This window comes from Tissierella pigra, from assembly GCF_009695605.1.
In the GTDB taxonomy this organism is placed as follows: domain Bacteria; phylum Bacillota; class Clostridia; order Tissierellales; family Tissierellaceae; genus Tissierella; species Tissierella pigra.
Window position 1 is genome coordinate 1 of the sequence record NZ_VUNQ01000027.1, and the last position, 48,621, is coordinate 48,621.

General features: G+C 30.0%; 44 protein-coding genes. 36 read left to right on the top strand and 8 right to left on the bottom strand.

What is annotated here, in order from left to right:
• The first annotated feature begins 249 nt into the window (after nt 1–249).
• Both helD and FYJ83_RS12220 read left to right on the top strand, forming a co-directional pair.
• Nucleotides 250–2,496 (top strand): RNA polymerase recycling motor HelD, encoded by a 2,247-nt coding sequence (gene helD / locus FYJ83_RS12215; protein ID WP_154440862.1) that lies wholly within the window; start codon nt 250–252, stop codon nt 2,494–2,496.
• A 75-nt stretch (nt 2,497–2,571) separates the two neighbouring features.
• Complete coding sequence (locus tag FYJ83_RS12220; protein WP_154440863.1) at nt 2,572–2,943, top strand: YbaN family protein; 372 nt, start codon at nt 2,572–2,574, stop codon at nt 2,941–2,943.
• A 66-nt stretch (nt 2,944–3,009) separates the two neighbouring features.
• Here the strand turns inward: FYJ83_RS12220 and FYJ83_RS12225 are convergent, their stop codons facing one another.
• A complete protein-coding gene (locus FYJ83_RS12225; protein WP_154440864.1) occupies nt 3,010–3,909 on the bottom strand; it encodes an AraC family transcriptional regulator in 900 nt (299 codons plus the stop codon).
• 253 nt (nt 3,910–4,162) lie between these two features.
• On the opposite strand from FYJ83_RS12225, the gene FYJ83_RS19990 reads away from it, so the two are divergent.
• The 10 genes from FYJ83_RS19990 to FYJ83_RS12270 all read left to right on the top strand — a co-directional run bounded on the left by FYJ83_RS19990 (nt 4,163) and on the right by FYJ83_RS12270 (nt 12,712).
• Nucleotides 4,163–4,408, top strand: a complete 246-nt coding sequence (locus tag FYJ83_RS19990) for a hypothetical protein (RefSeq protein WP_216584556.1) — start codon at nt 4,163–4,165, stop codon at nt 4,406–4,408.
• A gap of 9 nt (nt 4,409–4,417) precedes the next feature.
• On the top strand, nt 4,418–4,960 hold the full coding sequence (locus tag FYJ83_RS12230; protein WP_216584557.1) for a helix-turn-helix domain-containing protein: 543 nt from the start codon (nt 4,418–4,420) through the stop codon (nt 4,958–4,960).
• Between the two features lie 41 nt (nt 4,961–5,001).
• Complete coding sequence (locus tag FYJ83_RS12235) at nt 5,002–5,727, top strand: transglutaminase-like domain-containing protein (RefSeq protein ID WP_154440865.1); 726 nt, start codon at nt 5,002–5,004, stop codon at nt 5,725–5,727.
• A gap of 211 nt (nt 5,728–5,938) precedes the next feature.
• A complete protein-coding gene (locus FYJ83_RS12240; RefSeq protein WP_154440866.1) occupies nt 5,939–7,471 on the top strand; it encodes a YjjI family glycine radical enzyme in 1,533 nt (510 codons plus the stop codon).
• Entirely contained in the window at nt 7,464–8,300 is an 837-nt protein-coding gene (locus FYJ83_RS12245; RefSeq protein ID WP_154440867.1) for a YjjW family glycine radical enzyme activase, read from the top strand. Before FYJ83_RS12240 ends, FYJ83_RS12245 begins: the two co-directional genes overlap by 8 nt.
• A gap of 88 nt (nt 8,301–8,388) precedes the next feature.
• Nucleotides 8,389–9,168 carry a DUF975 family protein gene (locus FYJ83_RS12250; protein WP_154440868.1) on the top strand — a complete coding sequence of 260 codons (780 nt, stop codon included), beginning with the start codon at nt 8,389–8,391 and terminating at the stop codon, nt 9,166–9,168.
• A gap of 12 nt (nt 9,169–9,180) precedes the next feature.
• Entirely contained in the window at nt 9,181–10,266 is a 1,086-nt protein-coding gene (locus FYJ83_RS12255) for a GGDEF domain-containing protein (protein WP_154440869.1), read from the top strand.
• A 133-nt stretch (nt 10,267–10,399) separates the two neighbouring features.
• Complete coding sequence (locus FYJ83_RS12260; RefSeq protein WP_154440870.1) at nt 10,400–10,606, top strand: small, acid-soluble spore protein, alpha/beta type; 207 nt, start codon at nt 10,400–10,402, stop codon at nt 10,604–10,606.
• A 115-nt stretch (nt 10,607–10,721) separates the two neighbouring features.
• Nucleotides 10,722–10,955, top strand: coding sequence for a small acid-soluble spore protein Tlp (gene tlp / locus FYJ83_RS12265; RefSeq protein WP_154440872.1), 234 nt, complete (start codon nt 10,722–10,724; stop codon nt 10,953–10,955).
• Between the two features lie 377 nt (nt 10,956–11,332).
• Nucleotides 11,333–12,712 (top strand): MATE family efflux transporter, encoded by a 1,380-nt coding sequence (locus tag FYJ83_RS12270; RefSeq protein ID WP_154440874.1) that lies wholly within the window; start codon nt 11,333–11,335, stop codon nt 12,710–12,712.
• A gap of 27 nt (nt 12,713–12,739) precedes the next feature.
• Here FYJ83_RS12270 and FYJ83_RS12275 read toward each other — a convergent pair whose 3' ends face one another.
• The gene (locus tag FYJ83_RS12275) at nt 12,740–13,186 is read right to left on the bottom strand and encodes a hypothetical protein (RefSeq protein WP_195837994.1); all 447 of its coding nucleotides are present in this window, start codon (nt 13,184–13,186) and stop codon (nt 12,740–12,742) included.
• A 157-nt stretch (nt 13,187–13,343) separates the two neighbouring features.
• Here FYJ83_RS12275 and FYJ83_RS12280 point away from each other — a divergent pair, with 157 nt between their 5' ends.
• The 9 genes from FYJ83_RS12280 (at nt 13,344) to FYJ83_RS12325 (ending at nt 25,332) form a co-directional block, all read left to right on the top strand.
• On the top strand, nt 13,344–13,601 hold the full coding sequence (locus tag FYJ83_RS12280) for a YkuS family protein (RefSeq protein ID WP_154440876.1): 258 nt from the start codon (nt 13,344–13,346) through the stop codon (nt 13,599–13,601).
• Between the two features lie 798 nt (nt 13,602–14,399).
• Entirely contained in the window at nt 14,400–14,612 is a 213-nt protein-coding gene (locus tag FYJ83_RS12290) for a FeoA family protein (protein ID WP_154440880.1), read from the top strand.
• A 25-nt stretch (nt 14,613–14,637) separates the two neighbouring features.
• Nucleotides 14,638–14,859: a FeoA family protein gene (locus tag FYJ83_RS12295; RefSeq protein ID WP_412034783.1), complete on the top strand. Its 222-nt coding sequence runs from the start codon at nt 14,638–14,640 to the stop codon at nt 14,857–14,859.
• Nucleotides 14,860–14,974: 115 nt separating this feature from the next.
• Nucleotides 14,975–17,200: a ferrous iron transport protein B gene (feoB, locus tag FYJ83_RS12300; RefSeq protein WP_154440882.1), complete on the top strand. Its 2,226-nt coding sequence runs from the start codon at nt 14,975–14,977 to the stop codon at nt 17,198–17,200.
• Between the two features lie 35 nt (nt 17,201–17,235).
• Nucleotides 17,236–17,391 (top strand): FeoB-associated Cys-rich membrane protein, encoded by a 156-nt coding sequence (locus FYJ83_RS12305; RefSeq protein ID WP_154440884.1) that lies wholly within the window; start codon nt 17,236–17,238, stop codon nt 17,389–17,391.
• Between the two features lie 266 nt (nt 17,392–17,657).
• Nucleotides 17,658–18,686, top strand: a complete 1,029-nt coding sequence (locus tag FYJ83_RS12310; protein WP_154440886.1) for a Wadjet anti-phage system protein JetD domain-containing protein — start codon at nt 17,658–17,660, stop codon at nt 18,684–18,686.
• Entirely contained in the window at nt 18,671–20,179 is a 1,509-nt protein-coding gene (locus tag FYJ83_RS12315) for a replicative DNA helicase (RefSeq protein ID WP_154440888.1), read from the top strand. Before FYJ83_RS12310 ends, FYJ83_RS12315 begins: the two co-directional genes overlap by 16 nt.
• Nucleotides 20,169–20,921 (top strand): DUF6063 family protein, encoded by a 753-nt coding sequence (locus tag FYJ83_RS12320; protein WP_216584559.1) that lies wholly within the window; start codon nt 20,169–20,171, stop codon nt 20,919–20,921. Before FYJ83_RS12315 ends, FYJ83_RS12320 begins: the two co-directional genes overlap by 11 nt.
• A complete protein-coding gene (locus FYJ83_RS12325; protein WP_154440890.1) occupies nt 20,890–25,332 on the top strand; it encodes a Smc domain-containing protein in 4,443 nt (1,480 codons plus the stop codon). The genes FYJ83_RS12320 and FYJ83_RS12325 overlap by 32 nt, the downstream gene beginning before the upstream one ends.
• Before the next feature lie 73 nt (nt 25,333–25,405).
• Here the strand turns inward: FYJ83_RS12325 and ychF are convergent, their stop codons facing one another.
• The gene (gene ychF / locus FYJ83_RS12330) at nt 25,406–26,503 is read right to left on the bottom strand and encodes a redox-regulated ATPase YchF (RefSeq protein ID WP_154440892.1); all 1,098 of its coding nucleotides are present in this window, start codon (nt 26,501–26,503) and stop codon (nt 25,406–25,408) included.
• Between the two features lie 187 nt (nt 26,504–26,690).
• Nucleotides 26,691–27,905, bottom strand: a complete 1,215-nt coding sequence (locus FYJ83_RS12335) for an NAD(P)/FAD-dependent oxidoreductase (protein ID WP_154440894.1) — start codon at nt 27,903–27,905, stop codon at nt 26,691–26,693.
• A gap of 149 nt (nt 27,906–28,054) precedes the next feature.
• Between FYJ83_RS12335 and FYJ83_RS12340 the strand changes: the two genes are divergently transcribed.
• The 7 genes from FYJ83_RS12340 to FYJ83_RS12370 all read left to right on the top strand — a co-directional run bounded on the left by FYJ83_RS12340 (nt 28,055) and on the right by FYJ83_RS12370 (nt 34,625).
• Nucleotides 28,055–28,708 carry a class A sortase gene (locus tag FYJ83_RS12340; protein ID WP_154440896.1) on the top strand — a complete coding sequence of 218 codons (654 nt, stop codon included), beginning with the start codon at nt 28,055–28,057 and terminating at the stop codon, nt 28,706–28,708.
• Nucleotides 28,709–28,795: 87 nt separating this feature from the next.
• Nucleotides 28,796–29,962 carry a glycoside hydrolase family 18 protein gene (locus FYJ83_RS12345; RefSeq protein WP_154440898.1) on the top strand — a complete coding sequence of 389 codons (1,167 nt, stop codon included), beginning with the start codon at nt 28,796–28,798 and terminating at the stop codon, nt 29,960–29,962.
• A 120-nt stretch (nt 29,963–30,082) separates the two neighbouring features.
• Nucleotides 30,083–31,009 carry a DMT family transporter gene (locus FYJ83_RS12350; RefSeq protein ID WP_154440900.1) on the top strand — a complete coding sequence of 309 codons (927 nt, stop codon included), beginning with the start codon at nt 30,083–30,085 and terminating at the stop codon, nt 31,007–31,009.
• A gap of 5 nt (nt 31,010–31,014) precedes the next feature.
• Nucleotides 31,015–31,884 carry a tRNA 2-thiocytidine biosynthesis TtcA family protein gene (locus FYJ83_RS12355; protein WP_154440902.1) on the top strand — a complete coding sequence of 290 codons (870 nt, stop codon included), beginning with the start codon at nt 31,015–31,017 and terminating at the stop codon, nt 31,882–31,884.
• 49 nt (nt 31,885–31,933) lie between these two features.
• Nucleotides 31,934–33,187, top strand: coding sequence for a DEAD/DEAH box helicase (locus tag FYJ83_RS12360; protein WP_154440904.1), 1,254 nt, complete (start codon nt 31,934–31,936; stop codon nt 33,185–33,187).
• A gap of 20 nt (nt 33,188–33,207) precedes the next feature.
• Nucleotides 33,208–33,957, top strand: coding sequence for an exodeoxyribonuclease III (locus FYJ83_RS12365; protein ID WP_154440906.1), 750 nt, complete (start codon nt 33,208–33,210; stop codon nt 33,955–33,957).
• Nucleotides 33,954–34,625 carry a YczE/YyaS/YitT family protein gene (locus FYJ83_RS12370; protein ID WP_154440908.1) on the top strand — a complete coding sequence of 224 codons (672 nt, stop codon included), beginning with the start codon at nt 33,954–33,956 and terminating at the stop codon, nt 34,623–34,625. Before FYJ83_RS12365 ends, FYJ83_RS12370 begins: the two co-directional genes overlap by 4 nt.
• A 12-nt stretch (nt 34,626–34,637) precedes the next feature.
• On the opposite strand, the gene FYJ83_RS12375 is transcribed toward FYJ83_RS12370, so the two are convergent.
• From FYJ83_RS12375 to FYJ83_RS12385, 3 genes are read right to left on the bottom strand one after another with little or no spacing between them, the layout of a single operon-like run.
• Nucleotides 34,638–35,324: an MBL fold metallo-hydrolase gene (locus FYJ83_RS12375; protein ID WP_154440910.1), complete on the bottom strand. Its 687-nt coding sequence runs from the start codon at nt 35,322–35,324 to the stop codon at nt 34,638–34,640.
• A gap of 10 nt (nt 35,325–35,334) precedes the next feature.
• Nucleotides 35,335–36,687: a HAMP domain-containing sensor histidine kinase gene (locus FYJ83_RS12380; protein ID WP_154440912.1), complete on the bottom strand. Its 1,353-nt coding sequence runs from the start codon at nt 36,685–36,687 to the stop codon at nt 35,335–35,337.
• Complete coding sequence (locus FYJ83_RS12385; RefSeq protein WP_154440914.1) at nt 36,684–37,346, bottom strand: response regulator transcription factor; 663 nt, start codon at nt 37,344–37,346, stop codon at nt 36,684–36,686. Before FYJ83_RS12385 ends, FYJ83_RS12380 begins: the two co-directional genes overlap by 4 nt.
• Before the next feature lie 169 nt (nt 37,347–37,515).
• Here FYJ83_RS12385 and htrA point away from each other — a divergent pair, with 169 nt between their 5' ends.
• The 8 genes from htrA to phnE all read left to right on the top strand — a co-directional run bounded on the left by htrA (nt 37,516) and on the right by phnE (nt 46,791).
• A complete protein-coding gene (htrA, locus tag FYJ83_RS12390; RefSeq protein ID WP_229768581.1) occupies nt 37,516–38,760 on the top strand; it encodes a serine protease HtrA in 1,245 nt (414 codons plus the stop codon).
• Nucleotides 38,761–38,919: 159 nt separating this feature from the next.
• The gene (locus FYJ83_RS12395; RefSeq protein ID WP_154440916.1) at nt 38,920–39,615 is read left to right on the top strand and encodes a DUF5058 family protein; all 696 of its coding nucleotides are present in this window, start codon (nt 38,920–38,922) and stop codon (nt 39,613–39,615) included.
• Between the two features lie 25 nt (nt 39,616–39,640).
• The gene (locus FYJ83_RS12400) at nt 39,641–40,330 is read left to right on the top strand and encodes a hypothetical protein (RefSeq protein ID WP_154440918.1); all 690 of its coding nucleotides are present in this window, start codon (nt 39,641–39,643) and stop codon (nt 40,328–40,330) included.
• A 22-nt stretch (nt 40,331–40,352) separates the two neighbouring features.
• The gene (locus tag FYJ83_RS12405; protein WP_154440920.1) at nt 40,353–41,732 is read left to right on the top strand and encodes an amidohydrolase; all 1,380 of its coding nucleotides are present in this window, start codon (nt 40,353–40,355) and stop codon (nt 41,730–41,732) included.
• Nucleotides 41,733–41,850: 118 nt separating this feature from the next.
• Complete coding sequence (locus tag FYJ83_RS12410) at nt 41,851–43,473, top strand: PucR family transcriptional regulator (protein ID WP_154440922.1); 1,623 nt, start codon at nt 41,851–41,853, stop codon at nt 43,471–43,473.
• Nucleotides 43,474–43,637: 164 nt separating this feature from the next.
• On the top strand, nt 43,638–44,510 hold the full coding sequence (locus tag FYJ83_RS12415; RefSeq protein ID WP_154440924.1) for a phosphate/phosphite/phosphonate ABC transporter substrate-binding protein: 873 nt from the start codon (nt 43,638–43,640) through the stop codon (nt 44,508–44,510).
• Complete coding sequence (gene phnC, locus FYJ83_RS12420) at nt 44,511–45,242, top strand: phosphonate ABC transporter ATP-binding protein (protein WP_154440926.1); 732 nt, start codon at nt 44,511–44,513, stop codon at nt 45,240–45,242. It abuts the gene before it with no gap.
• Nucleotides 45,214–46,791, top strand: a complete 1,578-nt coding sequence (gene phnE, locus FYJ83_RS12425) for a phosphonate ABC transporter, permease protein PhnE (RefSeq protein ID WP_216584565.1) — start codon at nt 45,214–45,216, stop codon at nt 46,789–46,791. The genes phnC and phnE overlap by 29 nt, the downstream gene beginning before the upstream one ends.
• Before the next feature lie 26 nt (nt 46,792–46,817).
• On the opposite strand, the gene FYJ83_RS12430 is transcribed toward phnE, so the two are convergent.
• Complete coding sequence (locus FYJ83_RS12430; protein ID WP_154440928.1) at nt 46,818–48,401, bottom strand: ABC-F family ATP-binding cassette domain-containing protein; 1,584 nt, start codon at nt 48,399–48,401, stop codon at nt 46,818–46,820.
• Nucleotides 48,402–48,621 lie beyond the last annotated feature (220 nt).

The window sequence follows — 48,621 nt, forward strand, 5'->3', positions numbered from 1 at the left end:
TTCTGTTATAATTGTTTTCATAAGGAAAGATCCCTCCGATTTTTGTTTGTTATGGTAAACAACATTATATCAGAGGTCTTTCCTTTTTTCATATTTACTTGTCACAAATGTATTGTCTCATATCAAATAGTTTTTTAAAATAATTTTATTTCTAGAGAAGTCAAACATATGTGACACAGACCTCTGAAAAATTTTCCTCTAAATAATGCTGTAATTTTTTTAAATTATTTATTATAAGGAGGTTATATCATGAATAGAGATGGTCTTGAATGGAAGGTTGAAGATGAATGGCTGCAAGAAGTACTTGAAGAAGCAGGGAAACAGTATGGTAAGAACAACCATTTAAAAGAAAAAATTAGAGAAGATGCCATTAGAACACAGAAGGAACTATGGGAGGAAGTAGGTTCGGTTTCCATAGCAAACGGAATGGATCAAATCGCAGACTTTATGCAATTTATTAATTTTATGAGGACACAAAAGATAAGCCACGAATCAACTAGAAAAATTCAAGAAAAATATGAGAAGGTACTCTCATCACCATATTTTGGGAGAATCGATTTTATTGAAGATGTGGAGAACAGGGCGGAGAAATATTATATAGGAATTTCAAATCTTATTGATGACAATATTGATTTTCTTATATATGATTGGAGAGCTCCGATTTCTAGTATATTTTATGACTGTGAAATAGGGGAAGCTAGTTATAAATGTCCAGAAGGTGTAATAGAAGGTGAGCTTACGCTGAAAAGACAGTATAAAATAAACAATGGAAAAATTGAATATATGTTTGATAGCAATATAAAAATAGATGATGAGATTCTTCAAGATATTTTAAGTAAAAGTACAGATAATAAAATGAAAACCATAGTGACAACGATACAAAGAGAGCAGAACAAAGTAATTCGTAATGAAAAATATAAAACTTTAATTGTTCAAGGTCCTGCCGGAAGTGGAAAAACTTCTATTGCCCTTCATAGAATTGCTTATGTCTTATATAGATATAGGGAAAAAATAACACCTGAAAATATAGTTATATTTTCACCTAATGAAATTTTTAATGACTATATATCTAATGTATTGCCAGAACTTGGAGAAGAAAATATGTATCAAACCACATTTAAAGAATATATGGATGCTGCATTAGGTAATGAGTTCAAAAAGGAAAATTATTGTGAAATGATGGAGTATATTTTAGGTACAAAAAATGAATTAAACTATGAAAGTAGAATTTATAATATAGTATATAAATCTAGTGTAGAATTTGTAAACATATTAAAAGATTATGTGAAATATGTTGAGAAAACAGATAGAAAATTTTCAGATATAATCTTTAAAGATAAGCTAATAGTATCATCTAAAGATTTACAAGAGCTGTTTTTTAAAGAATATATGCCATTACCTTTAAAACGAAGGTTAAGAAAGATTAAGGAAAGGATACTTTTCTTATTAGAGCCTCATAAAAAAGATAGAATAAAGGAAATTGCTGTTGAATTAGAATATACAGGCTCATATGTAAATAAAAATGAAATATTAAGGGATAGTATAACTATTGTAAATGATGAAATGAAGGAAATATATAATGAAATAGATAAAATAACAGAATTTAGGTTAATAGAAATCTATAAAGAGTTCTTTGAAAAATTAGATATATTTTGTACCAATTCGAATATCTTAGATTGTAAAGAGAAGATTGATAAAATTAGAAAGTATACATTAACAGGTTTAGAAAATAAAAGTCTCAACTATGAAGATCAAATAATCCTTCTATATTTTAAAATTATGTTTGGAGATATTTCAAAAACATCTGAAATTAAATATGTAATTATTGATGAAGCTCAAGACTACACCCCTCTCCAATATGAAATTTTTTATCAACTTTTTGAATCTGCAAATATGACCATATTAGGTGATTTAAATCAGTCTATTAATCCTTTTATGAACATAGGAGACTATAAAAATATCTCTCATATATTCCCCAAGGATAATACTTCTATAATAAATTTAACTAAAAGTTATAGGTCTACAAAGGAAATAACAGAATTCTCTAGAAAAATTCTTAATAGTGAATTTATTAATGAAGGTATACAGCGAAAGGGAGATAAACCTTTGTTACTAGGATTTACAAATGAAGAAGAAATAAAGCAAAAAATTCTTGAGGATATAAAAATATATAAGGATAAGGGATATAAATCCATTGGAATAATAACAAGAACAGTAGAAGAAACAAAAGAAGTATATAATTATCTAAAGGATAAGGCTCATATTAATGCTATTATGAAAGATGATGATGAATTTATTAATGATACTTTGATAATACCAATATATCTTGCTAAGGGATTAGAATTTGATGTTGTGCTTATTTATAATGTAGGAAATGAAAATTACTCATGTGAGGAGGAAAAGCTTCTTCTTTATACGGCTTGTACTAGAGCCCTTCATATTTTATGTATATATTATTCAGGAAATTCCACGCCATTACTGAAAGAAGTATTATAGTGTATTATTATGATTAATCTAATGAAATAAAGGATATTAATATGGTATTATAATTAATCATTGAAGGAGCATAATATGAAACTATTTAATCTATTATTTATAACAATGGGAGTTGTTTTTACAGGGTTAGGTATGATAGGGGTACTGCTGCCAGTATTACCTACTACACCTTTTCTAATACTTGCTTCTATATGTTTTATGAGGAGTTCGGATAAGTTTGATAGATGGTTGAGGGGCACACAAGTTTACAAAAATTATGCTGAGGACTTTGTGAATGATAGATCTATGACTTTAAAGAGAAAGGCAAAGTTAATGTTATTGTCAGATGCCATGTTATTATTCCCATTAATAAGGCTGAACAATTTATACCTTAGATTGTTTATTATTACAATCATAGCAGTTAAATATTGGTACTTTATATTTGTAATAGAAACTAAAAAGGAATAGGATATTTGTAATAAAATGTTTTAAAATAACAGTGGATTTGCTACAAAAAATCCACTGTTATTTTATTTATATCTTTTTAATTGGAATATAAATATCCATAGAGATTTTTTCATATTCCCAAGGGTGACAACGTTCATCATAGAATTCAAAGTCTAGCTTAGAGTCATCAATTTCATAGCCAGAGTTTGGAAACCATTCTTCTAGAATATATTTCCAAGTACCCTTAATTGAATTTATAAAGCTACCATCATCTGAATTTACAGAAGGAGTTGTAAATACGGCATAGGTTGCAGCAGGTACTTCAAGTGTATACATGTCGGCAGTTGCTTGGTCAAAGCTGGTAACTTTTATACCTAATACATAAGAAAACTCATCGGTTTCCATATTGGTATTTACACAAATGCCATATTCACCATGTATAGGAGGATTTTGTGTCTTATATAAATGTGCTTCCTTGCCTTCTATATTACATTGATCCCAAAAAGCAGGAATATCCCTAGAGTGAGCATTATTTCTCAATGTAGTTTTAAACTCATATCCTACTATTTTAAAAGAATCTTTATTTACTATTTTAGGTTGCATTATAATACCTCCAATTTTATTTATTTTAATTTTCTTTAAGTCTACTTTTTGCGGAAAACCTACTGGTGCGTGTAGTCTATAAAAACTTGGTGTATATCCAAAACATTTTTTAAAAGCCTTGGTAAATCCAGCATGAGTTTCAAAGCCTAAATCTAAGGCAATATCAAATATTTTTTTATTATTACTAAGTTCAGAAAGGGCATATTGAAGTTTTCGCCTTGTTACATACTCCATAACGGGAACTCCAACGAAACTATGGAAAATTCGATAGTAGTGATAGGTAGAGAAGCCAGCAATTTCTGCTAATTTATCAACTGTAATTTTTTCATTAATATGATTATCGATATAATCTATGGTTTTTTGGATTAAATCTATATAGTCCAAAGAATTTCCTCCTTTAAACAATTAGTTTCTGTACGGTAACTATATATTAACATATTTACTGATGAAATCCTTTTCCTGTTTTGCTAATATAAAGAATTATTATTTTAAGTTTAAATTTATAAAACAAAACTATTTGTGGCATTGGATAGATTATTTGATTATGCTATAGTTAAATTATCAAGATTTTGATTATATAAATAATAATCTCTAATTAAAAGAGATATAAATAGTATTTTGAAAGGGGTATATTACAATGTTTAATAAATTAAGTTCAATTAAAACATTAAATAACCAATTAATTTTATTTCATTCTGATGACCATATTGCTTTTGTTACAGATAAAGTAGATACCTCTTATCATAGTCATAATTACATTCAGATAACTATTGGATTTGAAAAAGATTTTTGTATTACTATAGAAAAGGAATCTTTTTATATAAGAGGAGTTATTTTAGATTCTAATATTAGCCACAAATTACAAGGATATGATGAATGGTAACTATATCTATTGATTAATCCAGAATCTATATTGGGAGAAACAATAAAGAGAAAGTTCTTATGTGAAAAAGAATTATATTTAATAGATCATAAGGAAATAAAAGAAAGTATTAACTTAAATATTCAATCAACATATGAGAGATTTGGTTTAATTGAATATAATGAACTTATAAAGAATATTAGAGGAATTTTAGGATTGAAAAATTATCATTTGAACCATACAATAGACAATAGGATACAGAAGATTTTAGTATATATAGAGGCTTATTCCTTGGAAAAATTGACAGTTAAGGAATTAAGCAATATGATTTTTTTATCAGAAAGTAGATTATCCCATTTGTTCAAAGATGAAATAGGTATATCGTTGACCAGTTATATTCTTCATAAAAAGATTGAAAAAACTTTTTATCTAATACTTAAGGGAATGAATATTACTGATGCTGCAATAGAAGCTGGATTCAGCAGTTCTTCTCATTTTACCAATAGCGTTCGTGATAAACTGGGAATGACTCCAAGTATAATTATAAAAAATAGCAGATATATGCAAGTATAATTATAAGAGACACCTTATAATAAATTAAAAAAGGTGATTATATGGATATATATTTAAAAGAAACAAGATTATTAGATTTCAATAATCTATCTGTTCAGAAATTAATTGAAGAGAAAGGATGGAAGGAATTAGAAGAAAACCATAAGATAAGAGAAGTTTATAGTTTTGTACGAAATGAAATTAAGTTTGGGTATAATAAAGGTGATGATATAATTGCCTCAGAGGTTTTAAAAGATGGGTATGGACAGTGTAATACAAAAAGTATACTTTTAATGGCTTTATTAAGGACATTAGATATTCCTTGCAGGATTCACGGATTCTATATTGATAAAAAGATGCAGAAAGGAGCACTAACGGGAATCACCTATTTATTTGCTCCTAAGAAAATAGTTCATGCTTGGACTGAAGTATATTTTAATCATGAGTGGATAGCTTTAGAAGGTGTAATTATTGATGAAGATTATCTTAATCAAGTAAAAGATAAACTTTATAACTTAAATAATGGATATATAGGCTATGGAATTTCTGTAAAAGATAAAGAAAAAATAAATACTTGTTGGCAAGGAAAAAGCACATATATTCAAAGTTTTTCCATTACAGAGGATTTAGGAATTTTCAATAGCCCAGATGACTTCTTTCTCAAATTTAATAATACAAATAATGGATTTAAAAGATTTTTATTTGATGTTTTGAGAAAGAGAATTAATAAAAAACTAGAGATAATAAGAAGCAGTAGTTATGATGAAAAAATTAGTAAAAGTAGATAATATTTAAAGTTTCTTATATTAGGCTAGAAACATATAAGTTATTTAGAATATGATACCTTATTATTTAATGGTTACAATAGTGAGAATAATAGTATTAGAAAATCATTACGTTAATTGAAGTGATTTTCTGTATATTAAAGGTACTTTTATATTTCTTTTGTTTATTATATAATAAATAAAAGAGGTATAATCTATTTATGGAGGTTATGAAATGGAAATTTTCGATAAAGTTGAAGATATAAAAAGAGAAGTTATGAACACATTAGAAAATCAATCCTTAACATATGAACAACAAACCTATAGATTAGCAAAAATTGCAGAAAATATTATGGATTATCCAGTATCAAAGGATGATTTATTCTATGAAATGTATAATGAGGGAAAGATATGTGACTTAGATGAGGGACACGCTCCCTATGCTCCTAGATATATATTACCTGACTATGAAAAACTTTTAAGAGAAGGCTCAGAATTTTTAAGATTGACTCCAGCTAAAAATTTAAAACAGGCTATAAATAGTCTTTTAATATTCTATCATCATGTTCCAAGTATAACAAGATTTCCAGTATATATAGGGTCTTTGGATACGCTTTTAGAACCTTTTATAGATGAAGTAAATGATGATGTCATAGAAGAAATCAAACTATTTTTAATTCAATTAGATAGAACTATAAATGATTCCTTCTGTCATGCAAATATTGGTCCATATGAAACAAAAGTTGGAAATATTATTTTAGATATTATTGATGAGCTGCAAAATGTAACACCAAATATGACACTTCTATATGATTCAGAAATAACTCCAGATACTTTCGCTGAAAAGGCTATTAAAGCTTCGTTAAACACCGCCAATCCAGCCTTCGCAAATTTATCATATTATAAAAAAGATTTCAATGAGGTTCCCTTTGGAATTGCAAGTTGCTATAATGCTTTACCAACTACAGGTGGTGCATTTACATTATCAAGAATTAGACTAAATAAAATAGCAGATGATTCTAAAGGTATAGATGATTTTATAAATGGAGAGCTTCCTAAAGTTGTAGATACCTTAGTACACTTTATGGAGAGTAAAATTGATTTTTTAGTAAATAAAACATCTTTTTTCAAAAGTAGCTTTTTAATTAGAGAAGGATTTGTTAAGATTGAAAACTTTGTAGGATTATTTGGAGTTGTAGGACTTCATGAATGTATTGAAATCTTATCAGCTAAAGAAGGTAAAACTTTTGTACTAGGTACTGATAAAGAAGCAGAAGAATTAGGAATAAAGATTATGGATAAAGTGGAGGAATTGGTAAATAAGTTTACTTCAAAATATTCTCCTGTATGGAATAGCAAGTTTATGCTTCATGCCCAAGTAGGAGCAGCCAATGACAAAGGTACAACAGCAGGTACAAGAATTCAAATTGGTAAAGAACCTGATTTATATCAGCATATTAGAACGGCCGCAAGATTACAGCAATATTTTCCATCAGGAACGGGAGACCATTTTCCATTTGAAAGTACAGCAGAAAAGAATCCAAAGGCTATTTTAGATATATTTAAGGGAGCTTTTAAACTAAATATGAGATATATTTCTTGCTATAAGGAAGATGGAGACTTAATTCGAGTTACAGGTTATCTTGTGAAGAAATCTGACCTTGAAAAATTCAATAGAGGAGAACAAGTGTCATATGACACAGTTCAATATGCACAAGACCCACTAAATGATTATGGAATTTTAGAAAGAAAGGTACAAAATGTGTAAGACAGCTACTATTAATAAAATAATACCAATGTCTTTAGTTGATGGACCTGGAAATAGAACAGCTATATTCTTCCAAGGGTGTAATTTTAACTGCAGTTATTGTCATAATCCTGAAACCATAAAAAAATGTATTAACTGTGGAGAATGTGTTAGTCATTGTCCAGTTGGAGCATTAAAGATGATTGATGGAAAAGTACTTTGGGATGAAAATAAATGTATAGACTGTGATACTTGTATTAAGGTTTGTCCCCATGGTTCTACTCCAAAGACTTACGAATATACAGTAGATGACCTTATGGAGAAGATAGAGGAAAATATTCCATTTATAGAGGGAATAACCACAAGTGGTGGAGAATGTACATTAAATTTTGAATTTCTAGAGAAACTCTTTATTAAAGTAAAATCATTGGGGCTTACTAGTCTTGTAGATACAAATGGTTTTATTTCCCTTAAAAGTCCAATGATGGAGGGATTAGTCAAGGCTGCAGATGGGTTTATGCTTGATATAAAGTCTATGAACGAGGAGGAGCATATTAACTTAACTGGAAGACCAAATAAAACTGTAATTGAAAATGCAGTATACCTTGCTAGTATAGGAAAACTTCAAGAAATCAGAACAGTTCTTATTGAAGGAAATAAAAATAGGGAGACTGTAGAAAATATAACAAAACTTTTGCAACCTTACCCTAATATTACCTATAAACTAATAAGTTATAGGCCCTTTGGAGTAAGAGAAGAGTTTTTACAATTAAAATCCATAGAAAAAAAACAAAAAGAAGAATTAAAAGAAATAGCCATAATGAATGGAATAAAGGTTATAGATTGTTAAAACAATCTATAACCTTTAAAAATTTGTTCCTTTTTCTGATAATTTACATATACTAAGGGTAAGTATAAACTGGGAAAGGAGTGATTTTATGTGGAGTAGAGAGTATATTAAGAATTATGCTAAAGATTTTTTAAGGAAACATTATTGGAAAGCATTTTTAGTATGTCTTATTGTATCCATATTAAGTGGAGGTGGGAATGGAGGGGGTAGTAACTCAACAAGAACTTCCGAAAGATATTATCAAGAACAAACGATTCATGAATTTAGAGATGGAGTCATGTTTGAAACTAAGAATCCCATGTTAAACTTTATGCTGAGAAGATTAGGAAGAACTCCCTTGTTTTATTTAACTTGGGGAAGTATTGCAATGGCAGCTATTATATTGACAATACTAATGGTAATTATAGGGTATAATCTTGAAGTAGGACAAAAAAGATTTTTCTTAAAAGGATTTAGAGATGATTTTGATGTTAATGTAGGAAATTTATTTTCTACATTTAATTCTTATGAATATCTAGGAATTATAAAGACACAATTTTTAAGGGGATTATATAATTTCCTATGGTTTTTTGCCTTAATAATACCTGGTATAATAAAATCCTATGAATACAGTATGGTACCATATATTTTAGCAGAGGAACCTAATTTGCCATCTAATGAAGTAATTGGAAGAAGTATAGAGATTACAAATGGACATAAATGGGATATGTTTGTATTGGATTTATCTTTTTTAGGTTGGTATATTTTAGGTTTAATTTTCTTTGGAATAGGTGGAATTTTTGTAAATCCTTATAAGGAAGCTACCATGGCAAAATTATATAATATTTTATCTGGAAATGATAGTATAGATGGAGAAGTATTGGAATAAAGGAAGATAATAATGATAATTGCAATCTTTAGAGAATTATTTATAAATGCCTGTATTTTGGTAACAGTTGTTTTTGTAGGTAGTCAGTTTTTTATGAATACAGGACTAGGCTCCTCATCTACTATTAAAGTCAAAGTGCAGGCAGGGATTTTAGGAGGAATCTTAGGAATTATATTAATGTTTTTTTCAATAAAAATACCACCAAATGGAATAATGGATTTAAGACATATAGCAATTATAATTAGTGCAATCCATGGTAGTGGAATAGTTACATTTATTACTGGAATGATATTAGCATTATTTCGCTTGTTATATAAAGGAATAAGTGATGTTTCTATTATTGCTGCTTCTATTATAATAGTTGTAATGAGTCTATGTATTTTTATTAGATGGATAAATAAGAATAAGTTTATGAGATGGATTTATATGTTTATTTCATCGGGATTAATAGCAACAATAGGATTTTTTCTCACCATTGAAAATTCAAGTGATTTGATAAATATAATAGTAGCTTACTGGCTAGGCTCATTATTTGCTATAATCTCAGTATATTTTTTAACAGAATATCTAGTCCAAACATATTTCTTATTAAAACGACTTAAAGAGGAATCTACAATAGATTTTCTTACAGGACTAAGCAATACAAGAAACTTTGATGTATTATTTAATTCAGTAATCAAAAATAGTATAATTCAAGATGAAAAAATATCTATATTAATGTTAGATATAGATTTTTTTAAAAAAGTAAATGATACTTATGGACATAATGCAGGTGATATAGTATTAAAAGAATTAGGAGAGCTATTATCTAAATCCATAAGAACTATAGATATAGTGGCTAGAATTGGTGGAGAAGAATTTTGTATAATATTAAAAGACTGTTCTAAAGACAAGACTTTAGAAATTGCTGAGCGAATAAAAAATATGGTGGAGGAAAAAGATTTTCTTCTTCCAGAAGGAATAAATCTTAAAGTAACTATATCTATAGGTTGTGCAATTTATCCTGATACTACTTTAGATATTGAAAAAATAAAAGAATTGGCTGATATAAAACTATATGAGGCAAAACACACAGGTAGAAACAGAGTTTGTATGTAGTTTGATGTCTTTATACCAGGATTTGACATAGTTGAATATACTTCGCATTATTTTCGTAAAATTACCTAGTATTTTAATAGATATTAATATCCAAAATAACAAGAGAAATAAATTTAATTAAGAGGTGATTGTTATGGGAAGAATGCCTATAGATTCAAATGCTATAATAGCTTTAAATGAAATGAAAATGGAAATTGCAAAGGAATTAGGATTAGGAAATAATATTACTGAATTAGATCCTGTACAAAATATATTTACAGCAGGAACCGTAGGAGGATTAATGACTAGAAATTTAGTTGAAATTGGACAAAAAAATCTTATAAATAAAGAGAATAAATAATATCATTTGGCAAGATTTATTGGAATAAGAAACTTAATATAACACATAATAAAAAGGCAACCTTATTTAAGGTTAACTTTATCACACAAATATATTAAGTTAGGAGATAAAAGCAATGAATAATAAGCCAAAACCAGATGATAGAAGAGATAATGTAGATAAGATTCAGTTTAATATTGATAATACAATTCAAAACTATAGAGAAACTAAAGAAATGATTTCAAAAACAAGTGATGAAAAATCTAAAAAAGATCTTGAAGAAAAACAAGAGAGAAGATTAGAGTCTCTTAAAGGTATGAGAGAAGAAATAAAAGATGAAGCAATAGCTAAACAAAACGATTATAAATAATTAAACTAAAAAATAATAGAGTAATTGCTCTATTATTTTTCTTTAACTGGAAGAAAATAAACAATGTAATATAGGATAGAATGATTATTTTTGTAAGGTTACTAAAATTAAATTCGGAGTTCATATGCTAGTTCTAGTAATATTAAAGCCTGTAAACTTAGTTAATGATATAAAAACATATATGATATACTGTGTTCATACCCATAGGGGACACATAACATTATATGAAACCATAATACAAATAATGTTGACATAAAGTAAAAACTAATATATACTATCGAAGGTAGTTTATACTAAATATATAATAAAACTGAAGCAGATGGGCGGCTTTTAATACCCATTTGCTTTTTTGTGTCTAAAAATAGGAGGCGACATAAATGAAAAAGACATTAAAAGACAAACAGTTTTTCCTTGCTATTCTTACATTAGTTATACCTATAACTTTGCAGAACTTAATCAGTTCATCATTAAATATGGTTGATAACTTAATGATAGGAAGACTAGGGGAAAATTCAATTGCATCAGTTGGTTTAGTTAACCAATACTTTTTTATATTTACTTTATGTTTAGCAGGAATTAATGCTGGGGCAGGTATATTTATGTCTCAGTTTTGGGGGAGAAAAGATATTTCTAACATACGAAAGATGTTAAGATTAGATATAATCTTAGGTCTTGTAGCTTCAATTATATTTTTTATTCCAGCAGCATTATTTCCTAGTTCAATAATGAGAATATTTACTAAGGATATTGAAGTTGTAACCTTGGGAATAAAGTATCTTAGAATAATATCTATAACATTTGTACTTACTGGCATTACCCAATCTTATTCTACAGTACTAAGATGTATAGGTATAGCAAAACCACCTATGTACGGAAGTTTAATAGGAGTACTAACAAATGCATTCTTAAACTGGATATTGATATTTGGCCATTTTGGGTTCCCGACAATGGGAGTAGCAGGAGCAGCCATAGCTACGAGTATAGCTAGAGTGGTTGAAATGATAGTTATAGTTATTGCAGCTTATAAATCTAACTCTATTATTTCTAATAAAGACAAAGAGAATGTAGAATTTGACTTTAATTTTGTGAAAATGTATTTTAAAACATCCTATTCAGTAATACTTAATGAATTGGTATGGTCCGTAGGACTATCAGTATATTCAATTATATATGCTAAAATAGGTATTCGTGAAGTGGCTAGTATGCAAATAGCCAATACTATAAATAATATGTTTATGGTTCTATCTATGGGACTGGCCAATGCTGCTGCAATTATGATAGGAAACAAAATTGGAGCTGGGGAGGAAGAGGTAGCAATTGATTATTCAACAAAGCTAGGTATATTAGCACCTATTGTAGGATTAATAATGGGAATATCTCTATGGGTATCTGCACCAATGGTTGTAGGATTGTTTAATATTAATAAAGATACACTAAATATGACAATAACAGTACTAAGAATTATGGCAGTAGCTGCACCTTTAAAATTCTTTAATGTTCTTATGATTGTAGGTGTATTTAGGGGTGGTGGAGATACTACTTACTCAATGCTCGTCCAACTTGGAACGGTTTGGTGTTTTGCAATTCCAGCTGGATTTATTGCAGCAGTATATTTCAAAATGCCTTTAGAAAAAGTGTTCTTTGTAATAACTTTAGAAGAAGTACTTAGAGTATTCTTCGAAGCTAAAAGACTTAAATCTAAAAAATGGATAAGAAATGTAATTGAAGATGTAGAAAACATAAGCTTAGCAGCATAAAAGAATACTCCTTTTAGGAGTATTTTTTTATAGATTATCATTTAATTTTGATACTGCCTTTTCTAAATCAACCTCAGCATTAGATAGGGCTTGTTCTCTACTTACATTTGGGTCATCTAAATAACCACCATGGGTTTTTAGGATTTTCCTAGCTTCATTAGTTTTGCCATCTGAATTTACACTAACTACATAGTTGATACTTGCTACATCATCAAATGTTCCCATGCCACTTACCATGGGACTTGCTGCAGCTAAAGGTGAATTTCCCTGATTTAAACCATCTGATCCAGAACCTAGAACTAAATTAGAAAGACTTGCACCTGTGCTAGCTCCATGAAGGTTTGTTTTAACATTTTTATTTCCTATATAATGATCATTTATATCTACAAAGGCATCACTAAATCCTGCTTGTTCTAGTGATTTAATAGCATCATTGGCAGCACTTATTTCACCGAAATAGCCTTTTACTGTCATAAGAATTCCTCCAGTATACTTTATTTATTCACTATATACTTTCTCACAAATGTATAATATTAATACAGTTATAAATTTCTATAACAGCCAAAATGGACTAGATAATAATAGTATATTATATTGCTAATTGTACAAAATAAAACATGAGGTGATAAGTATGAAAAAAATTGGTATAGAAAAAGGACTAAGTAATGTGGCAGGTCATTTGATAAAATCAGGGTATACAGTTGAATCTCTAAGTGGATCAATAGATGAAAATATTAAAAAACTAAGTGGTTTAGATGCCATAGTAACAGCAGGATATAATACTGATATGATGGGAATTAGTGATACGGAAACTAAGGCACCAGTAATAAATGCAAAAGGTTTAACCCCAGAAGAAGTAAAGAATAGATTAGATGAAGAGTTTAAATAAATAAAAAAGCTAAGTTATTTCTTATAACTTAGCTTTTTTATTTATTTCCATATATTATAAATCTTTTTTAAAAGTTAAATTAAATATAGAATATAAAGTTATTAAATAAAGTTTTATTTAGATAAATATGGCTGAAATAACTAAAGAATATGATTAATAATACACTAATACCAGCAACTGATATTCTGGAGTATTTTTTCATTTTCTATTTCTTGCACTTCTTTACACTATCCATTAGCTGATACCAAATTTGTAGGTATAAATACTAGCTTGTCCAAATCATCAATATTTTGGCAATATTTAATAGTATTTAATTTATTTATATAATCTTTTGAATATGAAAAGTTTATAAGATCACTTTGATCTCCATATGTTCGAGGTACTGCATTTATATATTGTTTCTTAATAGAATCTCAATAGCTATTAAAAGATAGTCTATATTTATATTTTCCATCATATTGAATAAGGATTTTTAAATTTTTAACTGTATGCTGATCAATCTCCTAAAAAAGTCAATTTCCTGTTCAAATGAGAATTTTACTTCTAGAAAATATCTATCGGATTCAAATTTAATTCCTTTTAATTCAAGGAGTTTTCCACTATAGATAGACATAATTGTCCCTCTTTCTCTAGATTTAAGTATGGTAGTATAAAATAATCCATATTTTTGTGAAAAAATTCTCTTTTCTGGTAGAAATCAAAGTGGAAGAATATTGACTTTTGTATAAAGTTGGATTATACTTACACTATAGAACTAAGCGATACTGATTATCAATACCGAAGAAGGGAAGTGAATTTATGTCATTAATGATGGTTCCGTTAGGCGAAACAAAGATAGTTACGGAGTTTAGAGGGAAAGATGATATGAAGCGTCATCTTCAGGATTTAGGAGTTGTAAAGGGAGAAAAAATACAGGTTGTCGGTGAAACTTCAAGTGGACTTATTTTGCTTATCAAAGGTGTTAGAATTGCCCTTAATCGTGGATTAGCTTCGTTGATAATTGTTAATTAACAAACAAGAGTGAGGAGGAGATATAGTGACATTAAAAGATTTAAAACCAGGTCAGGAAGGTACGGTTATATCCATTGGAGACAAGGGACCTATGAGAAGAAGGATTATGGATATGGGGGTGACTCCAGGAACTGTTATAAAGGTTATAAAGGTGGCGCCTTTAGGAGATCCTATTGAAGTAAATATAAGAGGATACGAATTAAGCCTTAGAAAAGATGAAGCTGAGAATATAGAGATAAAGATGTAGACAATTTATAAAATAAATAGGTGTTTAACCTATTATTTTTTCCATTGTAGGTTAGAGTAAGCTAACCATGATAATTATTTAAGTATGTTTTAATTTCATAAAAGGAGGATAAATTATGGATTATGTAATTGCTCTCGCAGGTAATCCTAATAGCGGGAAAACGACGCTTTTTAATGAGCTTACTGGTTCTAAACAACATGTTGGAAACTGGCCAGGAGTAACGGTAGATAAAAAAGAAGGTGTGTATAAAAAGGATAAGAACATAAAGATTCTGGATTTACCAGGAACCTATTCATTATCTCCATATTCAGCAGAGGAAATAATAGCTCGAGATTATATTGTAAAAAATAAGCCTGATGTAGTAATAAATATTGTTGATGGAACTAATATTGAAAGAAACTTATACCTTACTTTACAGATTGCTGAGACTAAAATTCCTATGGTTGTTGCCATGAATATGATGGATGAAGTTGAAAGTCAGGGAGATAAGATTGATTGTGAGAAACTAAAGAATATTTTAGGTGTTCCTGTAATACCGATTGTTGCTCGAAATGGAAAGGGTTTGGATAAATTAATGGCAGAGGCTGTTAAGGTAGCTAAGGATAAACCTTTAGGAAAGAAATTAGAAGTATTTGATGAGAATATTTCAAATGCTGTAAATGCCATTTCCGAATTGTTAATTGAATCTAATAATGATTCCTCATCTGTTAAAGCTATTTCCACAGAGGCTCAATGGAAAGCCATTAAATTAGTAGAGAATGATGAAATAGTAAGCTCTACCTTATCTGATAATAAGAGGGCTGCTGTTGAAAAGATTGTGAGAGAAGCAGAGAAGAATGCAGATGGAGATACAGAAGCGAAAATAGCTGATTTAAGGTATCAATTTATAACTAAAACAGTAAATACTGCTGTTAAGAAAAGTAAAAAAGGCTACGTTGAAACAAAATCAGATAAAATAGATAAGATTTTAACCAATAGATTTTTGGCTTTACCGATTTTTGCTATTATTATGTACTTAATGTTTGCTATTACATTCAGTGAAAATTTCTTATTGATAGAAGGACTTCCTAGTCCAGGTGTCTGGTTGGCTGGTTTAGCAGAAGGTCTGTGGGGTTCCTTTGCAGATGTAGTCGATGGATTGATTGCGAATGCTTCTCCAGTGGTATATTCCCTTATTATGGATGGGGTAATTGAAGGATTAGGTGCTATTATTGGTTTCATTCCTTTAGTATGGGTTTTATATTTGTTAATATCATTTTTAGAAGACTGTGGATATATGGCACGTATTGCTTTTGTTATGGATAGAATCTTCCGTAGATTTGGTCTTTCAGGACGTTCTTTTATTCCATTATTGATGGGATTTGGATGTGGTGTCCCAGCAGTTATGGCTACTAGAACTTTAGATTCTGAAAAGGATCGTACAATAACAACTATAATAACTGCTTTTATGCCTTGTGGTGCGAAGCTTCCAATTTTTGCAATGTTTGTTTCTACTTTCTTTGCAGGAAACAATAAAACATTAGTTACATACTCCCTTTATATGCTGAGTATAGTTGTAGCTATTGTAGTATCCTTGATTTTAAATAAATTTGTATATAAATCTGCTACTTCCAATTTTGTAATGGAGCTGCCAAGATATCGTGTACCTACTATAAAGAGTATTGCTATACATGGATGGGAAAAGGTAAAGGGTTTTGCTGTTAAAGCAGGTACAGTTATATTTATATCTACAATACTTATTTGGTTATTGAGTAATTTTAACATTAATTCATTTAATGGCGTTAATGCTGCAAATAATGAAGACGGAGTCATTATGGCTGAAATGGATGATAGTTTCTTAGCTTCAGTAGGAAATGCAGTTGCTCCTGTGTTTAAACCATTAGGCTTTGGTGAATGGAGACCTACTGTAGGTGTGGCAACTGGCTGGATTGCAAAGGAAATGGTTGTAGTAACTCTTGCGCAGTTATATGATGATGATGTTTCGCCTGAATATTTAGAAGGATATTTTTCTCAATATAATCAAGAAGAATTAGAAGAATTAGGATTTGAAGATGGACAGTATGATGAAGAAGCGGCATTTGATATTTATACTGAGGGAATTCTTTGGGAAGGGGAAGATGAAAATGCCCTTTCAACAATGAAGGATGATATAAAAACAAAGGCAGCAGCTTATTCCTATATGGTATTTAATTTATTGTGTATGCCTTGTTTTGCAGCCGTAGGAGCAACAAAGAGAGAATTAAAGTCTTGGAAGCTTACAGGGGCAGCAGTGGGAACTCAAATGCTTACAGCATATATCGTGGCATTTGTAGTTTATACTGTAGGAAGCCTGATAGCTTAGTAAGATTAAAGGCTTTTCTTTAGGAGGGAAAAGATATGGTAGACATTATAATAATAGGTGTTATAGGTGTTTGTGTGGTTTTGAGTATTTTATATATGGTCAAAAGAAAAAAAGCAGGGCAAAGCGGATGTGGATGTGACTGTAACGGTTGTGAAACTTCAGGCTGTAGTACACAAAAGAACACTAATTAAAAAGAAATAATAAAACCTAAGTGGCTAGCCACTTAGGTTTTATACATTGTAATTGCTTCCAATTATTTGTAAAACCCATAGATAGTAAGATATTATCTATGGGTACTGATAAAAATTTAGAGGAAGATTGTTACATTTTAATAGGTTGGTTATAATAGGTGAAATAGTAGAGAATCCTCCTCTGATTGTTATAAAATAATGATCAATGGAGGTTTTTATATATTAATTTATGTTAAAATAGAATAAAGATAATGAGGTGAGATTATATGTCCACTAAAGATAGAATACTAAAATATTTAAAATCCCATAAAAATAATACAATTCAATTAAATCAATTAGAAAATATATTATCAGGGGAGGAATCTTATTTAGATTTTACTTCTATTATAGAAGACTTAATGGAGAATAGGATTTTAAAGCCAGTGAAAGAACATGGCACCAATGGAAAGGTGATACCACTGTATAATACCTATCGTATTATAAAAGCAAGTCTTAGAGAAACAATCAATGATGAAATACAACGAAATAGCATCGAATTTAATCCCGATATAAATTTAGATATTTATTTTTCACTCAAGGAAGAAGAGTGGGAAAAAGATTTGCAATATATAAAAATTATGGATGATTATTTAGTGAAAAATGGCCTACCATCAGACTACGGAACATCTTCAGAAAGAAGCTTTCAGATTGTAGGGAATGAAAAATGGATAGATGAAGAAGGTGGAAAGAAGATATTGGAAAGGATAAAATTATGGGAAAAATTTAAAATAATAACTAATCCAGACCCTCTTATGTTTGCCATAAATCCTTTTAGATTCAAAGAATCATCGCATATCCATTTAGTAGTAGAGAATAAAACGACCTTTTATAATTTAATAGATAGTATTAATAAAAGTCAATTTACATCTCTAATATATAGGGCTGGTTGGAAAATTACAGCAAATATCCATAAATTATATAATCAATTAGGATTAGAGAATGATTTACATAAGATATATTATTTTGGAGATATAGATGCAGAAGGGATATCAATATGGTATTCAATATATGAAAAATACAATATAGAATTGGCACTACCATTTTATAAAGCACTGTTCAATAAAAACTATTCCATAGGTAAAGAAAACCAACAAAGGAATGAGAAGGCTATTGACAAATTCACAGAATACTTTTTGGAAGAAGGAAAATCTAAAATAAATAAACTGTTTGAAGATGGAGGATATTTACCACAAGAGGCACTAGAGAAAGAAGAACTGGAAAGAATTTGGAGGAATGAAATATGGGAATTTCCATAAAGAATATTACGGAAAACTATAGGGAAAGGATGGAAAGACTGGTATTATTTGATCCTTTATATGAACTTAAGAGAAAAACAGGAAAAGACAACAGTGGCAATATAATAGACTATTATGGCTTAGGGTTACTGACATTATTATTTTTCTTTGAAAATATGCTAATAAGGAATAAAAAAGCCGGAGTATTGGAATTGACTGAATTTCTTTCAAATCTTACCTATGGGCAACTAGATTTAAGTTATGAAGATTATGTAAAGATGTCTAGGGAAATAATACAGGTATTTAGACCATCCAGTGGGAAAAGAAATAGTAGGGAATTTTATAATTGGGAAACAGGAAAAGATGAAATAATTCAATATTCCATACTTAAAGCATCTGATTTTGATTCAAAATCCAATCTTCAATACTACAAATTAGATGAACAGGGTCTAGAGTTGATATTTGCAACAAAAGAGTTTTTTTCTGAATTTCAGCTTTCTATTAATCAACTAATACTTAGAAAACAATTGGAAAAAGGGGAATTTGCAGGTGCTTTAAGACAGATTGATGAGATGAGAATGGATGTTAGACATTTGCAGGAAAAAATATATAGTATAAAACATGAAATTCAAAGAAATATTATTTCTGATGAAACTTACAAAAGATATGAAACAATAGTAGATGATATACATTTTAGATTAAATAGAGAAAATGAAGAGTTTGAAGAGTTAAAACTCTTTATAGGTGAAACGAAAAATAGATTAGAATACGAAATCCATAAGGACAAGATGGAAAAGGCTTATGGATTAGTTCTTAGGATAGAGAGAGAACTGGGAGAAGTCCACTATGAACATAGAAATTTACTATTAGAAAGTATAGAAATGAAGACTACAGCATTAAATGCTGCACAGGAATCACTGTATTATGTAGGAATTGATTCCTTCAATTTCAAAGAACAAATAACCAGTAAGTTACTATCGATTCCTTTGCCATTAGAAGCTTCACGAAATTTAGCAGCCCCTTTTTTATATTTGGAGAAGGCAGAGCTTTGGTCACCATTGGCAGTCTTTGCTAAGCAGGGAATAATAAAAAAAGGCACAGAAGATAGGGGACGGACCTTTATTGATCCTTTAGAAGAAGGAGAAATCCAAGAGGATATAAAAATACAACAGAGAAACTACGAATATATAATGGAAATAATTTTAAGATTAATTGATAATGAGAACCATATTTCTTTAGAGGAAGTAGTTAATCATATAATAAGGAATGAAGATGAGAGTATATTAAATCATAGATCTTTTTATGATTTTTGGTTGCTTCTTCACTATAATTCTCCTATAAAAATGGAAATAGAAGAAAATCAAAATCTTATGCTAGAAAAGGTAATTAAATTATTAGAGAAAGACTATACTCAATTGGAAGTAGTAGAGATAAATGGGAAAGTTCAGCCAAATACAAGATATACAATAAGAAATATGAAATTGAGTTTGGAGGTGAAGAATAGTGATATATGAACAGGAGCAGGTAGTACAAGCATTTAAAATATATTCGACTTTAGCTATTAATGGAAAGGCAAACAAGGATGATTTAAGATTATATATAGCTGATGATACCATAAGGGGTTTAGTAAATCAGTTTGCTCAAGAGATGGACTGTATCATATTGGTTGTGGGAGATATGGTATATATGGTACCTTTGGCTATTTATTCACCTTTTCATGTATCTAATCAGTCCATTAAAGACAAACACTTGCCATCTAAGGCTGTAAATGCAGATATATATATGATGTATATATCAATAATAATCTTATTTGGTGAATTTTATGATAGCTATCAAAACGTAGAAGCTACAAGAGATTTTATAAGAGTTGGAGATTGGTTAAATGTAGTAAATCAAAAGGTATTGTCAATAAAGACCTTTGATGAGGAAAAACTTTTGGAATTGGAAGAAAGATATGAGTATAATTGGATTGCCATAATAGACAAATGGGATGCATTAGATGATATTAAGGAAAATGTTGCTCAAACTGCTAGGACAATTAGTAGGATGAGTTTTATTAACATGGTAAAAAGATTCTTGGAGAAGCAGGAATTAGTAGAAGAAATAGGAAATGATGAAATTCAATTAACCGAAAAGGCTAAGGCTATTATTCAAAGATATTATATGGAGTTAGAACATAATAGGGAAATCTTAGAATTTATATATTCTTTAGAAGGGAAGGAAGGTGAAGAGAATGCCAGCCATATCAAAAATTAGATTGACTAATATAATATATGAAAATGGAGGCAAAAGATTTAATGATGATATATTTGAGTTTGATGGACATAATGGAGTTATATTACTTGAAAATGGAGGAGGAAAAACTGTATTGATCCAGACTGCTCTTCAAGCTGTACTTCCGCACTCAGCCCTAGGAGAGAGAAAAATACGAGATACCTTGTCCCTAGAGGGAGGAGCAGGTCATATTGCCATTGAATGGATATTAAATGACAGACCTAGAAGATATGGAGTAACGGCAGTAACTTTGTATTTAGCTCCAGATGGCTTAAAATCCTTACGATATGCTTATGATTATTCATCAGGGGATGATCACTCCATAGATAATATTCCCTTCACAAAGAAAAATCAAGAAAATCTTACTAGATCTACCAGTAGGCAAGAGATGCAGGAATATTATCAATATATGCAAAGTCAGAAGCTAAATGCTTACAGCTTTGACACAATAAAAAACTTTCAAGAATATATTGAAGAAAATTTCCACATTATCCCTTCAGAGTGGAAAAATATTGCTCTTATAAATGGAGCAGAGGGAGATGTTGAAAAGTTTTTTGAACAGTGTAAAACCACTTCCCAATTGGTTGACAAGTTACTTATACCCACTGTAGAAGAGGCTTTGGTAGGTAATGGGACCGATGATTTTGTCCAAATATTTGAAAGACAAAGAGAGCATTTCAAAAAGCATAAGGAGCTTAGAGATAGAATAGAAGAGAGTAAAAAAATAGAGGAAAAAATAAAAAACTATGTGTCCATATATGTTGAATATCACAAAGTAGAAGAAGGAATGGTTAATAAAAAAGGGGAAGTTAAATCAATATATGAGTTTTTAGAGGAAGAGACAAGAAAAACTAATAGTGAAATATGCCATATAGAAAATTCACAAGAAATGTTAAATAAAGAAATGGAAGAGCTAAATAGGAAAGAACTATCCTATGAATTGGCAAAGTTAGAAAAGGAATTAAACAAAGCTAAAGAGGATTATGAAATCATCTTACATGAATACAATGAAATAAAAGACAACTTAGAAGAAAAGGAAGAAAGATTACAAAACCTTGAGATAGCAGAGCTTAAATCCAATATCAAACAGGAAGAAGAAAGAATCACCAGATTGAGGAATCAATTGAGTGAATTAGATGATGATTATGAAACTCTGGATTTTAAGGAAAGATTAAATGAAAACTCTAGTATATTAAAGGGATATTTTGAACAAGAATTAAATAGTTTAGATAAACAAAAAAACATGGCGGACAGTCAAAAGTATAGATATGAAGAGGAACTAAAGGTAATCCGTGTTAAATCAAATGGCTTGAAGATAGAAAAGGAGGATTTGATAAAGGTTCGCTCTGGCTTTGAAGGTGAGATAAAGGCAACAAAAAGTATTATGGAAGGTATTAGAAAAGAAATACTTTTAAACCCAGCTAATGAAACTATAGGAGAAGAATATCCTAAGTGGAAAAGTAGGCTGGAAGAGATTGAAAATTTGAATCTAGAGCATATAAACCATTTAAAAGGATTAAAAAATAGAAAAGAATTTTTATCAAAAGAAGTCCCTATTATAAACAATGAAATAGAAAATTTAATTAAAGATGTCACTAGGGAAGAAGCAAATTTGGAAGAAATTCATACTAAGCATGAGAAAATATTATCTATGATTAGAGGTTTAAAAATAGATTGGCAGTATTTAGATTCCATATATTTAAAGCAACAGTCAATTATTCAATATATGGAGGAAAGGCTGGAGAGAATAAAAAGTGAGAAAGAAAGATTAATAGAAAAGGAAAGGTTATCCTATAGATTATTGGATTATTATGGAGAAAATGAATATTTTACTGGAGAACCTTTGCTTGAAAATTGGATAGATAGTTGGAAAAATCAATTTAATCTGTTGGAACTTGGAACTAAATATATAGAAAAAGTAGCAGTCGAGTTCAATAAGGATATAGAAAGGATATATAGAGAATATCCTCTATGGCCATTGGTTGCCATTACCTCAGAAGGGGAGCTGGACAAATTATATAAAAAAATAGAGTCCCAAAGTAAAAAATTAATATCTCCAATATTAGTTTTATCTCAAGAGGAAGCAACAAAGATTATATTGGGAAAAACCAATATAGAGGAAAGATATATATATCCTTCTATTTGGCGGGAGAATGTAGATAAGAAAAAGTTTCAAATATGGAAAGAGGAGCTTTTACTATCTGCCAAAGAAATTGTGAAGGAAAGAAAAAACAAGGAGAAAGAAGAAAAAGATTGGAATGATAGGTTAAAAAGTATCAAGGAGTTTTTAAGCGATTACCCCTATGATAAATACGCCCAATTAGAAGAAAGTCAAAGAGAATTGAAGAAAAGCCTAGAAGATAAAAGGAATAAGCTAGGGGAAAAACAATTAGAAGATAAAAATATAAATAATGAAATCAATGAATATGAAACTAAATTAAAAGATTTGGAGCAAGAATCCAAGTATTTAGAGAGAAAACTGGAAAGAGCCTTAGAATTTTTCCAAAGAGAAAGAGAAATAGAAAAGATAAATAATCAATTATTTAGGAAAGATGAAGAGATTGAAAAAATCAATAAGGATATAGAATTAAATGAAAAAAGCATAAAAGTCAGTGAAGATATAATCCAGAATCTTCAAGAAGAAATTAGAGATATTGGTGGTGAAATATCTAAAATACTAGATGATTTTAATTATAAGGAAGTAAGAGATTTTAAAGGCATATATAAGAACATGGCAAAACAAAGCATTTTAGAGGATAGAGTATATATAAGGGATATGCTGTCTGAAAAGCAAAAAGATAGACCAGAATTAGAAAGACAATTAAAAATGGCTATTGAAAACAAAGATGATAAAACACAAGCATTGGAGCTGAAGTATAAAAGCGCTTATTATCATATGGATGAGGACTTAGAATACCCTTATAATGGAAAAAATTTAATAAAAAGCCTAGTGGAGAATATTAGAACTTTAAAAGAAGATATGGAGAAGATAGAACCCAATAAAAATATAATGGAAAAAATATTTGCTAAGAGTGAAACTAAATATAATATTAGAAAAGAGGATTTCTATAAAAAATTTAATGAAATTATGCTCTTTACAGAGCCTCTATTTAATGTAAAAAAACAAATAAGTAAAGAAAAAAGAGAATTAGAAGATAAAGAAAAGTATTTAAAATCAAATGCTGATAGATTGGAAAATGAATTAAAAGATATTGAAAATCATATACAAAACCTTAAAATTGAAAATGGAAAATATGAGTTTTTAATAAATAAAATTAAACCAATTTTGTTACAATCAGATATACTACAAAATCTACCCTATAATAGAAAAAATATAATATCCAGTGCCATAGCTCAGATGGAAGAATTAAAAATAAATCTAGAAAATCAGGCAAAGAAAGTAAATATGGAAAAAAGTCATTTTATTCAATTTTTAAATGAAAATCCCATAGAAATTAGATTGAGGGAGATGACCATATCTGGAGTAAAAAACAAAGAAGATTTTCATGATATATTGGAATGGCAGAGTAATATGGAAAGAACTCTAAATAGAGTGATAAACATATATGAAAAAAATATGATGGAACATGATAAAGAATTAAATCAGTTTATTCAATATCTATATACTTATTTATCCACATTAGCTTATGAAATAAGTACAATACCTAAGAATACAAAGGTAAGAATAGAGGATAAATGGAAAGAAATATACCAAATCCAAGTTCCAAGTTGGAATGAAGATAGGGGAAGAGAAGAAATTAGAAAACATGTAGATTGGATGATAGGTAAATTAGAGGAGGAAGAATTTTTAGATGAAGAAGGAAATGAAGATATAGAAAAGGTAAAAAAATCTATAGAAACATGGCTGCAACCTAAGCAATTGCTCAATATTATTATGCTAGGCGAAGAGATTAAAGTAAGATGCAGAAAAGTGACTAATGACGGAAAAGTAAGTAATATGTACTATTCTTGGAGTAGTTCAAACCAATGGTCAGGTGGAGAAAAATGGAGCAAGAATATGGCTCTTTTCTTGGGGATATTAAACTATTCAGCAGAAAAGAAGCAACATATAGTACCTAATCAAAAACGAAACAGAACAGTTATAATGGATAATCCCTTTGGCAAGGCTTCCAGTAACCATGTTTTAAGCCCTGTATTTTTCATAGCAGAACAACTAGGATTTCAGTTTATAGTTCTAACTGCCCATGGAGATGGAAAATTTATAAGGGATTATTTTCCTATAGTTTATAGCTGTAAGCTAAGACCTTCTGTAAATGGGGATACGTCTATATTAACTAAGAAGAAAACCATAAATCATGCATTTTTGAGAGATAATGACCCTATGACAATAGAAAGAATAGGAGATAAGGAGCAACTAAGCTTACTTCAGTAGATAAATGTGAAGGAAAAATAGAACTATCTTAAAATCAGTAAAAACCCCAAGGCTAACTAACCTTGGGTTTTTTCTATACATTAAATCTAAATAATACTACATCTCCATCTTTCATTACATAGTCTTTTCCTTCAATTCTTACAAGTCCTTTTTCCTTAGCTGATGTCATGTTTCCCCCATGTGCCATTAAATCATCAAAGGCTATTACTTCTGCCCTAATAAATCCTCTTTCTATATCAGAGTGGATTTTACCAGCAGCTTGAGGGGCTAAGGTTCCTTTTTTAATAGTCCAGGCTCTAGCTTCCATAGGTCCTGCAGTTAAAAAACTCATAAGTCCTAATAAACTATAGGAAGCTTGTATAAGTTTATCAAGACCAGATTTTTCTACTCCTAAATCATTTAAGAATTCCATTTTTTCTTCATTATCTAAAAGTGAAATTTCTGCTTCGATTTGAGCACTAACAACTACTACTTCTGCATTTTCAGAACTAGCATATTTTCTTATTTTTGCTACATAAGGATTTGAGTCACCATTATTTCCTAAGTCTTCTTCAGATACATTTGCCGCATATATTACAGGCTTTGAGCTTAAAAGGTTAAAGGTTTTAACTATTTCCTTTTCCTCAGGAGATAAATCCAATGTTCTTATGGATTTTCCTTCCTCTAAAGATTTCAATACCCTTTGAATTATTTCTACTTCTGCAGCCAATGACTTATCTGATTTAGCCATCTTCTGTGATTTTTGAAGTCTTCTTTCTAATTGTTCCATATCAGAAAACATTAACTCTAGGTTTATAGTTTCTATATCTCTAAGGGGGTCGATATTTCCTTCTACATGGACAACATCTACATTTTCAAAAGCTCTAACTACATGAACGATAGCTTCAACTTCACGAATATGAGATAAAAATTTGTTTCCAAGACCTTCTCCTTGACTAGCTCCTTTTACAAGTCCTGCTATGTCATAGAATTCTATTGCAGTTGGAACTGTTTTCTTAGATGTATAAATTTCTGCCAGCTTGTCTAGTCTTTCATCTGGTACTGCAACTACTCCTACATTTGGCTCTATAGTGCAAAATGGATAGTTAGCAGATTCTGCACCTGCTTGAGTTATTGCGTTAAAAAGTGTACTTTTTCCTACATTAGGTAGTCCTACGATTCCAAGTTTCATCCTTTATTTCCTTTCTATGATAAAAATTTTAAATTTCTAACAAAAAACTACTATACAAAAGAAAATTATACAGTATATAGTCCATAAGTTCAATAATAACATGATGATAAAGATATTTAAGGACCTTGAAACTATCAAGGCCCCCATAAAAGTTATAGAATTAAAATTTTAAATATATTGTAACTCCTTATTTACTTTTCAACTCTTGAATAAAATTATCAAAGGATATATTCTTGTAGTCAATATTTTCAATGCTAGTTTCCTTTTCAATTGCAGATTTTAATATAGCAGAAGATTTTATATTTCCTACAACTATGGCCCCTATGATTTTCTTATCTTTAATAAAAATTTTATTATATATATTCTTATCTACATTTTCATCTAAAATAATATCAGTAGCCATATCTTCATCTATTATTCCCATGGAAAATAAAGATATATCAAAGGCATTTAAGGTAGTTACTGGAGTAATATCTTCATATATAGTATCCTTATCTGCAATATTATATCCAGCAACTTTTCCTTGATTGAGGGCAATATTCCACAGTCCGAATATATGTCCATTATATTCTGCTGCATCTCCAGCAGCAAAGATTTCTTCCATATTTGTTTTCATTTTTTCATCTACAATAACTCCCCTATTTAATTTTAGAGGAGTATCTTTTAAAATCTCTATATTGGGACTAGCTCCTATGGAATATATTATTGTATCACAAGTATATGTTTTACCATCACTGGTTTTGAAGCCATCTACTTTACTATTACCTAGTATTTCACTTACTTCACAGTCAAATAGTATCTGAACATTATTAGCATATATATTGTTTTCTAATATTTTAGATGCTTTACTATCTAATTGTTTTGCCATAAGTCTATTACAATTATGAGCTACGGTGACTTCTTTATTCATTTGAGATAATATCCATGCTGTTTCTAAGCCTTGCACTCCCCCTCCAATTATTAGGATTCTTTTACTGTCCTTAAATCCATGGGCAATATTCCAAGCATCTTGAAGTGACCTCAAGGTATATATCCCTTCCTTATCAATTCCAGGAATTTCAGGCTTCATATTACTGGAACCAGTTGCAATTAATATTTTAGTGTAACTAATTAAGCTATCATCAAATAATTTCACTGTCTTTTTATCTGTATCTATGGATACCACCTTAGTACCTAGATATAAATTTACGTTATTATCATCATACCATACCTTTTTTTGAAGCAATATATTGTCTTCCTGAAGAGTAGACAGCAGGCCTTTTGAAAGTCTTAATCTACTATATGGATAAAATACTTCTTCTCCAAATAAGTGAATTTCACTTTCTGCATCTATTTCCCTTATGGACTTTATGGCAGAAATTGCAGCTATACCATTGCCTATTATAATTATTTTATCTTGCATTTATTTTATTCCTTTCTAATATGTTTTTATTAGTTTGTTACAATTATTATTTTAAATACATATTTGAAAACAAATAAAAATTTAAAAATAATAATGTGGGTAAATATGGAATATAAATTTAATTCTTATTCAAAATTTGAGGTGACAAAATGAGAAAATTTATTTCTACAATTATAATTATAATAGGTGTTATATTATTATTTATTCCACATATAAACAACCTGATTATTCAGCATAATATTAATAACACCAGGAATGTATTAAAGGAAATTACTTCAGAGGAAATAATAAAAAATAAAAATACAGAGGGAATTTATGATTACGATAGCATAAGGGATATTGAAATCAATACAGTATTATGGGAGATTAAAGATTTTGATAATAAAAATATTATAGGTCAAATTGCTATACCAGATTTAGGTATTGATATTCCCATATTAAAGGGTACTACTAACTCCAATTTATTAATAGGGGCTACAACTATGGTAGAAGGTCAGGAAATGGGTGAGGGGAACTATCCTTTAGCAGGTCATCTTATGAAAAACAAATCTCTTTTATTTGGAAGTCTCATGGATATAGAAATAGGAGCTTTAGTAAAGATAAGCGATAAAAATATGATTTATGAATATAAGATTTATGATACAGTAGTGGTACCTGATGAAGCTCTTAATATGTTAGACAATAGTAAGGCTGAAAAGAGAGGCAGACCGATTATATCTTTAATGACCTGTTATTATTCTTCTAAAACGGGAAAAAGGTTTTTTGCATTGGGAGAATTAGTAGATACATATACTTATCCATAATTCCCAAGATTTACAGCTTGAAAAGGAATTTAAAAACCTATAGGATGAAAATATAGTATAATTTTAAAAGAGGAGCTGGTTGGTTTTATGGTAAATACTATAAATAGTAAAAAAATAGTATTTTCATCTTTGGTCTTTATATTAATATTAAGCTTATTATCTATAACCCCTACTGCTTTAGCCAGTAGGGTAGAAGGTCTTGAAAAGAAAGTGGTAGGATATTATACATCTTGGTCGGCTTATTCAGGCTACACTCTAGATAAAGTTGATGTTACTAAATTGACTCATATTAATTATGCCTTTGCAAATATTAATGAGGAACTAAAAGTAGTATTGGGAGATGCCTATATAGATTCTATTAATCTACAAAAAATAGGAGAAATCAAAAGGATTAATCCAAATCTCAAGGTATTAGTATCAGTTGGAGGATGGTCATGGTCAGATAAATTCTCAGATGTGGCTTTAACAGAGGAGTCTAGAATTACATTTTCAAATAGTTGTATAGAGTTTATGAGGGAATATGGATTTGATGGAATCGACATAGATTGGGAATTTCCAGTGAGCGGTGGACTTCCAACTAATAAATATAGACAGGAAGATAAAGAAAATTTTACACTTTTACTAAAATCATTAAGGGAAACCTTTGATACTCAGGGTAAGATAGATGGTAGGTCTTATATATTGACTATTGCAGGTGGGGCATCAAGTATGTTTACTGACAATATTGAATTAGAAGAAATTCATAAATATATAGACTTTGCAAATATTATGAGCTATGATATTCATGGTTCTTGGGATAAATATACAGATTTCAATTCACCACTATATATCAATAGTGAATCTTTAAATAATATTAAACTCAGTATAGATGAATCTATGAAAATCTGGATAAATAGGGGTTTTCCTAAGGAAAAAATAGTCATGGGAATTTCATTTTATGGAAAGCAGTATGATAATGTAAGTCCATGGAACAATGGACTATATCAGGTCTATAATGGAATATCAACCATTGGATATGGAGACATAGCTACTAAATATTTGAATAAACATGGAAACAATAGATATTTTCATTATGGATCATTAATGCCATGGATTTATAATGGGACAAGCTTTATAACTTATGAAGACAAAGAATCCATTTTTTATAAAACAGATTATATTAAATCAAATGAATTGGGTGGGGCAATGATTTGGGAATTAAGTGGAGATTCTAATGGATTTTTACTAAACCAGCTTTATAACGGATTAAAATAGATAACTCATAAACCTAGGCTTTAAATTAAGCCTAGGTTTTGCTATGTTGCAGATAAGACTAAAAGTATGATATATTATTCTAGATAAGGATTATCTTGGTTATTAAAGGGGGAAGTTTATTTGAGAAATAACAAATATTTACCTATATTTTCGGCAATTATATATTCAACTATATTTGGATTTTCTTTTATGTTTTCTAAAATAGGACTCAAAGTCATGACACCAATAGAACTTATAGCATTTAGGTTTTTATTGGCAGCTTTAACAATGACTTTGCTTAAAATCTTTGGAATTATTAAGGTAAATTTAAAAGGAAAGAGTCTAAAGATTGTATTACTTACATCTATTTGTGAACCAGTATTATATTTTTTATTTGAGTCTTTGGGAATAAATATGACTTCTTCTTCAGAGGCAGGTCTTATGATAGCTTTGATACCTGTATTTGTAGCTATATTTAGTATGATATTTTTACATGAAAGACTTAGTCCTATTCAATTGGGGTTTATAGTTTTATCTGTTGGGGGAGTAATTTTTATTAATATAATGAAAGATAGTTTAAGGCTATCAGGCAATTTTTTAGGGATTATATTTTTATTTTTTGCTATAATATCATCTTCTTTCTATAATATTGGATCGAAAAAATCTTCTATAGATTTTACACCTGTTGAAATTACATATGTTATGATGTGGATAGGTGCTATTTCATTTAATACTGTACTTATTATTATAAATCTAATAAAAGGAAATATGAGAAACTATTTTGCACCATTAGCTCATAGCCAAGCAATAATCCCATTACTATATTTGGGAATATTATCATCAATAGTTGCTTTTTTTATGGTTAATTATACAATATCTAAAATACCAGTATCCCAATCGTCAGTCTTTTCCAATCTTTGTACAATAGTATCAATATTTGCTGGAGTTGTAATATTAAAAGAGGACTTTTTTTGGTATGATTTTATTGGAGCGATTGTGATTTTAATAGGAGTATGGGGAACAGTATATTTTGAAGAAAAAGAAGAAATATTAGGTCAATTGGAGTGATAGATATGGATGAAAAAAATAATGGAATAAAGGGAACAGGCTGTGAAATATTAGTTCCTTTTAATGATAGAAAACCATTAAAGGATATAGAAAGAAGTATTATAAAGACCTATAGAAAAAATATATGGTCTAAGTTTATTAAGGCAATAAAGGAGTACAATTTAATAGAAGATGGAGATAAAATAGCAGTTGCCATATCAGGGGGGAAAGATAGTCTTCTTATGGCAAAGCTTTTTCAAGAGTTATATAAAAATGGGAATCAAAATTTTGAATTAGAGTTCATTGCCATGGATCCTGGGTATCATAAGGACATACGCAGTCTTTTAGAAGATAACTGTAAGTATTTAGATATACCTGTTTCTATATATGATGCAGATATATTTCAAGTTGCAGATAAAATAGCCAATGATTATCCTTGCTATATGTGTGCTAGAATGAGAAGAGGCTCCCTATATGGAAAGGCTCAAGAGCTAGGCTGTAATAAATTGGCTCTAGGACACCATTTCAACGATGTAATAGAGACTACCATGCTGAATTTATTGTGTGCAGGTAATTTTAAGACTATGATGCCTAAGCTAAAGGCTCAGAATTTTGAAAACATGGAATTAATAAGACCCTTATATTTAGTGGAGGAGAAATATATTCAAAGGTTTATTCAAAATGCTGGAATATGGCCTTTAAACTGTGCTTGTATGGTGGCAGCTAAGAAAATAGGAAATAAGAGATATGAAATAAAAGATTTATTAGAAGGACTAAGGAAAGACTTTGCCAATGTGGATATGAATATATTTAGAGCCGCAGAGAATGTAAATATGGATGGAATATTAGGATGGCAGAAAAATGAAGAAAAACATTTATTTTTAGAAGAATATTAGAATTTATTAAATAAAGAGTGTAATAATATATAAGAAGGAAGGTGTTCTAATGTCAGAAAGTTTTAAGAATCTCGGAATAAGTAAAGAACTGGAATCTATATTAAATAAAAATGGAATAACAGAACCTACACCTATTCAAGAAAAAACCATAAAGGAATTAGTAAATGGACGTGATGTAGTAGCTCAGGCTCAAACAGGAACAGGTAAGACTTTAGCATTTTTATTGCCAATTATACAGAAAATAGATGCAAATAAGCCATATATACAAGGACTAATTATAACTCCAACTAGAGAACTAGCGATTCAAGTTACTAATGAGGCCAAAAGGCTTATGGGAGAAAAGGAAATAAATATTTTAGCTGCCTATGGTGGTCAAGATGTGGAGCAGCAAATAAGAAAGCTAAAAAATGGAATTCATTTGGTAATAGCAACTCCTGGAAGATTGTTGGATCATATGAGAAGGGAAACCATAGACTTTGGCAGACTTAGTTTTTTGGTACTAGATGAAGCAGATGAAATGCTCAATATGGGATTTTTAAAAGATGTGGAAAGTATTATAGTAAGTACACCAAAGACTCGTCAGACCATGTTGTTTTCAGCTACAATACCTAATGAAATAAGATCACTAGGTAAAAGATTTATGAAAAATCCTTTACAAATCGAAATACAAGGAAAGAACATTACCTTAGATGAAATAGAGCAGATAGTTATAGAAACTACAGAAAGAAAAAAGATAGATACACTTTGCAAATTAATTGATGAATATAATCCTTATTTAGCAATTGTATTTTGCCGCACAAAGCAAGGAGTAATTGCCTTAAATGGTGAATTGCTTTCTAGGGGATATAATACAGACGAACTTCATGGAGACCTTAGTCAAGCTAAAAGGGAAAGGGTAATTAAATCCTTTAGAACTGCAAAGATTCAAATTCTTGTGGCGACAGATATTGTAGCTAGAGGTTTAGATGTAGAGGGAGTAACCCATGTTTTTAACTATGATATACCAGGAAATGTAGATAGTTACATTCATAGAATTGGGAGAACTGGAAGAATTGGAAATTTAGGTACTGCAATTACTTTTGTAACAGAGAGAGATAGAGACGATTTAGCATTGATTCAAAGAAAGGTCAAGGCAGATTTAAAGACTAAAAAAGTAGAAAAGGATAGGGGAAAAGATGTAAGGAAACCAGATAATAAACCTGAAAAGAAAAAGAGTGAATCTAAGGAATATAAATTTGAAAGGACTAAAGGCAGTGGTCCTAGATATGCTTTTAAAAATAAAAAGAATAGTAAGAAAAAGTAATGTTTAGGGGGACGATTTAAATGAAATTGATTTCTTGGAATGTAAATGGACTTCGTGCTTGTGTAGGTAAGGGCTTTTTAGACTTTTTCAATGAGATAGATGCAGATATATTTTGTATTCAAGAGACAAAATTACAAGAAGGGCAAATTGACTTAAACCTAGAAGGTTATTATCAGTATTGGAACTATGCAGAGAAAAAAGGATATTCGGGAACTGCTGTATTCACAAAGATAGAACCTATATCAGTTAGTTATGGACTTAATATAGAGGAACATGACAAAGAAGGCAGAGTTATTACCTTAGAATATGATGATTTTTATTTAGTAAATGTCTATACTCCAAATTCTCAAAGAGAACTGGCAAGATTGGACTATAGAATGAAGTGGGAAGATGACTTTAGGGAATATCTAAAATTGTTAGAAAATAAAAAACCTGTGGTACTGTGTGGAGACTTAAATGTTGCCCATAAGGAAATAGACCTTAAAAATCCTAGTACCAATAGGAAAAATGCAGGTTTCTCTGATGAAGAAAGAGAAAAGATGAGTTTTCTACTAGATTCAGGATTTGTTGATACATTTAGACATTTTTATCCAGATAAGGAAGACGCTTATACTTGGTGGTCATATATGAGACAAGCTAGAGATAGGAATGTTGGCTGGAGAATTGACTACTTTATAGTATCAGAAGCATTAAAGGATAGAATAAAATCAGCATCTATTCATTCAAGTATACTTGGTTCAGACCATTGTCCAGTAGAGGTTATTCTATGAAAAAAACTATTCTAGGTTTTATAAGACTCTTTATAGGGTATTTTGTATGTGCCATAGGTATGGTAATGACTATTAATGCCAACTTGGGAGTATCTCCTTGGGATGTATTTCATCAAGGACTTGGAAATGTATTTAATCTGCCTATAGGAAGAGCAAGTATAATTGCAGGATTTATTATAATATTTATTGATATATATTTTGGTCAAGATATTGGCTGGGGAACTATTTTCAATATGATATTTATTGGAATATTTGTAGACTTTCTAATGCTTAATAGGTTGATACCTATATTTAATGGATTTTTTCCAAGTTTAATTATGATGCTTCTAGGTATGCTTGTTTTGGGATATGGTTGTTATATATATATTGGAGCAGGATTTGGTGCAGGACCTAGAGATGGATTGATGGTAGTACTAACTAAAAAGACTAATAAATCAGTAAGATTTGTAAAAAACTCTTTAGAAATAATAGCAATAATAATAGGATACTTTTTAGGTGGTTCCGTAGGTATGGGAACTGCCATAATGTCCATAGCTGGAGGATATTTCTTTCAGTTTGCATTTAAAACAGTAAAATTTAATGTAGCAGAAGTAAATCATAGATATATTAAAGAAGATATAAGGTTTTTAAAGGATAAATTCATAGCAGTAGAAAAAGGTGAAGTATAATCTTCACCTTTTTTAAAGTTCTATTATTTGATTTCTGTGGGTAATTTCCACAATATTAGTATCAATATCCCCTATTTTGTGGATAAAGTCTAAAGAAGTATGGAACTTATCCCCAAAGTGCATTGAAAAAAAGTATTTTGGCTTTATCTCTTTAATAAAGTATTCACCACCAAAACTAAAGGCTGATTCTAGTCTAGGATCTACTGGGAAAAAAGCTATATCTACATTAAGCTCTTTTATTTTTTTAATTTCTTCTTTAAAGGATTTTTCCATACTGATTTTTTCTTCTTCTGTATCATCATTCCAATACCACCAATTTAAGTCTCCTGCATGGAATATATCTATACCGTCTACATTGACGAAGAAAGATACACCCATATCTGTAGAACCAAAGGTTTTAATACTTACATTATCTAAAGTTAAACTTTCATAGACATCCATTTTATATATTCTCTTATTTGAATCCATAATCTTTATATCTGAACTAAATACATAATCAACGTCTTCTCTATTATTTGACCACTCCAATATCTCAGAATTAAAATGATCATCATGGGAATGGGTAGAGAATATTATGGTTTTTTTATCTTTTAGTGATATATTACCTTTATAGTAGTCAAAGACTAAAAGGAAGTTTTCTGTTTCTACAGTAAATCCACTATGAAATATATGCTCTACTTTTACATTTAATTTATTCATATCATCACTCCTAACTATGAATCTCTACATAAAAGGATACCCCTTTATTTTCATTTATAGCAAATATATTAGAATTATATGAGTTGAGAATTTTATTTACTATGGCAAGACCTAAGCCAAACTCACCTTTATATCCCTTGTTGAATTTATTAAATAGGGTATCTAAAAGTTCATCTTCAATGGGTGGTCCATCGTTCCATACTCTCAAGATAATCTTATTATTTATATTTTTTAATGAAACAAGAATTCTTTTATCCGCATATCTTATTTGATTATCTAGAAGGTTTTCTATTACGATTCCCCATTGTTCCTTATCTCCTTCCATAAATATAGGATTAAGCTCTAAGTTCCAATGAATATCTGTTCTGCGCCATGACAATCTATCTATAACCTCTTGAATTAATGAGTCAAGAGAAAATCTTATTTTATCCGTTTCATGATTAGATAAGTAGTCTAGTTTGGTTAAATATAACAGGTCTTTAACTTTCTTTTCTAGTCTTTTAGATTCTCCTTCAATTACGTCTATGGAACATTCTAAGGTACCTTTTGGATATATGCCGTCTTTAATAGCTTCGGTATAGGATTGTATAACCATTACTGGAGTTTTTAATTCGTGGGAAACGTGCTGTAAAAAGGACTGCTCTGCTTCATCTTGACGTATGAGCTGATTTCTTAAATATTCTACAGATTTTCCAAGTCTTCCGATTTCATCTTCTCTATTTAACTCTATAGGCTCATTCCATTCATTATTGGCTAATTTTTCTACTCTTTTTTCTAAATCCACTAATGGTTTAGATAAATATCTAGACAATAATATGGCAGGAATCCAGCTAAATAAGAAAACAACTACCATAACTCCTATAAGTTTTCTAAATAGAGTTTGAACTAAATCTTCTCTATAGGAGTCTCCCATATAAGAAACTAGAAACGCATCTCTATTTAGTGCTTTACCCTTTGTAATTATATAAAATACTTTTTCATTTCCTATGGAACCAGAGTATTCTTGGCTAATGTTTTTTTGATTTAAGGCTTCATTTTGTACTTTTTCTAGAAACTTTGCAGGCATAGAAAGATTTAAGGGACTTTTATTATCAGCATAAAATATAAAATGTCTTACAGTTCTAATATTTTCTAGTAATTGTTCATCTCGGCCAAAGAAGTCTGAACCAATGTAATCCCTATATATATCACTATCAAATTGATTAAATACTAAGTCTTGGGCAGAAGTAATTGTTGCATAAATCTCCCTAGTAAAAAAATCTCTTAAAGTGGAAGGCAGTATAAAGGATAACAGCAAGGAAATAGATAAGGTAATAATAGCTATGATAATCCAAATTTGAAGGGATAAGGGGTAATTTTTCATTTTTCATTCACCCTATATCCATAGCCATAGACCGTTTCTATATCAAGTTTTGGCAGTTTTTTTCTAACTCGTCTTACTAAATCATCAACTACTCTGTCAGAACCGAAATAATCATCTCCCCATATAATGTCTAGGATTTGTTCTCTAGACAATGCCATTCCAGGATTTTTAGCAAAATACACAAGTAATTCGTATTCTTTAGAAGTAAGATCAATTGTTGCTTCTCCATATTTTACTATTCTGCTGCTTTCATTGATATTGTAAGGTCTAAGATTTAATATATTAGAATTATTTACATTGAATCTATCTAGGATATTTTTTGCTCTAATAACCAATTCCCGAGGTAAAAAAGGCTTAGGTAAATAATCATCGCTGCCTAGCTCTAATCCTACTACTCTATCAATGTCTTGGTCTCTGGCAGAAATAAAAATAACTGGAACATTTGGAGTTGTATTTTTTATTTCTTTAATTAGTTGGTATCCATCAACATCTGGAAGCATTATATCTAAAATCCACAAATCAGGCGAAGTATTGATTACTTTTTCTGCATCTCCACCATTTAAAAAGGAAGATACATTCCAGCCTTCTTTTTTTAAATATGAAGATAATACTAAGTTTAAATTTTCATCATCTTCTACTAAATATATTTTATAGGACATATTATCACCCCATTATAATTTACACTTGTTTACACATATTATAACAAATATTCCAATAATAAAAAGTAAATCCCACAACAAAAACATAATTCCCCCATATTATTTTCATACTCTTGGTTTATTATTAAAAGTAATAAATAACTTATAATTAAATAAGGAGGTAGCTATTATGGATGAAAATAGAGATTATAATATGAATGAAAATGAAATCAATGAAAATGTAGAAATGACAGAAGAAAACTATAAAATACCGGAAGATATTTATATCTATAAAAGTTCAGAAGATAATTCAGAAAAGGATAAGAAGAAGAAAAGAAAGTTTAGAGGAAGTTTATTCTCTTATATATCTTTAGCATTAGTGGCATCTATTATTGGAGGCTTAGCTTCTACTTATATAGGACCGAGTTTATATGGAAAAGTGTTGCCAAACCCTAATGCTAATCAATATGTATCAACACCAGTAAATATAACTACTAATGATAGCATAAATACAGTGTCTGCCGTGGCTAAAAAGGCCATGAGTTCAGTAGTAGGTATAACATCTGTAGAAGTACAGCAATACTTCTTTTCACAGCAGGAAGTAGAAGGTGTAGGTTCAGGAGTTATAATAGACAGTAATGGATATATCCTTACAAACTCCCATGTAGTTGCTGATGGTAATGCTAAAGAGGTAAATGTATTGTTTGAAAATGGAGATAAGAAACCAGGTACAGTGCTTTGGAATGACTCGGCTTTGGACCTTGCCATAGTAAAAGTGGAAGCTACAGGACTTCCAGTGGCAACTTTAGGGGATTCAGACAAACTAGAAGTTGGTGAAATAACTGTGGCTATTGGAAATCCATTGGGATTAGAATTTCAAAGGTCAGTTACATCAGGTATAATATCTGGACTTCATAGGTCAATTCAAGTAAGCTCCAATAATATAATAGAAGATTTAATACAGACAGACGCTTCTATTAACCCAGGAAATAGTGGAGGACCTCTTTTAAATAGTAAAGGTGAAGTAATAGGTATAAATACAGCAAAAATAAAAACAGCAGAAGGTTTAGGATTCTCTATTCCTATAAATGAGGCTAAAGCAATAGTAGAGGAAGTAGTTAAAAATGGATCTTATAAAACTGTGTTTTTAGGAATATCAGGTATTTCAGTTGAAGACTATCAAGCAAGACTTGGAGTTCAGCTTGCAGAGAACAGTGGAGTTATATTGATCCAAGTATCAGAAAATACTCCCGCATCTAAGGCAGGTTTAGTAAATGGAGATATAATAACTAAAATAGATGATATAAAAATAGATAATATGAGTAGTTTGAAAAAAGCATTATACAGATACAAACAAGGTGATAAAGCTAAATTAACAATTATAAGAAATAATACAGAATCACAAATTGATATAGAATTTACAGATGTAAAATAAACTGTAAAAAACAACCTATGAGTAGCCCCCCTTCTCATAGGTTGTTTTTTATATGAAAAAATTTTCAAAAATTTGATAAAATAATGAAAGTTTTTGCGTTGAATACATATATGCTATGGTGATACCATATAGTCAAACAACGACTAAGGAGGAATACTTATGGATTATTTAAAAATAGCAAATAGCTTTCCAATGTGGTTGGCAGCAGGTCTTGCCATAACATTAGCATTATTTCAAGCAATTATTTTTGCTAAAAAATCTTATAGTACAGGAAAAGAAATAGGGCTTACTGATAACCAGATGAAGAGCGCTATGAAAAGTAGTTTTATCACATCTCTAGGACCTTCAGTAGTAATTTTAACAGGACTTTTATCATTATTAGTAACAGTAGGTGGTCCCATGGCATGGATGAGGTTATCATTTATAGGCTCCGTAATGTTTGAAATGATGGCAGCAGGCTTTGGAACAGAGGCAGTAGGAGTTAAGATGGGAATAGATCCAATGACAAATATAGCTTTTGCAAATGCAGTTTGGACAATGATACTTGGTTCCATAGGTTGGATAGTATTTGCTACATTAACAGCAGACAAGATGGAAAAGGTACAGACTAAGTTTTCCAAAGGTGATAAAGGAATGTTAAGTATTATATCTGTAGCAGCTATGCTAGGATCCTTCGGTTCATTGGTGTCAGGCCACCTATTGGCAATGAATAAAAATACAATGGCAGCACTAGCTGGCGGGGCTATAATGCTTATTCTATCTCCAATAGCAGATAAGAAGAATATAAAATGGCTTAAGGAATGGGCTTTAACCTTTGCATTATTTGGTGGAATGTTAATAGCTGCAATAATATAATTTTAAATAATAGGAGGACAAGACCATGGAAAAAAACAGTCAATATGATGGAATCTATTTACCATATATAATTAAGTGGGGAAGGATAACAGGTTGGTTAGGAGTATTATTATCCTTTGGACCAGCATTAGTACTTGCAGTAGTATATAAACTGATGCCACCTGTATCTGCAATTATAACAGCATTTATAGCTATAGCATCAGCAGTAGGTATAAACTGGGTAGTTGAACCAATATCATATTTCCCTATAGTTGGAGTGCCAGGAACATATATGGCATTTATAACTGGAAATATTTCAAATCTTAGGATACCAGCCGCAGCTGTATCTCAAAATGTTGCAGGTGTAGAGCCAGGAACAAAAGAAGGAACTATTATAGCTACATTAGGCATGGCTACATCAGTTATTGTAAATATAGTAATATTGGCTTTAGGAGTATTTGCAGGTACTGCAGTTTTAGAATCGTTACCAGAAAGTGTAGTTGCATCATTTAACTTTCTGTTACCTGCATTATTTGGAGCTATATTTATACAATTTGCTCTTAAAAAGTTGAAATTGGCACCAATAGCCTTAGGAATAGCACTAGTTTTAACATTTGCATTAAATTCAGGAGTATTTAGTTTCTTACCTGGTAAACCAAGTTATATAGTTACATTAGGTGCAGTATTTGGAACTATTGGTATAGGTACAGCTTTATACAAAAAGAAACTTATATAAAAGTATTTAAGGAGGGTGTATATTGAATAAATCAGATGTATTGAAATATTTAAATGATATAGGTGAAGAAGTAAAAGATTTAAGCTTAGAGGTATGGAATAATCCTGAGACTTCTGGAAATGAAAAAGAATCTGCTAATTTATATAGACAAATATTAAAGGACTATGATTTTAAAATAAAAGAAGTAGATGGGATGGAACACGCTTTTATTGGTGAATATGGAAGTGGCTCACCAGTGATTGCAGTATTGGCAGAATACGATGCACTGCCTGGATTATCTCAAGCTTTAGATACAAAGTTTAACCCAGTAGAAGAAAATGGACCAGGTCATGGTTGTGGACACAATCTTCTAGGCAGTGCCGCATTAGGTGGGGTACTTGCAATTAAGAAATATTTAGAAGAAACTAAAACAAAAGGGACAATAAGATTCTATGGCTGTCCTGAAGAGGAGACTTTAATAGGTAAAGTAAAGATGATCAAAGCTGGAGCTTTTGAAGGATGTGATTTAGCATTAAGTTGGCATCCCATGAATGCTAATACTGCTTTAGAAAACGCATTTTTATCAAATAACTCTATTAAATTTAAGTTTCATGGAATATCAGCTCATGCAGCTGCATCTCCAGAGTCTGGCAGATCTGCACTAGATGCTGTAGAGTTAATGAATGTAGGTGCAAACTATTTAAGAGAGCATATTATAGATTCAGCTAGAGTCCACTATACCATAACAAATGCAGGTGGAGCTCCAAACATTGTTCCAAAAGAAGCAGAATCTTGGTATTTCGTTAGAGCACCTCATAGAAAAGATGTAGATGATATAACCGAAAGATTAATCAAGATTGCACAAGGTGCAGCAATGATGACGGAAACCACAGTTGACTATGAGGTACTAGGTGGATGTTATGAAATGTTGCCAAATAAGGTGCTATTTGATTTAACTCATAAGAATATGGTTGAAATTGGTTCACCAGAATATACAGAAGAAGAATTACAATTTGCGAAAACAATACAAGAAAGTTTAGATCCAAAATTAGTAGGAGCTGAAGCAAAGAAATTTATATCATCAGACAGCAATACAAAAGTATATCTACATGAAGGTGTATTGGAAAAAGAAAAGTCCAGTTCCATAGTAGTTGCAGGTTCTTCTGATAGTGGTGATGTTTCATGGATAATGCCAATGAATTTATTCTTAACTGCTACCTGGCCATTGGGAGTTCCGGCTCATTCATGGCAGGCTACTTCATCATCAGGCTCATCTATTGGAATAAAAGGAATGTTATATGCAGCAGAAATATTTTCAGGTATGATGTATGATGTATTAAATAATCCTAATATAGTAAAAGAAGCAAAGGATGAATTTAATAGGAGAACAGAAAATAATAAATATATAAGTCCACTTAGATAATAAAATAAATAGAGATTCTTTACACTTTAACATTATTATATATGTGTAAAGAATCTCTTTCTTATATATATAATGATTTGTGGTATAATATTAGAATCAAATATAAGCAGGTGATATTATGGGTTTAACCGTTAGGGAAATGTTAGGAGCAGAATTTTTTAAAGACTTCAAGGTTATAGGAGGTCACGAAGGATTAGACAAGCAAATACAAGGGATTGCAGTATTTGATGCACCAGATGGCTACAATTGGACAAAGGGAAGAGAGCTTATTATATCATCAGGTTATTTATTTCAGCAACAGCCTAAACTATTCCAAGAATATGTTAAAACCGATGTATTCAGGGAAATATCAGGTATGGGTATTAAGCTGGATAGATACATAAAATCTGTTCCAGATAATATTATAGCTATATTTAATGAATATAAGATTCCACTAATAAGTATTCCCAAGAGACCATCTTGGATGGATATTATGTACCAGCTTAATGTTTTAGTAATGAATAGAAATATTAAACAATTTAGAATAAGAAATATAAACCCAAGAAGTTTTTCAAATCTGAGTTATCAATCAAGAAAAATAAATAAAATATTATCACAAATGGAGGGAGAAATGAATTTTCCTTCTATGTTATATGATTTATCCTCTGAAAAAGCATATTATAGTTCTCCTGAATTTATAAAACTTATGGAGGACTTAAATATAGAGGATTTCTGGAAACCATCCTTTGATTCTACTCAGGAAATACTATGTGATAATTTAAATATAATAAGATATCGATTTATAGATGAGAAATATGATAAACCATATAGTTGGATAACTATTCCAATTACAGTAGAAGATAAAATAAAGGCTTACTTTGTAGTAGTTGAGGCTACAGGACTTATAGATTATTTTGACCAATTTGCATTACGTATAGGATTTTTACTTTTACAATCCTTATATGAACAAATATTAGTAGCTCAAAGTATAGGTGATACAGGTTTTGAAAACTTTATAAACGAAATAATAACAGGGGCATTATCTAATGATGAAATCATTTCTAAAAGAGCCAGTGATATAGGATTAGATATAAATTTAAATTATTATCTAGTATTAATGAAGGAAAAAGGAAAAAAGTCTCATTCTTCTAGTAGTAGAAAGGAGCTAAAAGAAGTAATAAATAGCAGTATATCACATATGCAGGCTAGAATAGCTATGATTGATGATAGTAGTTGTATTTTTTTAATTCCAGTGGAAGATAGTATTTCTTATGAAAGGAATTTACAGGAGATGGAAAAGTCTGCTGAGACTTTCAAAAAAAGAATAGAGTCTAAAATTGATAATACAGAAGTAGTTTTTGGTGTTTCAGATATAAGTGATACAGTATTTGAAATAAAGAGAAATTATACAAGATGTTTACAAGCCATAAAAATGGGGCAATTATTATATCCAAAGGAATATTACCTAAAGTATTCAGACTTAGGAGTATTTGCATGGATGGATATAAAGGAAGATGAGTTAGAAATAATGTTGAAAGATATAAAGCTTTTGACTGAAAACCCTGAATACAGAGAACTTATAGAAACTTTAAGGGTTTATTTAGAATGCAAAATGAATTATAGTCTTACTGCAAAGCAGCTTTTTATACATATAAATACAGTTAGAAAAAGAATAGGAGAAATAAATGATTTAATAAACTTTGATATAGAAGACTCTATGAATAGATTGAAACTTGAAATTCTATTAAAGTTAATTAAGTAAAATACTCCTAACAAAGAAGATAGCTAATGGCTATCTTTTTTAATGAAAAATAAAGAGTAACGATACAGATGGCAATGCGATTAAAATATCTTAAAAGTGTATTGCAATTAATATAAAAGTGTAGTATTCTGTAATCAAGAATTTAGATTTAAGGGGGAAGTATAATGAAAAAAATGATGGTTTTTTTATTGATTGTAACCTTGGTTATTCCAATTATTGGTTGTACTCAGAAAAAGGAAGAGGTTATTAGAATGGGATTTGTTCCCATGAAGGATGGAGATAAGTTAATAGAGTCTGTAGAGCCTTTAACAGAGATTTTATCTAAGGAACTTGGAGTTAAGGTAGAGGGATTTACAGCCACTAATTATGTAGGTGTAGTAGAAGGACTTGGGTCAGGTCAAGTTGATTTTGGATTTATTCCTCCATTTGCCTATGTATTAGCTAATCAAGAAAGTAATGCAGGTGTTATACTTACAGCATTGAATAAATCTGGAGAAGCAAAATATCGTTCCCAATTCTTAGTAAGAAATGATAGTGGAATTGAAAGCTTTTCAGATGTAAAGGGTAAGAAAATAGCATTTGTAGACCCATCTTCCACATCAGGATATTTATTTCCTGGAGCACATTTAATTAAAGAAGGTATTGATATAGAGAAGGATATAGAATATGTATATGCTGGAGGCCATGATAAAGCTTTACAATTACTATTAAATGGTGATATTGATGTAGCCACTACCTTTGTTGATGCAAGAGATAGATATAAAGAGGATTTTCCTGATGCTATGGAAAAGACTAAAATCCTAGGATATACAGATTATATTCCAAATATATCTGTAACTATAAGAGGAGATATGGATCAGGAACTTCAGGAAAAAATAAAAAATGCTTTACTGAACCTTGCTAAATCGGAGGAAGGATTAGAGCTTTTAAAAGAGTTATTTAATATGTATGGATTTGAAGAAGCAACAGATACTGATTATGAAATCATAAGAAATACAGCAGAGTTTATGAATGTTGATTTAAAAGAGGGAAATTAAATGCTAAGACTAGAGCATATTACAGTTTCATATGATAGAAAGATACGAGCTGTAGATGATATAAGTTTAGAAGTCGGGCAAGGAGAATTTGTAGGAATAATAGGTTCATCTGGAAGTGGGAAGTCTAGCGTATTGAAATCCATAAACTTATTGGTTAAACCTATAAAGGGAAAAATCTATATAGATGATGTAGATATAATGAGTCTTAAAAATTCTCAGCTTAGAGCTGTAAGAAGAGAGATAGGTTTTGTCTTTCAGGATTATAATCTAATAGACAGGTCATCAGTTTTAGACAACGTATTAGTAGGAAGGCTTGGATACAAGTCTTCTTTTCACTCAATGTTAGGAATATTTACTGATGAGGATTATAAAAGGGCAGAGAAAGCATTGATTCAAGTAGGACTAAGTGAAAAAATATTTGAAAGATCAGATCAATTAAGTGGAGGTCAAAAACAAAGAGTTGCCATAGCCAAGACTTTATGTCAGAGTCCTAAAATAATATTAGCCGATGAACCTGTGGCTAGTCTCGATGTATCTACTTCTCAAAATATAATGGATTATTTTAAAACCATCAATGAGAAAAAAAATATTACCATATTAATCAATCTTCATGATGTAAATCTAGCAAAAAAATATTGTAATAGGATAATAGCTCTAAAAAGAGGTAAGCTTTTATTTGATGGAAAAGCAGGTGAGTTCAAAGATGAATTCTTTAAAGAAATATATGAATAATAAAAGAATATATAGATATTCGTATTTACTGGGGATATTTATTATTTTAATTTATTTAGGATATAAAGTGGATTTTAGCTTTATTAGATTGTATAAAGGTTTGCCTAGTATGATGGACCTTATTGAAAGGGTTTTGAAGCCAAACTTGCTATATAGTAAAGAAGTAATTGAAAAATTAATTGAGACAATTCAAATGGCAATAATTGCATCTTTAATGGGGTTAGTATTGTCGTTGCCTTTTTCTTTATTTACAGCAAATAATATTACACCTAATAAGTTATTGGGAAGTATACTAAATGGATTGTTCTCTTTTCTTAGGACTATTCCAAGTTTAATATGGGCAGCTTTGCTAGTAAGTATATTTAGTATAGGAAAATTTTCAGGAATTATAGCTCTTGGAATTATTGGTTTTTTAATGTCTTTAAAATTATTTAGAGAGTACATTGAATCCATTAAAGAAAATCAACTAAACTCTATTAGGGCCATAGGAGCAAGTTCCATACAGGTATTGAGATATTGTGTTCTTCCATATGTATTTGAGCTATCTGTTTCTGTATTCTTTATTGTATTAGAAACTAATATTAGGGCAGCAGCTATATTAGGGTTAGTTGGTGCTGGTGGAATAGGTCAGATTATGTGGAAGGATCTAAATCATTTGAGATATGATAATGTGGCTACTATAATATTGATTTTATTTTTGACTATTTTAGCAATTGATTTACTGAGTTTATTTATTAGAAAACATTTAAATAAAAAAAATATTAAGTTTACAGATATAAAAGAGCATAAAAGATTTCAAATATGTAAAATAATCTATATGCCTATGATATTTGTAGTGCTATTATATATTATATTTAAATCCTTAGATATAGATTATACTAGATTAGTTCTTGGAATAGGGCAAGGTATGGATATTATAAGGAGAATGGTAAAAGTGGATATATCTTATTTTCCTAAGATGATAGAGGGAATAAGGGAAAGTTTTTTTATAGCCATATTTGCCACCATAGTAGGAGGGGCGTTTTCTTTAATATTTTCATATTTAACAGCATATAATACTTCTCCTAAAAGGACAATATCCTTAATTTTTAAAGGTTATATAAATATTTTGAGAACATTTCCACCACTAATAACAGCCATAATATTTTTTCGTGGAGTAGGTCCAGGACCTTTAGCTGGAGCCATAGCTCTCAGTATTTACACAACAGGTGTACTTACAAAAATGTATAGTGAGGTATTGGAAAATACTCAAAGGAATATTCAAGACAGTATAATCGTAACAGGAGCAACTAGATTTCAAAGCTATATACATGGACTGCTACCTCACACATTTCCAAGTTTTATAGGATTATTATTATATAGGTTAGAATCTAATATTAGAAATTCTACTATTTTAGGTGTAATTGGTGCAGGAGGTGTGGGAACTGCCCTAACCATTAATATAACATGGAGAAATTGGGAAAAGGTAGGACTACTCCTTATTGGAGTTTCCATTATGATAATCATAATAGATAAATTAAGTCAATATTTAAGAAAAGTGTTTTTATAAAAAAATTCTATTAAAAGGCTAGCCTTTTAATAGAATTTTTCTATATATTCTTCATAAGTCATCATTCTATCGTTGAATCCATCAGGTTTTATCTCAATTATTCTATTGGCAATAGTTTGGATAAACTCATGGTCATGAGATGTAAATAATACATTGCTCTTAAAGTCCTTTAAACCATTATTTACGGCAGTAATAGACTCGAGGTCTAAATGGTTTGTAGGCTGGTCAAGAACTAATACATTTGAATTATTTAACATCATTTTAGATAACATACATCTTACTTTTTCTCCTCCAGATAATACTTTGGCTTGTTTTAGAGCCTCTTCTCCAGAGAATAACATTCTTCCTAGGAAACCTCTTAAATATATTTCAGATTGTTCTTCGGAAAATTGTCTTAGCCAATCCACAAGATTTAAGTCTACATCATTGAAGAATTCTGAGTTATCATTGGGGAAATATGATTTAGTAATAGTAACTCCCCATTTATAGCTTCCGCTATCAGGTTCTATTTCTCCCATTATAATTTTAAATAATGTAGTTATACTTATTTCATCTCCAATAAAGGCAATCTTATCTCCTTTATTTACTCTAAAACTAATATTATCTAATACTTTTACTCCATCTATAGTTTTTGATAAATCTTCTACAGTTAATATTTCGTTACCGACTTCTCTTTCCATAGTAAATCCAACGAATGGGTATCTTCTAGTGGAAGGTACTATATCATCTAAAGTAATTTTTTCTAATAACTTTTTACGTGAAGTTGCTTGTTTAGATTTAGAAGCATTGGCACTAAATCTAGCAATAAAGGATTGTAATTCCTTAATCTTATCTTCTTTTTTCTTGTTTTGGTCCTTCATCATTTGAAGTGCTAACTGACTTGATTCATACCAGAAGTCGTAGTTTCCAACAACCATCTTTATTTTACCAAAGTCAATATCTACCATATGAGTACATACTTCATTTAAGAAATGTCTATCATGAGATACTACTATAACAGTACCTTCAAAATCTCCTAAGAAGGTTTGCAGCCATCTTACAGACTTTACATCAAGGTGGTTAGTAGGCTCATCAAGGATTAGTATTCCTGGCTTACCAAATAAAGCTTGGGCAAGTAATACCTTAACTTTTTCATTACCAGTTAAATCGGCTACTTTCTTTTCATGTAGAGAAGTGTCGATTCCTAAACCTTGTAATAAAGATGATGCCTCAGATTCTGCACTCCATCCATCCATTTCGGCAAATTCAGCTTCAAGTTCAGAAGCCTTTATACCATCTTCATCAGAGAAGTCTTCTTTGGCATATATTGCATCTTTTTCAACCATTATTTCATATAATCTTTTGTTACCCATGATTACTGTTTGAATTACACTGCAGTCATCATATTGGAAGTGATCCTGTTTAAGTACAGACATTCTAGCATTTTTCTCAATGGAAACATCACCAGTATTAGGTTCAATTTCACCAGATAATATTTTAAGAAATGTACTTTTTCCAGCACCATTGGCTCCAATTACACCATAACAGTTTCCAGGTGTAAATACTAAATTAACATCATCAAATAATTTTTGTGACCCATATCTTAAACTTACATTATTTACATTGATCAATTTTTTTCCATCCCTTACTTAAAAATTTACATTATAATATTATAACATAGACAAGATATAAAGTCATATATAAATAAAGTTTTATTTAGGAATATTCTAGAGAAGTCAAACATATGTGACACAGACCTCTGAAAAATTTTCTCTGAATAATGCTGTGGTTTTCTTAAATTGCTAGTAATTATTTTGTCAAGGAGGAAAGCGATAGCGATCCTTGATTAAA

What these genes read in the sequence shown, in the direction of transcription:
- tlp (WP_154440872.1), top strand. Translation starts at nt 10,722, where the DNA reads ATGAATAATAAGCCAAAACCAGATGATAGAAGAGATAATGTAGATAAG.
- FYJ83_RS12365 (WP_154440906.1), top strand. Translation starts at nt 33,208, where the DNA reads ATGAAATTGATTTCTTGGAATGTAAATGGACTTCGTGCTTGTGTAGGT.
- FYJ83_RS12385 (WP_154440914.1), bottom strand. Translation starts at nt 37,346, where the DNA reads ATGTCCTATAAAATATATTTAGTAGAAGATGATGAAAATTTAAACTTA.
- FYJ83_RS12275 (WP_195837994.1), bottom strand. Translation starts at nt 13,186, where the DNA reads ATGACAGTAAAAGGCTATTTCGGTGAAATAAGTGCTGCCAATGATGCT.
- FYJ83_RS12260 (WP_154440870.1), top strand. Translation starts at nt 10,400, where the DNA reads ATGGGAAGAATGCCTATAGATTCAAATGCTATAATAGCTTTAAATGAA.
- FYJ83_RS12335 (WP_154440894.1), bottom strand. Translation starts at nt 27,905, where the DNA reads ATGCAAGATAAAATAATTATAATAGGCAATGGTATAGCTGCAATTTCT.
- FYJ83_RS12345 (WP_154440898.1), top strand. Translation starts at nt 28,796, where the DNA reads ATGGTAAATACTATAAATAGTAAAAAAATAGTATTTTCATCTTTGGTC.
- FYJ83_RS12340 (WP_154440896.1), top strand. Translation starts at nt 28,055, where the DNA reads ATGAGAAAATTTATTTCTACAATTATAATTATAATAGGTGTTATATTA.
- feoB (WP_154440882.1), top strand. Translation starts at nt 14,975, where the DNA reads ATGGATTATGTAATTGCTCTCGCAGGTAATCCTAATAGCGGGAAAACG.
- FYJ83_RS12375 (WP_154440910.1), bottom strand. Translation starts at nt 35,324, where the DNA reads ATGAATAAATTAAATGTAAAAGTAGAGCATATATTTCATAGTGGATTT.
- FYJ83_RS12250 (WP_154440868.1), top strand. Translation starts at nt 8,389, where the DNA reads ATGTGGAGTAGAGAGTATATTAAGAATTATGCTAAAGATTTTTTAAGG.
- htrA (WP_229768581.1), top strand. Translation starts at nt 37,516, where the DNA reads ATGGATGAAAATAGAGATTATAATATGAATGAAAATGAAATCAATGAA.
- FYJ83_RS12315 (WP_154440888.1), top strand. Translation starts at nt 18,671, where the DNA reads ATGGGAATTTCCATAAAGAATATTACGGAAAACTATAGGGAAAGGATG.
- FYJ83_RS12415 (WP_154440924.1), top strand. Translation starts at nt 43,638, where the DNA reads ATGAAAAAAATGATGGTTTTTTTATTGATTGTAACCTTGGTTATTCCA.
- FYJ83_RS19990 (WP_216584556.1), top strand. Translation starts at nt 4,163, where the DNA reads ATGTTTAATAAATTAAGTTCAATTAAAACATTAAATAACCAATTAATT.
- FYJ83_RS12240 (WP_154440866.1), top strand. Translation starts at nt 5,939, where the DNA reads ATGGAAATTTTCGATAAAGTTGAAGATATAAAAAGAGAAGTTATGAAC.
- FYJ83_RS12280 (WP_154440876.1), top strand. Translation starts at nt 13,344, where the DNA reads ATGAAAAAAATTGGTATAGAAAAAGGACTAAGTAATGTGGCAGGTCAT.
- FYJ83_RS12255 (WP_154440869.1), top strand. Translation starts at nt 9,181, where the DNA reads ATGATAATTGCAATCTTTAGAGAATTATTTATAAATGCCTGTATTTTG.
- FYJ83_RS12360 (WP_154440904.1), top strand. Translation starts at nt 31,934, where the DNA reads ATGTCAGAAAGTTTTAAGAATCTCGGAATAAGTAAAGAACTGGAATCT.
- FYJ83_RS12220 (WP_154440863.1), top strand. Translation starts at nt 2,572, where the DNA reads ATGAAACTATTTAATCTATTATTTATAACAATGGGAGTTGTTTTTACA.
- FYJ83_RS12290 (WP_154440880.1), top strand. Translation starts at nt 14,400, where the DNA reads ATGTCATTAATGATGGTTCCGTTAGGCGAAACAAAGATAGTTACGGAG.
- FYJ83_RS12305 (WP_154440884.1), top strand. Translation starts at nt 17,236, where the DNA reads ATGGTAGACATTATAATAATAGGTGTTATAGGTGTTTGTGTGGTTTTG.
- FYJ83_RS12310 (WP_154440886.1), top strand. Translation starts at nt 17,658, where the DNA reads ATGTCCACTAAAGATAGAATACTAAAATATTTAAAATCCCATAAAAAT.
- FYJ83_RS12245 (WP_154440867.1), top strand. Translation starts at nt 7,464, where the DNA reads ATGTGTAAGACAGCTACTATTAATAAAATAATACCAATGTCTTTAGTT.
- FYJ83_RS12355 (WP_154440902.1), top strand. Translation starts at nt 31,015, where the DNA reads ATGGATGAAAAAAATAATGGAATAAAGGGAACAGGCTGTGAAATATTA.
- FYJ83_RS12380 (WP_154440912.1), bottom strand. Translation starts at nt 36,687, where the DNA reads ATGAAAAATTACCCCTTATCCCTTCAAATTTGGATTATCATAGCTATT.
- FYJ83_RS12395 (WP_154440916.1), top strand. Translation starts at nt 38,920, where the DNA reads ATGGATTATTTAAAAATAGCAAATAGCTTTCCAATGTGGTTGGCAGCA.
- FYJ83_RS12400 (WP_154440918.1), top strand. Translation starts at nt 39,641, where the DNA reads ATGGAAAAAAACAGTCAATATGATGGAATCTATTTACCATATATAATT.
- ychF (WP_154440892.1), bottom strand. Translation starts at nt 26,503, where the DNA reads ATGAAACTTGGAATCGTAGGACTACCTAATGTAGGAAAAAGTACACTT.
- FYJ83_RS12410 (WP_154440922.1), top strand. Translation starts at nt 41,851, where the DNA reads ATGGGTTTAACCGTTAGGGAAATGTTAGGAGCAGAATTTTTTAAAGAC.
- phnC (WP_154440926.1), top strand. Translation starts at nt 44,511, where the DNA reads ATGCTAAGACTAGAGCATATTACAGTTTCATATGATAGAAAGATACGA.
- helD (WP_154440862.1), top strand. Translation starts at nt 250, where the DNA reads ATGAATAGAGATGGTCTTGAATGGAAGGTTGAAGATGAATGGCTGCAA.
- FYJ83_RS12235 (WP_154440865.1), top strand. Translation starts at nt 5,002, where the DNA reads ATGGATATATATTTAAAAGAAACAAGATTATTAGATTTCAATAATCTA.
- FYJ83_RS12370 (WP_154440908.1), top strand. Translation starts at nt 33,954, where the DNA reads ATGAAAAAAACTATTCTAGGTTTTATAAGACTCTTTATAGGGTATTTT.
- FYJ83_RS12270 (WP_154440874.1), top strand. Translation starts at nt 11,333, where the DNA reads ATGAAAAAGACATTAAAAGACAAACAGTTTTTCCTTGCTATTCTTACA.
- phnE (WP_216584565.1), top strand. Translation starts at nt 45,214, where the DNA reads ATGAATTCTTTAAAGAAATATATGAATAATAAAAGAATATATAGATAT.